This is a genomic window from Quisquiliibacterium sp. (assembly GCF_982640115.1).
In genome coordinates this window covers 1-43078 of sequence record NZ_CEXFHW010000011.1, presented here as the reverse complement: position 1 = coordinate 43078, position 43078 = coordinate 1, and the positions used below count along the sequence as shown (strand labels likewise).

At 72.0% G+C, this 43078-nt stretch carries 39 protein-coding genes, 1 pseudogene and 1 riboswitch; of the genes and pseudogenes, 23 read left to right on the top strand and 17 right to left on the bottom strand.

The features are described from left to right. From AC2H6A_RS02655 to AC2H6A_RS02625, 7 genes are all read left to right on the top strand, one after another. Positions 1–1823, top strand: a 1823-nt coding sequence (locus AC2H6A_RS02655; protein ID WP_484271583.1) for a zinc-dependent metalloprotease, incomplete at its 5' end; no start/stop codon positions are given. Positions 1824–1847: 24 nt separating this feature from the next. Continuing rightward, positions 1848–2762, top strand: coding sequence for a LysR family transcriptional regulator (locus AC2H6A_RS02650; protein WP_484271582.1), 915 nt, complete (start codon positions 1848–1850; stop codon positions 2760–2762). 120 nt (positions 2763–2882) lie between these two features. Beyond that, a complete protein-coding gene (locus AC2H6A_RS02645; protein ID WP_484271581.1) occupies positions 2883–3689 on the top strand; it encodes a putative hydro-lyase in 807 nt (268 codons plus the stop codon). 70 nt (positions 3690–3759) lie between these two features. Beyond that, on the top strand, positions 3760–4851 hold the full coding sequence (locus AC2H6A_RS02640) for a TRAP transporter substrate-binding protein (protein WP_484271580.1): 1092 nt from the start codon (positions 3760–3762) through the stop codon (positions 4849–4851). Next, positions 4838–5446: a TRAP transporter small permease subunit gene (locus AC2H6A_RS02635; RefSeq protein ID WP_484271579.1), complete on the top strand. Its 609-nt coding sequence runs from the start codon at positions 4838–4840 to the stop codon at positions 5444–5446. Before AC2H6A_RS02640 ends, AC2H6A_RS02635 begins: the two co-directional genes overlap by 14 nt. Then, positions 5443–6837, top strand: coding sequence for a TRAP transporter large permease (locus tag AC2H6A_RS02630; protein WP_484271578.1), 1395 nt, complete (start codon positions 5443–5445; stop codon positions 6835–6837). Before AC2H6A_RS02635 ends, AC2H6A_RS02630 begins: the two co-directional genes overlap by 4 nt. Positions 6838–6895: 58 nt before the next feature. Further along, complete coding sequence (locus AC2H6A_RS02625) at positions 6896–7603, top strand: DUF2848 domain-containing protein (RefSeq protein WP_484271577.1); 708 nt, start codon at positions 6896–6898, stop codon at positions 7601–7603. On the opposite strand, the gene ttcA is transcribed toward AC2H6A_RS02625, so the two are convergent. The 3 genes from ttcA to AC2H6A_RS02610 are packed head-to-tail and all read right to left on the bottom strand — an operon-like array spanning position 7570 to position 9687. After that, positions 7570–8535 (bottom strand): tRNA 2-thiocytidine(32) synthetase TtcA, encoded by a 966-nt coding sequence (gene ttcA, locus AC2H6A_RS02620; RefSeq protein ID WP_484271576.1) that lies wholly within the window; start codon positions 8533–8535, stop codon positions 7570–7572. The genes AC2H6A_RS02625 and ttcA overlap by 34 nt on opposite strands. Further along, entirely contained in the window at positions 8477–8869 is a 393-nt protein-coding gene (locus tag AC2H6A_RS02615; RefSeq protein ID WP_484271575.1) for a dihydroneopterin aldolase, read from the bottom strand. The genes ttcA and AC2H6A_RS02615 overlap by 59 nt, the downstream gene beginning before the upstream one ends. Then, the gene (locus AC2H6A_RS02610; RefSeq protein WP_484271574.1) at positions 8866–9687 is read right to left on the bottom strand and encodes an SDR family oxidoreductase; all 822 of its coding nucleotides are present in this window, start codon (positions 9685–9687) and stop codon (positions 8866–8868) included. Before AC2H6A_RS02610 ends, AC2H6A_RS02615 begins: the two co-directional genes overlap by 4 nt. Before the next feature lie 115 nt (positions 9688–9802). Between AC2H6A_RS02610 and AC2H6A_RS02605 the strand changes: the two genes are divergently transcribed. Next, positions 9803–11026, top strand: coding sequence for a class I SAM-dependent methyltransferase (locus AC2H6A_RS02605; protein WP_484271573.1), 1224 nt, complete (start codon positions 9803–9805; stop codon positions 11024–11026). Then, a complete protein-coding gene (locus AC2H6A_RS02600) occupies positions 11023–11217 on the top strand; it encodes a DUF2905 domain-containing protein (protein ID WP_484271572.1) in 195 nt (64 codons plus the stop codon). Before AC2H6A_RS02605 ends, AC2H6A_RS02600 begins: the two co-directional genes overlap by 4 nt. Positions 11218–11228: 11 nt before the next feature. Here AC2H6A_RS02600 and AC2H6A_RS02595 read toward each other — a convergent pair whose 3' ends face one another. The 3 genes from AC2H6A_RS02595 to AC2H6A_RS02585 all read right to left on the bottom strand — a co-directional run bounded on the left by AC2H6A_RS02595 (position 11229) and on the right by AC2H6A_RS02585 (position 15634). Next, positions 11229–12443: a multifunctional CCA addition/repair protein gene (locus AC2H6A_RS02595; RefSeq protein WP_484271571.1), complete on the bottom strand. Its 1215-nt coding sequence runs from the start codon at positions 12441–12443 to the stop codon at positions 11229–11231. A gap of 67 nt (positions 12444–12510) precedes the next feature. Further along, positions 12511–13464: a complex I NDUFA9 subunit family protein gene (locus tag AC2H6A_RS02590; RefSeq protein WP_484271570.1), complete on the bottom strand. Its 954-nt coding sequence runs from the start codon at positions 13462–13464 to the stop codon at positions 12511–12513. A gap of 73 nt (positions 13465–13537) precedes the next feature. Further along, positions 13538–15634 (bottom strand): lytic transglycosylase domain-containing protein, encoded by a 2097-nt coding sequence (locus tag AC2H6A_RS02585; protein ID WP_484271569.1) that lies wholly within the window; start codon positions 15632–15634, stop codon positions 13538–13540. A gap of 80 nt (positions 15635–15714) precedes the next feature. Here AC2H6A_RS02585 and AC2H6A_RS02580 point away from each other — a divergent pair, with 80 nt between their 5' ends. After that, positions 15715–16257, top strand: coding sequence for a 5-formyltetrahydrofolate cyclo-ligase (locus AC2H6A_RS02580; protein WP_484271568.1), 543 nt, complete (start codon positions 15715–15717; stop codon positions 16255–16257). Here the strand turns inward: AC2H6A_RS02580 and AC2H6A_RS02575 are convergent. From AC2H6A_RS02575 to AC2H6A_RS02545, 7 genes are all read right to left on the bottom strand, one after another. Beyond that, on the bottom strand, positions 16235–17584 hold the full coding sequence (locus AC2H6A_RS02575; protein WP_484271567.1) for a putative bifunctional diguanylate cyclase/phosphodiesterase: 1350 nt from the start codon (positions 17582–17584) through the stop codon (positions 16235–16237). The two genes, AC2H6A_RS02580 and AC2H6A_RS02575, sit on opposite strands and share 23 nt — an antisense overlap. Then, positions 17538–19541, bottom strand: coding sequence for a cyclic di-GMP phosphodiesterase (locus tag AC2H6A_RS02570; RefSeq protein ID WP_484271566.1), 2004 nt, complete (start codon positions 19539–19541; stop codon positions 17538–17540). The genes AC2H6A_RS02575 and AC2H6A_RS02570 overlap by 47 nt, the downstream gene beginning before the upstream one ends. Before the next feature lie 108 nt (positions 19542–19649). Further along, entirely contained in the window at positions 19650–21500 is a 1851-nt protein-coding gene (locus tag AC2H6A_RS02565) for a cyclic di-GMP phosphodiesterase (protein ID WP_484271565.1), read from the bottom strand. A 53-nt stretch (positions 21501–21553) separates the two neighbouring features. Continuing rightward, entirely contained in the window at positions 21554–22381 is an 828-nt protein-coding gene (gene metF / locus AC2H6A_RS02560) for a methylenetetrahydrofolate reductase [NAD(P)H] (protein WP_484271564.1), read from the bottom strand. Next, the gene (locus tag AC2H6A_RS02555) at positions 22378–23166 is read right to left on the bottom strand and encodes a TlyA family RNA methyltransferase (protein WP_484271563.1); all 789 of its coding nucleotides are present in this window, start codon (positions 23164–23166) and stop codon (positions 22378–22380) included. The genes metF and AC2H6A_RS02555 overlap by 4 nt, the downstream gene beginning before the upstream one ends. Before the next feature lie 16 nt (positions 23167–23182). After that, a complete protein-coding gene (ahcY, locus tag AC2H6A_RS02550; protein WP_484271562.1) occupies positions 23183–24604 on the bottom strand; it encodes an adenosylhomocysteinase in 1422 nt (473 codons plus the stop codon). 114 nt (positions 24605–24718) lie between these two features. Then, positions 24719–24803, bottom strand: a riboswitch (S-adenosyl-L-homocysteine riboswitch). A 28-nt stretch (positions 24804–24831) separates the two neighbouring features. Continuing rightward, positions 24832–26751: a cyclic di-GMP phosphodiesterase gene (locus AC2H6A_RS02545; RefSeq protein ID WP_484271561.1), complete on the bottom strand. Its 1920-nt coding sequence runs from the start codon at positions 26749–26751 to the stop codon at positions 24832–24834. Positions 26752–26846: 95 nt separating this feature from the next. On the opposite strand from AC2H6A_RS02545, the gene pdxH reads away from it, so the two are divergent. The 4 genes from pdxH to rocF are packed head-to-tail and all read left to right on the top strand — an operon-like array spanning position 26847 to position 30207. Next, entirely contained in the window at positions 26847–27485 is a 639-nt protein-coding gene (gene pdxH / locus AC2H6A_RS02540) for a pyridoxamine 5'-phosphate oxidase (protein ID WP_484271560.1), read from the top strand. 30 nt (positions 27486–27515) lie between these two features. Then, complete coding sequence (locus AC2H6A_RS02535) at positions 27516–28406, top strand: NAD(P)-dependent oxidoreductase (protein ID WP_484271559.1); 891 nt, start codon at positions 27516–27518, stop codon at positions 28404–28406. A gap of 2 nt (positions 28407–28408) precedes the next feature. After that, complete coding sequence (locus AC2H6A_RS02530) at positions 28409–29293, top strand: HpcH/HpaI aldolase/citrate lyase family protein (RefSeq protein WP_484271558.1); 885 nt, start codon at positions 28409–28411, stop codon at positions 29291–29293. A 2-nt stretch (positions 29294–29295) separates the two neighbouring features. Beyond that, a complete protein-coding gene (gene rocF, locus AC2H6A_RS02525) occupies positions 29296–30207 on the top strand; it encodes an arginase (RefSeq protein WP_484271557.1) in 912 nt (303 codons plus the stop codon). Between the two features lie 7 nt (positions 30208–30214). Here the strand turns inward: rocF and AC2H6A_RS02520 are convergent, their stop codons facing one another. Both AC2H6A_RS02520 and metK read right to left on the bottom strand, forming a co-directional pair. Continuing rightward, entirely contained in the window at positions 30215–31213 is a 999-nt protein-coding gene (locus AC2H6A_RS02520) for an NADPH:quinone oxidoreductase family protein (protein WP_484271556.1), read from the bottom strand. 167 nt (positions 31214–31380) lie between these two features. Continuing rightward, positions 31381–32541 carry a methionine adenosyltransferase gene (gene metK / locus AC2H6A_RS02515; RefSeq protein WP_484271555.1) on the bottom strand — a complete coding sequence of 387 codons (1161 nt, stop codon included), beginning with the start codon at positions 32539–32541 and terminating at the stop codon, positions 31381–31383. A gap of 225 nt (positions 32542–32766) precedes the next feature. Here metK and AC2H6A_RS02510 point away from each other — a divergent pair, with 225 nt between their 5' ends. Genes AC2H6A_RS02510 through dksA form a run of 9 tightly spaced genes read left to right on the top strand, consistent with a single transcriptional unit; the run spans position 32767 to position 40286 of the window. After that, entirely contained in the window at positions 32767–33645 is an 879-nt protein-coding gene (locus AC2H6A_RS02510; RefSeq protein ID WP_484271554.1) for a lysophospholipid acyltransferase family protein, read from the top strand. After that, positions 33642–34523, top strand: a complete 882-nt coding sequence (locus AC2H6A_RS02505) for an LpxL/LpxP family acyltransferase (protein WP_484271553.1) — start codon at positions 33642–33644, stop codon at positions 34521–34523. Before AC2H6A_RS02510 ends, AC2H6A_RS02505 begins: the two co-directional genes overlap by 4 nt. A 7-nt stretch (positions 34524–34530) precedes the next feature. Further along, positions 34531–35397 (top strand): diaminopimelate epimerase, encoded by an 867-nt coding sequence (gene dapF / locus AC2H6A_RS02500; RefSeq protein WP_484271552.1) that lies wholly within the window; start codon positions 34531–34533, stop codon positions 35395–35397. A gap of 59 nt (positions 35398–35456) precedes the next feature. Then, on the top strand, positions 35457–36137 hold the full coding sequence (locus AC2H6A_RS02495) for a DUF484 family protein (RefSeq protein ID WP_484271551.1): 681 nt from the start codon (positions 35457–35459) through the stop codon (positions 36135–36137). A gap of 2 nt (positions 36138–36139) precedes the next feature. After that, positions 36140–37090, top strand: coding sequence for a tyrosine recombinase XerC (locus AC2H6A_RS02490; RefSeq protein ID WP_484271550.1), 951 nt, complete (start codon positions 36140–36142; stop codon positions 37088–37090). 4 nt (positions 37091–37094) lie between these two features. Then, on the top strand, positions 37095–38288 hold the full coding sequence (locus tag AC2H6A_RS02485) for a class I SAM-dependent rRNA methyltransferase (protein ID WP_484271549.1): 1194 nt from the start codon (positions 37095–37097) through the stop codon (positions 38286–38288). A 33-nt stretch (positions 38289–38321) separates the two neighbouring features. Next, a complete protein-coding gene (locus AC2H6A_RS02480; protein ID WP_484271548.1) occupies positions 38322–38792 on the top strand; it encodes a Fur family transcriptional regulator in 471 nt (156 codons plus the stop codon). A gap of 49 nt (positions 38793–38841) precedes the next feature. Beyond that, positions 38842–39819 (top strand): CobW family GTP-binding protein, encoded by a 978-nt coding sequence (locus AC2H6A_RS02475; protein WP_484271547.1) that lies wholly within the window; start codon positions 38842–38844, stop codon positions 39817–39819. Between the two features lie 38 nt (positions 39820–39857). Beyond that, positions 39858–40286 (top strand): RNA polymerase-binding protein DksA, encoded by a 429-nt coding sequence (dksA, locus tag AC2H6A_RS02470; RefSeq protein WP_484271546.1) that lies wholly within the window; start codon positions 39858–39860, stop codon positions 40284–40286. A gap of 75 nt (positions 40287–40361) precedes the next feature. On the opposite strand, the gene AC2H6A_RS02465 is transcribed toward dksA, so the two are convergent. Together AC2H6A_RS02465 and AC2H6A_RS02460 are read right to left on the bottom strand one after the other, a co-directional pair. Beyond that, entirely contained in the window at positions 40362–42413 is a 2052-nt protein-coding gene (locus tag AC2H6A_RS02465; RefSeq protein WP_484271545.1) for a TonB-dependent receptor, read from the bottom strand. 140 nt (positions 42414–42553) lie between these two features. Continuing rightward, positions 42554–43078: pseudogene (locus AC2H6A_RS02460) on the bottom strand (hypothetical protein); the annotation flags it as partial.

Sequence of the window (43078 nt, the reverse complement as noted above, 5' to 3'; positions counted from 1 at the left end):
CCGACCCGCGGGTCGGCCATTATGTGCAGCAGATCCACGACTGGACCGAGTCGGGTGCGCGGGACGCCCGGCGCAACTTCGTCACCCGCTGGCGGATCGAGCCGCGCGACCCCTCGGCGGCGCTGTCCGAGCCGGTGCGACCGGTGGTCTTCTGGCTGGATCGCAACATCCCGGCGCGGCTGCGTCCTGCGATCACCGCCGGGGTCCTCGAGTGGAACAAGGCCTTCGAGCGCATCGGCATCCGCGATGCGCTGCAGGTGCGCGAGGAGCCGGCCGATGCGCCGATGGACCTCACCAGCGTGCAGCACGCCTCGATCCGCTGGTTCCTCGACAGCGATGAGGGCGCGCTGGCGATCGGCCCCTCGCTCACCGATCCGCGCAGCGGCGAGATCATCGACGCCGACATCGCGATCTCCGACAACTGGGCCCGCTTCGGTCGCCGGCTGGTGCGTGAATCCCTCCCGGGCTCGCGCTTTGCCGAGACCGCAGCCGCCCATGCCCATGCCCATGCCCATGGTCCGGGCTGCCAGCACGCGGCCGAGTCCCTGGCCGAGCTCGACTTCGCGCTCGCCCTGCTCGAGTCGCGCGGCGATCTCGACCCCGAGGGACCGGAGGCCGAGCGCATCGTCGCCGATCTGATCAAGGATCTGGTGATGCACGAGGTGGGCCACACCCTCGGGCTGCGCCACAACTTCCGCGCCTCGCTGGCGGTGCCGGTGGCCCGGCTGGCCGACCCGGCCTACACGCGGGCCCATGGCCTGTCGGGCTCGGTGATGGACTACAACGGCTTCAACCTGCCGCTGGCCGGCGAGCCGGTGGGGCCGGTCACCATGACCACGCTCGGTCCGTACGACTACTGGGCGATCGAGTATGCCTACCGGCCCTTGCCGCCCGAGCGGGAGGCTGCCGAGCTTGCGCGCGTGGCGGCGCGCGCCGGAGAGCCCGCACTCGCTTATGGCACCGACGAGGAGGTGGTGGCCGGCTACGACCCGCAGGTCAACCAGCGCGATCTCGGCGATGATCCGCTCGCCTGGGCGGCGCGCCGGCTGGCCCTCAGCCGCGAGCTCTGGGCCCGACTGCAGACCCGCACCCTGCCCCCGGGCACGGGCTTCGGGGTGTTGCGCCGTGGCTTCGACAGCGGCCTGCGTCAGGTCGACCTTGCCGCCGAGGTGGCGGCCAAGCATGTCGGTGGCGTCAACTACTTCCGCGATGTCTCGGGCGATGCCCGCCCGGCCTTCGTGCCCGTGCCCGGCAGCCGCCAGCGCGAGGCGCTGAACCTGCTCGCCCGCGAGGTGCTGGCCGAGGACTCGCTCGCCATCGCGCCCTCGCTGGCGGCCCGGCTGTCCACCGATCCGCTGGACCGCGGCGCCTGGCCGCCGCCGCTGCCGGCCGTGCTGCAGTCGGTGGCGAGCCTGCAGCGCCGGCTGCTCGACCGTCTGCTCGGCGATGCGGTGCTCAACCGGCTGCAGGAGAACGAGGCCACGCTCGCGCCGGCCGAGCGCCTGCCGCTGCCCGAGCTGTTCGACACCCTGCGCGAGAACATCTGGCGCGAGCTCGCCCGTGGCGCCGACATCGGCGTGGCCCGCCGCATGCTGCAGCGCGAGCACCTGCGCAAGCTCACCGGGCTGCTGATGCGACCCGGCTCGGCGGTGCCGCCCGACGCCCGCGCGCTCGCCCGCGCCGATGCCCGCCGCCTGAGCGCGCGGATCGAGTCGGCGCTGCGCGGCCGGCAGCTCTCGCGCGAGGCCCGCGCGCATCTCGAGGAAAGCCTCGCCAGCCTGCGCGACGCGCTGCGCGCCGGCCTGACCCGGGCCGCGGGCTGACGCGGCAGCAGGCCCGGGCCGGCCGTGAACCTGCGCTTCCTCGAGGCCTTCTACTGGGTGGCCACGCTGGGCAGCGCCACCCGCGCCGCCGGCAAGCTCTCGCTCACCCAGGCCGCGATCTCCAGCCGCATCATCGCCCTGGAGGCCGAGCTCGGCGCGCGCCTGTTCGACCGCCGCGACCGTCGCCTGCACCTCACCGCCGACGGCCGCCGCCTGCTGGTCCATGCCGAGCGCCTGCTCGACCTGCAGCGCGACATCCGCCGCGATCTCGGCGGCGGCGAACAGGGCCCTCCGGTGCTGCGCCTGGGTGCCATCGAGTCGATCGCCCACACCTGGCTGATGCCGCTCTTCACGCGGCTGCGCGAGCGCTATCCGCAGTCGCGGCTGGAACTCACCATCGAGACCTCCCAGCTGCTCGACGAGCATCTGCGCCGTGGCCAGATCGACCTGGCGGTGCTTGCGCTGCCGGTGCACGGCGAATCGCTGCGCCAGCTGCCACTGCCCTCGCTGCCGATGGTCTTCGCCTGCCGGCGGCCGGCGGGCGCGCGCTCCGGGCGGCTGCGCCGGCGCCTGGCCGATCTCGCCCGCGAGCAGATCCTCAGTTTCCAGCGCGGCTCGCAGCCCAATACCGCGGTGATCGACCTGTTCCGTGCCCATGGCGCGCCGGCGCCGCACCTGCACAGCGTGTCGTCGCTGTCGGCCATGCTCGGCCTGGTGGAGCGTGGCTTCGGGGTGGCCACGCTGCCCCGCGCGGTGGTCGAGCCGCTGGTGCGCGATGGCCGCATCTCGGTGGTGAGCACCGAGTCGCCGCTCGCGCCGCTGCCGCTGTTCGTGGCCTGGCGGCCCGACCCGGCCAGCGACACCCTCGAACGGGTGGTGGCCGAGATCGATGCCATCGCGCAAGCCCATGCCGGCGCGGGTCATCATAAAAATCCTTGATGATCTGTTGATGAAATTTCCCGATTGTCGCGGCGCGGCGGCTCGGATCCAATCTGTCTGACGGCCCGGTGCGGGCGATCGTGGCCCGCGCACCGCGCCAACCCACCACAGGATTTCCTGATGACCGATCTCCGAGCCCCGCTCGCCAGCGACGCGGAGGTGGCCGCGCTGCGCCACCGGATTCGCCGTGGCGAGCACACCGCGCATACCTCGGGCCTTGCCGCCGGACGGGTGCAGGGCAACCTGGTGGTGCTGCCCGAGGCGCAGGCCTTCGACTTCCTGCGCTTCTGCCAGCGCAACCCGCGGCCCTGCCCGCTGCTGGCGGTCTCCGAGCCGGGCAGCCCGCGGGTGCCGCTGCTGGGCGCCGACATCGACCTGCGCACCGACCTGCCGGGCTACCGGGTGTGGCGTGACGGCGAGCTCGCCGAAGAGCGCACCGACATCGGCGCGCTCTGGCGCGACGACCTGGTGGCCTTCGTGCTGGGCTGCTCCTTTTCTTTCGAGGAGGCGCTGCTGCAGTCGGGGATCGCGCTGCGCCATGTCGCCTGCGGCGCCAATGTCGCGATGTACCGCACCAGCATCCCCACCGTGGCGGCCGGCCCCTTCGCCGGCCCGATGGTGGTCTCGATGCGCCCGCTCAAGCCCGCCGATGCGATCCGCGCGGTGCAGATCACCAGCCGCTTCCCCGGCGTGCATGGCGCGCCGGTGCACATCGGCCTGCCGCAGGCGATCGGCATCGCTGACCTCGCGCGCCCCGACTTCGGCGACCCGGTGCCGGTGCTCGATGATGAGCTGCCGGTGTTCTGGGCCTGCGGCGTCACGCCCCAGTCGGTGGTGATGGCCAGCCGCCCGCCGTTCTGCATCACCCATTCGCCCGGGGCGATGCTGGTCACCGACCTGCTCAACGACCGCCTCGCCGCCTTCTGACGGCGCCGCCGCACACCGTCTTCTGCCCCCGCCTTCCGACGATCGCCCGACACCTGCCTGGAGAATCCGCATGACCCCCGTTCCCGCTCCGCGTCACCGACTCATCGCCGCCGGCCTGGCGCTGGCCGGCCTGCTCGCCGCCACCGGCGCCGCCGCGCAGACCATCCCGCCCGGCCCGAAGATCACCATCAGCGCGGTCACCCAGGTGGCGCCCACGCTGCCGCAGTACACCCGCATCGATCAGCCCCTGCTGCGCGACGGCCTGGCGCAAAAGAGCGGCGGGCGCATCGAGGTCAACCTCGCCTCCTGGCCCGAGCGCAATGTGAACGGGCCCGAGGTGCTGCGCCTGGTGCGCTCCGGCCAGGTCGACATCGCCGCCGGCCCGCTCACCACCGTCTCGGGCGATGTGCCGATGCTCGACGGGATCGACCTCGCCGGCATGAACCTCGACATCCGCCAGGCCCGGCGCGTGGCCGACGCCATGCTGCCGGTGGCCAACCGCGAGCTCGAGCGTCTGGGCATCAAGCTGATCGCCACCTATCCCTTCTCGGGCCAGATGCTGTTCTGCCGCAAGCCGATCGCCTCGCTGGCCGACATCAAGGGCCTGAAGATCCGCACCAACGGCCCCTCGGCGGCCGATCTGGTCAAGGCGCTCGGCGGCCAGCCGGTGTCGGTGGCCTTCGGCGAGGTCTACACCGCGCTCGAGCGCGGCACGGTCGATTGCGGCATCACCGGCTCGGGCTCGGGCAACGGCGTGAAGTGGCCCGAGGTCTCCACCCACCTCTTCACCCTGCCGCTGTCCTGGTCCACCGCCGGCTACTACGTGAACCTCGCCTGGTGGAACAAGCTCGAGGCGCCGGTGCGCGCGCTGATCGAGAAGACCTTCGCCGACATCCAGGAGCAGCAGTGGGCGCTGGGCCTGGCCGCCACCCAGGATGGCATCGACTGCAATGTCGGGCGTGCCGAGGGCTGCAAGATCCACACGCTGGTCAAGCGGCCGATGGTCGAGGTCAAGCCGCAGGGCGATGTCGCCGCCACCATCCGCAAGGAGATGATCGAGGATGTGCTGCCGGCCTGGGTCAAGCGCTGCGGCGATCGCTGCGGCACGGTCTACAACGAGGTCATCGCGCCGATCACCGGCATCCGCCATGGCGCACGCTGAGTCGCTGGCCGGCGAGGGCGCGCCGATGCGCGCGGTTCGCCGGCTCTGCGATGGCGCCCTGTCGCTGGCCGGCTGGGCGTACCTGCTGATGGTCGCGATCATCGGCTTCGATGTGCTGGCTCGCCGCCTGCTCGGCTTTTCCACCGAGTCCACCGGCGAGCTCACCGGCTACCTGCTCGCCGCCGGCATGACCCTCGGCCTGGGCGGCACCCTGCTCGAGCGCGGCCATGTGCGCATCGATGTGCTGGTGCAGCGCCTGCCGCTGGGCGCGCGGGTCTGGCTGCACCTCACGGCACTGCTCGCGCTGCTGGTGGCGGTGGGCTTCATGGCCTTCGGCGCGGTCTCGCTGACGGTGGACTCCTGGCAGCTCGGCGCCACCGACCTTTCGGGCCTGCGCACCCCGCTCGCGCTTCCCCAGGGCGTGTGGGCCGCAGGCTTCCTGCTGATGGGCCTGGCCGCGGTGGCGCTGGCCTGCCGCAGCGCGGTGCTGCTGCTGCGCGGCCAGCCGCAGGCCCTCGAGGCCGGCCTGGCGGCCCGCACCGATCTCGACGAGGCCCGCGACACCCTGCAGGCGCTGGGCGGATCGCGCCCGTGATCGCGATCGTCTTTCTGGTGGTGCTCGGGCTGGCAGTGGGCGTGGCCGCGCTCACCGGCCAGCTGCCCGCCGGCGCGGCCGGGCAGGTGCCCTGGTGGGCGCTGGGCGCGGTGCTCGGCGCCTTCGTGGGCTTCTTCGCGGCCGGGCTCCATGTGGGCGCGGCGCTCGGCCTGCTGGCGCTGCTCGCCGGCTACGGCCTGTCCGATCGGCCGTTCTGGAACTTCATCGGCGAGATGCTGTGGGCGCCGTCCACCAACTTCGTGCTGGTGGCGGTGCCGCTCTTCCTGCTGATGGGCGAGGTCATGTTGCGTGCGGGCCTGTCCGACCGGCTCTACCGCGCCATGAATGTCTGGGTGGGGCGGCTGCCGGGCGGACTGCTGCACACCAACATCCTGTCCTGCGGGGTGTTCTCGGCGGTGGCCGGCTCGAGCGTGGCCACCGCGGCCACCATGGGCTCGGTGGCGCTGCCCTGGTTCGAGCGCAGCCGCTATCCGCAGAAGCTGGTGCTCGGTTCGCTCGCCGCCGGCGGCGCGCTGGGCAACCTGATCCCGCCGGGCATCACCTTCATCGTCTACGGCCTGATCACCGAGACCTCGGTGGGCGCTCTCTACCTCGCCGCGGTCGGCCCCAGCCTGCTGGTGGTGCTGCTGTTCATGGGCGTGATCTTCTTCTACAGCGCGCGCCTCGGCCTGGGTCGTGGCGAGCCGGGTGAGCGCGCGCCGGGCCGGCGCGAGCGGCTGGCCAGCCTGCTCGACCTGCTGCCCACTGCGCTGCTGATCGGCCTGGTGCTGGGCACCATCTACTCCGGCCTGGCCACGCCCACCGAGTCGGCTGCGCTTGGCGTGATCGGCGCGCTGGCGCTGGCGCTGGTCGACCGCCGGCTGTCCTGGCGCATGCTGCACGACGCGCTGCGCGCCACCGCGCGGGTCACCTCGATGATCGGCCTGATCCTCTTCGGGGCCTACTTCCTCAACCACATCCTCGGCTCGCTGGGCGTGCCGCAGATGCTCTCGCGTTTCCTCGGCCAGCTGCCCTTTCCGGGCTGGGCGCTGATGCTGTGCATCATCGGCTTCTACCTCGCGCTGGGCACCTTCATGGAAGGCATGTCCATGGTCATCACCACCGTGCCCCTGCTGTTCCCGGTGGTGAAGGCGCTCGGCTATGACCCGGTGTGGTTCGGGGTGGTGATCACCATGCTGGTGGAGATCGCCATGATCAGCCCGCCCGACGGCACCGTGCTCTATGTGCTGCAGGGCATGCGTCGCCAGCCCGGTCCGATCACCGATGTGTTCACGGGTGTGCTGCCCTTCCTGGCGGCCTACACCCTGGCGATCATCCTGCTGATGGTGTTCCCGGCCATCGCCCTGTGGCTGCCCGGCGTGCTGATGTGAGCCCCTCCCGATGCCACCCTTCCCCGACGCGACACTTTTCTTCTTCTGAGGTCATCCCATGACGGATTCCCACAGCGGCCCGCGCTGGCCCTTGCGGCTGCATGACACGGACGGCGTGCGCGAGGTCAGCGTCGCGGTCACCCGGCTGGTGATCGCGGGCTGGACCGGCCGCGATCCCGCGGCGATCGAGCACCACATCGAGGAGCTCGCCGCCATCGGCGTGCCCCGGCCCAGTCAGGTGCCGCTCTTCTACCGGGTGGCGGCCTCGCAGCTGCTGCCCGCGGGCGCGCTCGAGGCGGTGGGCGACCAGACCTCCGGCGAGGTCGAGCCGGTGCTGGTTCGTCACCAGGGCCGCTGGTGGCTGAGCGCCGGCTCCGACCACACCGACCGGCGGGCCGAGGCCTGGTCGGTGGCGCTCTCCAAGCAGCTCTGCGCCAAGCCGGTGGCCGGCGACGCCTGGCCCTGGGAGGCGGTGGCGCCGCACTACGACGCGCTGCGCCTGCGCTCCTGGGCGGTTGACGGCTCGCGGCGCGAGATCTACCAGGACGGAGCGGGCGCCTCGCTGCGCCCGCCCGACGAGCTGCTGCGGCTGTGGCAGGCGCAGGGCGGCGACACTCCCGAGGGCATGGTGATGTTCTGCGGCACCGTGCCCGCGATCGGCGGCATCCGGCCGGCGGCGCGCTTCGAGTTCGACTGGGCGTGCGCGCCGATCGGCGCCGCGGTGAGCGGCGGCTACGACGTGGCGGTGCTGCCGGTGGTGAGCTGAATCGTCGCGACCTGCACCGGCGCGGCCTCGAACACCGGGTCGACATCGAAGGCGATGTCGCCCTCGGGCACTGGCGCGCCGGTGGGCTGTGTCGCGCTGAAGTCGAAGAGCTCGCGGTCCATCAGGTGCGAGGGCACCACCCGCGAGAGCGAGGAGAAGATGTTCTCCACCCGCCCGGGGTGGCGCTTCTCCCACTCGCGCATCAGCTGCTTGATCTCGCGCCGCTTGAGGTTCTCCTGCGAGCCGCACAGGTTGCAGGGGATGATCGGGAACTCGCGCCACTGCGCGTAGGCGATCAGGTCGGCCTCCTCCACATAGGCGAGCGGCCGGATCACCACATGGCGGCCGTCGTCGGACACCAGCCGCGGTGGCATGGTCTTGAGCTTGCCGCCGAAGAACAGGTTCAGGAAGAAGGTCTCGAGGATGTCGTCGCGGTGGTGGCCCAGCGCGATGCGCGTGGCGCCGAGTTCGTCGGCCACCCGGTACAGGATGCCGCGGCGCAGCCGCGAGCACAGCGAGCACATCGTGCGGCCCTCGGGGATCACCCGGCGCACGATGCTGTAGGTGTCCTGGTTCTCGATGTGGAAGGGCACGCCGAGCGAGCGCAGGTAGCCCGGCAGCACATCCTCGGGGAAGCCGGGCTGCTTCTGGTCGAGATTCACCGCGATGATCTCGAAGCGCACCGGCGCGCGGCTGCGCAGGGTGAGCAGCAGGTCGAGCAGCGCGTAGCTGTCCTTGCCGCCCGAGAGGCAGACCATCACGCGGTCACCCTCGCCGATCATGTCGTAGTGCGCGATCGCCTCGCCGGTGAGCCGCAGCAGCCGCTTGTGCAGCTTGCCGCGTTCGCGGGCCTGTTTCTCGGGGCTCATGCCATCACTCCGGCTGGAAGCGGAAGACCTCCACGCCCACGCAGGCGCAGTCGGGGTAGACATCGGGCTTGCGGGTGCTGACCCGCACCGCCCGCACCTCGTGCCGGGCCAGGCACAGCGCCACGATGCCGTCGACCAGGGTCTCCTGCAGATTGAAGTGGCGCGAGCGGGCGAGCTCGGCCACCGCACTGCGGATGAAGTCGTAGTCGACCACCTCGGCCACCTCGTCCTGCTGTGGCGTGGAGTGGGCGTCGGGCACGAACAGGTCGACATCGATGATCACCCGCTGCGGCGCCTCGCGCTCGAAGTCGTGGAAGCCGATCGACACCTCGAGCGAGAAGCCGTGCAGGAAGATGCGCCGGCAGTCGGCCAGGCGGGGCAGCAGGAGATCGTTCACGGGCTGGGGTTTCCGGTGAGGTACATGACATCGCGCGACGAAGCCGCCAGGTGCTGGCCGCCGTCGACGGTGAGGTTGATGCCGGTGATCGCGGGCGCGTCGGCCAGGAACACCACCGCGGCGGCGATGTCGGCCGGGGTGGACGAGCGCCCCAGCGGCGTCATGCGGTGCGCCTGGGCGAAGCCCTCGGCGGTCTGGTCGCCCGACACCAGCGTGATGCCGGGCGAGACCGACACCACCCGCAGCCGGGGCGCCAGGGCCATGGCCAGCATGGTGGTGGCGCTGGCCAGCGCCGCCTTGGTGAGGGTGTAGGAGAAGAAGTCGGGGTTCAGGTTCTCGAGCTTCTGGTCGAGCAGATTGATGACCACGCCGGCGGGCGCGTCGGCCGGCAGGGCGCAACGCGCCTCGTGCAGGCGCCGCGCGAGCAGCAGCGGCGCGGCCAGGTTGGGGCCGAGGTGGCGCTCCAGGTTGGCCGCCTCGAAGCTCTCGGGCCGGTCGGGCTCGAAGCGCGAGGCGTTGTTCACCAGCGCATCGAGCGGGCCGAGCGCGGCGCTGGCCGCGTCGAAGAGCGCTGCGGTCTGGGCCGGGTCGGCGAGGTCGGCGCGCACGGCCACCGCCCGTCGCCCCAGGGCCTGGATGTCGGCCACGGTCTGCCGTGCCGCGTCGGCCGATTCGCCGTGATGCACGGCCACATCCCAGCCGGCCCGCGCCAGGCCAAGCGCGATCTCGCGGCCGAGCCGGCGCGCGGCGCCGGTGACCAGCGCTCGGCGCGCGACGGGGGTGACCGCTTCAGGCGGCATGGGGGCCTGGCTGGACATGGAGGTTGATGGAGACTGGGCGGGCCTGCCGGGCAGGCACGGCGCGGGGCGTGCCGCGGGTTGCCAGTGTAGCGGCATTCCCCGGGGCCCCGGCCTGCGCCCGTAGAATGCGGCCATGCGCGCGTCCCCGGCCTTGCCCGAGCCCACTCCCGAGGCGCGCGCCACCAGCGAGGCGCTGAGCGCGCGCATCGCTGCTCGCATCCAGGAGGCCGGTGGCTGGATCGGCTTCGACGACTACATGGCGCTGGCGCTCTACACCCCAGGCCTGGGCTACTACAGCGGGCCGGCGCGCAAGTTCGGCGCCGGCGGAGACTTCATCACCGCGCCCGAGCTCTCGGGCCTGTTCGGTGCCTGCCTGGCGCGGCAATGCGCCCACTGGTTCGCGCAGTGCGGCCAGGAGGTCATCGAGTTCGGCGCCGGCAGCGGCGCGCTCGCCGCCCGGATGCTCGGCGAGTTCGAGCGGCTGGGCCTCACCGGGGTGCGCTATCGCATCGTCGAACTCTCGGCCGAACTCGCTGCCCGCCAGCGCGCGCGCATCGCGCAGGAGTGCCCGGCGGCGTTGCCGCGGGTGAGCTGGCTGCAGGCCTGGCCGGAACGCATCGACGGGGTGGTGCTGGCCAACGAACTGCTCGATGCCATGCCGGTGCGCGCCTTCGCGCTCGAACCGGCGCAGGCGGGTGCACCGGCGCGGGTGCTCGAGCGCGGCGTGCGGCTGGCCGACACCGGCTTCGCGTGGGCGACGCGGCCGGCGGCACCGGACTTTGCCGCGCGGGTGCGCGAGCGGGTTTCGCAGGGAGCCGGGGTGTCCGACATCAACGCGCTGGCCTGCGAGGGCGAGCTCGGCGAGCAGGCCCAGGCCTGGGTGGCCGAGGCCGCGCGGCGGCTCGCGCGCGGCGCGATCCTGCTGATCGACTACGGCTTTGCGCGGCCCGAGTTCCACCATGTCCAGCGCGCTGGCGGCACGCTGATGTGCCACTACCGGCACCATGCCCACGGCGATCCCTTCTTCCTGCCGGGCCTGCAGGACATCACCGCGCATGTGGACTTCACCGCGGTGGCTCAGGCCGCGCTCGGCGAGGGGCTGCAGGTGCTCGGCTTCCTGCCGCAGGCCCGGCTGCTGACCAACCTCGGGCTGCTCGACGATCTTGCCGCGCGGCACCGTGCCGCGGCAGCGGCCGAACCGCTCGGCTGGGCGCGCGAGGCGCAGGCCGCACAGATGCTGCTCTCGCCCGCCGAGATGGGCGAGCTCTTCAAGGCGATCGGCCTGTCGCGTGGGCTCGATTCACCAGGACCGGGCTTTGCCCGCGGCGATCGGCCGCTCGCGCTGGAGGGGTCATGATCCGCTGGCTGCTGGTCACGGTGCTCGCCCTGGTGCTGTTCTCGGGGCTCACGCCCTGGCTGAGGCGGCTCGGCATGGGGCGTCTGCCCGGCGATCTGCATTTCCGGGCCTTCGGCCGGGAATGGTCCTTGCCCATCGCTTCGACGATCGTGCTGTCGATGATCGCCGCCGCCATCGCACGGCTGATCTGAGCCGGCCTGCCTCAGCGCGGCAGGGCCCTCGCGATCGCCTGCTCGCGCGCCTGCCGCACCCGCTCACGCACCGCCTCGCCCGGCGGGCCCGAGGCCGCCACCGCGCCGGCATCCACGGCCGCCGCCGCGGCGAGCGCCGCGCGCAGGTGGGCTGACGCCGGATAGGGCTCGTCGGCGCGGCCGAGCCGGCCGCGGGCATCGGCCTCGCAGGCGGCCAGCACCTCGGGCAGCCGCGCGGGCCGCCGGAAGGCGTCAAGCCGCTCGAGCAGCGCCAGCAGGGTGGCCGGGCGCAGCTCCAGCGCCCGGTGTACCAGGCCGTGCTCGCGGGCCACCAGCCGCGCCAGGTCGCGCACCTCCACCGGCACCCGCAGCCGCGCGCACAGCGTCTCGAGCCTCGCCACCGAGCGGGCCTCGTGGCCGATGTGACGCGGCAGCACCTGCGCCGGCGTGTCGGCCTTGCCGAGATCGTGGGTGAGCGCGGCAAAGCGCACCGCCAGCGAGCCGCCGGCGCGGGCCGCGGCATCGACCACCATCATCGTGTGCACGCCGGTGTCCAGCTCCGGGTGGTGATCGGCGCGCTGCGGCACCCCCCAGAGCCGGTCGAGCTCGGGCAGCAGCCGCGCCAGGGCGCCGCACTCGCGCAGCACGGTGAACATGCGCGAGGGCGCTGGCTCCATCAGGCCGCGGGCGAGCTCCTGCCAGACCCGCTCGGGCACCAGCGCATCCACCTCGCCCGCCTCGCACATCGCGCGCATCAGGCCGAGGGTCTCGGGCGCCACCGTGAAGCCCGCAAAGCGCGCCGCGAAGCGCGCCAGCCGCAGGATGCGCACCGGGTCCTCGATGAAGGCCGGCCCGGCATGACGCAGCGTGCGCGCGGCAAGGTCGGCCTGGCCCCCGAGCGGATCGATCAGCCGGCCATCCTCATCGCGCGCCATGGCGTTGATGGTGAGGTCGCGCCGGCGCAGGTCGTCCTCCAGGCTGACCCCGGGCGCGAAGTGCACCTCGAAGCCGCGATAGCCGGGGGCGGTCTTGCGCTCGGTGCGCGCGAGCGCGTATTCCTCGTGGGTCTGCGGATGCAGGAAGACCGGGAAGTCCTTGCCCACCGGCCGATAGCCCAGTGCCTGCATCGCCTCGGGCGTGCCGCCCACCACCACCCAGTCGCGGTCGCGTACCGGCAGCCCCAGGAGCTCATCACGGACGGCGCCGCCCACGCAGTAGATCTTCATGGCCGCAGCCGGGGTTGGCCGGGACGCCGGGCTCGGGGCAGGGCCTGCGCCCGGGCCTGCGGCCGGTTCAGCGATGCGCCCTGGCCTGCTGCGCGGCCAGACGCGAGCCCTGGCGCGACAGCCAGGCCGGCGCCACCGCGGCCAGCGGCGTGGGCGTGATGCCCAGCGCCGGGCTGATCGGACCGGTGGCGATGTTGTCGACCCGCAGCGAGTCGAAGTTGTCGGTGCTCATCAGGGGGCGCGGCAGCGCGCCCATCAGCCCGGCCTGGATCTGCCCGAGGGTGAAGGGCAGGGCGATCACCGGCCGGGGATGGCCGCTCCAGCGCCCCGCCAGCTGCACCAGTTCGCGCAGGGTGAAGACCTCCGGCCCGGCGAGCTCGAAGCTGTGGCCCAGGGTGGCGGTGCCGCGCAGGCAGTTGACCACCGCGGTGGCGACATCGCCCACGAACACCGGCTGCAGTCGGGCATTGGCCTGGGCCAGCGGCACCACCGGCAGCAGCCGCTGCAGCCGTGCGAAGACATTCAGGAACGCGTCTTCAGGGCCGAACACCACCGAGGGCTGCAGGATGGTGAAGGGCACGCCGCCGGCGCGCACCGCCGCTTCGCCGTCGGCCTTGGATCGCAGGTACATCGACGGCAGCGTCTCGCGGCTGGCGCCGGCGCCCAGGGCCGACACATGGATCAGCCGGCCGACCCCGCTGCGCGCGGCGGCATTCGCCAGCCGCGCCGGCAGGTCGACATGGGCCTCGCGGAACTCCGGGCCGTAGGGGTCGCCCCAGCGGCTGTGCAGCACGCCCACCAGGTTGATCACCGCGTCGCAGCCCTCGAGCGCCTGCCAGAACGAGGGTGAGCCGGGTCGGGTCTCGATGACATCCACCGTGGGCAGCGGCAGCAGGTGCCGGGCGCGCTCGCGGTGCCGGGTGGGCACCACCACGCGCACCCCCTGGGCACTGAGCCGGGCGACCACATGGGAGCCGATGAAGCCGGTGCCGCCGGCGACGAGGACGCGATTCAGACTCATGATGGCTGCGCTGGGAGGAGGTGTCGGAGGGGGGCGGGAAAGGATCGGGCCGAAACCTAACCCGAGCGCGCGTTCAGGGCAACTCGGAGGGCCGCATCGCGCCCGGCGCCACGCTGCCCAGCCGCTGCTTGAGCGACTGCGGCCGGCCGGTCATGAGCGCACCGTAGAAGGCCGCGTTGGAGAGCACCTTCTTGACGTAGTCGCGGGTCTCGGCAAACGGGATGATCTCGGCGAAGGCTGCGCCCTCGAGCGTGCCGGGCAGGGTGCTGCGCCACTGCCGGGGCCGGTTCGGCCCGGCGTTGTAGCCGGCCGAGGCGAGCAGCGGCGAGCTGTCGAGGTCGTCATGCACCGAGCGCAGGTAGTAGGTGCCGAAGCGCAGGTTGGTGTCGAGGTCGTTGAGCTGCTCGAGGCGGAAGTCGGCTACACCCAGCCGCCGCGCGATCCAGCGCGCGGTGGGCGGGATGATCTGCATCAGGCCCTGCGCGCTCGCCGAGGAGCGGGCATCCATGATGAAGCGCGACTCCTGGCGGATCAGGCCGTAGACCCAGGCGGGGTCGAGCCCGCGCTCGGCCGCGAAGGCCTCCAGCTGGGGCCGGAAGGGCGTGACGAAGCGCAGGCTGAAGTCGTGCTCGGCACGGGTGCGATCGGCGGTGTTCACGCAGCGGTCGAGCACGCGGCGGTCGCAGGCGAAGCGCGCGGCGGCCAGCAGCTGGCGGTCGGTGAGGCCGCGCAGCTGGAAATTCCATTCACGGTTGCCCTCGGAGCGCAGACCGAGCTGGTACAGGCGCAGCGCCCGCGCGAAGCCGGGATTGGCCGCCGCCGCGGCAAGTTCCTCGTCGGTGGGCGGTGCGGCGGGGGCCGGCACGAGGATGCCCTGGCCGAGTTCCTCGCTGGCAAGCTGGCCGTAGAAGTGGAACTGCCCGGCGATGCCCCTGAAGCCGTTGTCGGCCTGGGGCCGCCGGCCGAGTTCCTGGTGGGCGCGGGCGTCCCAGTAGATCCAGGCCGGATCGCGGCGGCCCTCGGGCGACATGCGATCGATGAGCAGATGCACTGACGGCCAGTCGCCCGCGCGCAGCGCCGCCCGCGTGAGCCAGGCCCAGGTCTCGTCGGAGGCCTGGGCGCCGCGCGCATCGCGCAGCCAGGCGGTGGGCACCGGCGCGAGCCGGCGCATGCTGCTGGCGGCGATCTGCGACCAGACCCAGGCCCGCTCCGCGGGCGCCAGCGCCGCCAGCGCCTCGGTCTGCCGGGCCGCGGTCTCGGGCTCCTGACGGGCGAGCACGCCGAAGGCGATCACCGAGACCTCGCGCGAGGCGGTGGGCGCGAGCACCTTGGCAGGACGCTGCAGGGCGGCCTCCACGGCGCCTGGCGACATGCCGATCATGGGGGCGATGCGCCGCACCGAACCGGTGGCGCCGGCCTCCAGCGCCAGCTTGAGCCGCCGCCATGCGGCTTCGCGGCCGGCCGGGCCCTGACGGGCCAGCCCTTCGAGGAAGCCGGCGCAGGCCTCGCCGAGCTCGCGCGGCTGGAACAGCGCCTCGCGGGCCTCGTCGCCCGGTGTGCGGCCGGCCTCGAGCGCCGAGCTGCCGGCATGGCAATGGACCGCGGCTTCGTCGCGCAGCGCCCAGGCGGCGTACTGCGTGTCGAAGGCCGGCCAGTCGCCGCGCCGCGCGAGACGCAGCAGCCAGTCGCGCCGGGAGAGATCGGCCAGCAGCGGATTGTCGGTGCGCTGGATGAAGGCCGCCGCCTCGGCGTCGAGCGCCGCCTCGCCGCCCGCCGGCGTGCCTCGGGCGTTCAGGCGGAATTTCAGCCGCCAGTGTTCGAGGTAGGCCTGCAGCAGGGGGTCGGTGACCCGCGCGGCGGCGGCTTCGAATCGGTCGAGCGCCCCGGCGAGGGCGGCCTGCCGCGCGGCAAGGAAGGCCTCGTCGGAGGCCGCGGTGCTGGCGGAGGCGGCTGCGCTGGCACTGCCCGGTGCGGCCAGCGCAGCGGCGCCGACCGCGGCTGCGGCGCCCGCGGCCGGCAGGGCCGCGCGCGCCGGCCCGGCGGGTGGCGCCTTGACGGTCTTGGCGGGGGGGCGCGTGGTGCGACGCTCGGGGGCGGCGTCAGCGGGTGCGAGGCCGGCGCCTACAATGAGCGTGGCCAGCAGCAGCGCGTTGCAGCATGAACGGAACATCATTGCCGAGGATAGCACCTGGCACCCCCCCGGTGCCCGCCACTGATCGACCCGCCGCGCGCCTTGCCTTGCGCAGGCGCGTGTCGCGGCTGCCGGCGCGCTGGCTCGGGCCGGCCAGCGCGCGGCTTTTCGGCGGTGTCGAGGCGCTGCTGGCCGATCAGACGCCCGCCGGCCGACGGATCGCCGCCTACTGGCCGCTGCCCGGCGAGCCCGATCCGCGCCCGGCCCTGCGGCGCTGGCATGCGCAGGGCTGGCAGATCCTGCTGCCGCGGGTGGTGATGCGTGACGCGCCGCTGGCCTTCCACCCGTGGGCGCCCGACGAACCGCTGCAGGCCGGGCCTTTCGGTACCCGCCAGCCGGCACCCGACAGCCCGCAGGCCCGCCCTGACCTGCTGATCATTCCCTGTCTGGGTTTCGATGCGCGGGCCCGCCGGCTCGGCCACGGTGGCGGCTTCTACGACCGCAGCCTGGCGGCGCTGGCGCAGGGCGGCCGGCCGCCACCCGCCATCGGGGTGGCCTGGTCCTGCCAGGAGATCGCCGGCTTCGAGCCCGGACCGCATGATCTCGGCCTGGACTGGATCGTCACCGAGCGCCGCACGCTCAGGGCGTGGGCACCCGGTTGAATTCCCGCCACCAGGCGGTGAACTCGCCGTGCGGCATCGGCCGCGCGAAGAAGTAGCCCTGGGCGAGGTCGCAGCCGAGCTGCCGCAGCGATTGCGCCGAGCGCTCGTCCTCGACGCCCTCGGCCAGCGCGTGCATGCCGAAGGTGTGGGCGAGGTCGACCAGCGCGTGCACGATGCGCTGATCGCTGGCGTCGTCGGCAAGATTGCGCACGAAGCTCTGGTCGATCTTGAGCTCGGTGAGCGGGAACTGCCGCAGGTAGTTGAACGACGAGTAGCCGGTGCCGAAGTCATCGAGCGCCAGGCCGCAGCCGCGCTCGCGGATCTCCTTCATGAACTTCATCGCCGATTGCTCGTGACGGACCACGGCGGTCTCGGTGAGCTCGAGCGTGAGCCGGCTGGCCGCGATGCTCCAGGTGTCCAGCGCATGGCCGACCAGACTGGGGAAGGCCGGGTCGGCCAGGGTGATGGCCGAGAGGTTGACCGACACCCGTGCATCGATGCCCTGCGAGTTCCAGGCCATGAGGTGGCGCAGGGTGGTGTTCATCACGAACAGGGTGAGCTGCGTCATCAGCCCGCGGGCCTCGCAGATCGAGGCGATCAGGCCGGGATTCACGCGCGTGCCGTCGGGGCGGGTCCAGCGCACCAGCGCCTCGGCGCCGGTGCAGCGCCCGGTGGCCAGTGACACCTGCGGCTGGAAGTGGACATCGAACTGGTTGGCGAAGAGCGCGTCTCGCAGGTCCTGCTCGAGCTGGCGGCGGTGGTGGGCCTCGCTCTCGGAGCGGGCGGTGACGATCTTCACCCGGCTCTCGAGCTCCTCGGCTTCGCGGCAGGCCTCCGAGGCCGCGGCCAGCAGGTTCATGGCGTCGGTGGGGCTGTCGGCGGGCTGCCAGGCGCCGCCCACCGCAGGATTGAGCCGCACCGCGCTGCCGGCGCCCGAGTCCGAGCCATGGATCGGGCGCATGAGATTGCCGCGCAGGGTGCGCCCGGCCAGTTCGGCCAGGGACTCGCCCGGCGGGTCGACCAGCAGCACCCAGATCTCCTCATGCGAGGCCAGCGCGTAGCGGTCGGAGGAACGCAGCATGCCCTCCACCCGGCGCATCACCTCGGCGATCACCTCGCGCGCCGAGTTGGCCTGCGCCAGCGCGGCGAGCCGGTCGGTGCGGTGCAGGCTGACCAGCAGCAGCACGCTGCGCCGACGCGCCAGCGTGAGGGTGTCGGCGTACTGCATCAGCGCACCGGGCGACAGCCGCGGCGAGCGTGCGATGGCCGGCGGGCCGGCCTCAGTCGGCCTTGGCGAGGGCAAGGGCTTCATCAGCGTAGAAGTCATGCGGTTTCAGCCCGTAGGCGCCGGCGGGCAGCCCGCGGTGGATGCGGATCGGCTTGACCCCCTTCACCACGGCCTGCTTGAAGAGATCGCGTTCGAACGGGGCGGCCAGAGGACGCTTCTCGGCATCGGTGAGCACGATCACCCGCGGCTCCAGGCGACGGCTGCGGTTGTGCGCCAGCACCACGGCCACCTCGTCGCTGGAGAGCTCCACCAGGCTGCCCACCGGGAATACGCCCACCGCCTGCACGAACTGCTCCACCAGGGGGGCGTGGAAGGAGGTGTCGGCCCACTGATAGAGGCTCATCAGGGCGTCCTGGACGGACATGGCGTTGGCGTAGGGGCGGGCGGTGGTCAGCGCCGAGAAGCAGTCGGCAATGCCGGCGATGCGCCCGTAGATGCTGATGTCGGTGCCCTTGAGACCCGCCGGATAGCCGCTGCCATCGAGCCGCTCATGGTGCTGCATGATGCCGGCGCGGACATCGGCATTGAGCTTCACGCCATCGGTCTCCAGCGCTTCCAGACCACGCTCGACATGCTCCTTGACCAGGCTGAATTCCGCGCGGTTGAGGATCCCGGGCTTGTCGAGCAGGGCACGGGGCACGCGGATCTTGCCGACATCGGCCAGCATGCCGATCAGGCCGAGCGATTCGATCATTTCCTTGGGAAAGCCCAGGCTGCGGCCGACCGCGATCATGTAGAGCGCCGAGCGCACGCCATGCTGATAGGTGTTCATGTCGGTGTCGCGCAGCTGAGCCACCCAGAGCATCGCGTCCGGGTTATCGATCATGCTGTCGACCATGTCGCTGACGGCTTCCTTCACCTGCACCAGCTGCACGCCCTTGCTCGCCCTGACTTCGGAGAGCAGCTTCTCCAGCGACCTGCCGCCGCTTTGCCAGGCCTCACGCGCCTTCGGCAGCACCTGTTCGACGGTCTGGCGCACCGGGTAGGCCTTGCGGACCGTGCCGGGCGGCAGCAGCGCATCGAGCTCCTGGTCGAGCCTGACTTGCGGTGGCGAATCCCCCTGGGAGGCGGCCTTGCGCCGGCCGGCGGATTCGGCCCGGGCGTCGCCGCCTAGCTTCGCCTCGCTGGTCCGGAGCACCTCGCCCTCGGCGCGGTGATGACGGCTGCCATGGGTCGGATCGGCATTGGCCGACATCGCCGGAGGAGGGCCATCGAGATCCTGTGCGCCCCGCGCGAGGCGCTTTTCGAGCGCCCGCGCCGCGCGGCGGTCGACCAGCCTGGCCCGGACCGCGGCAGGCAGGGCGCTTTCCAGGCCCTCGAACAGGCCGCGCAGGCCCCGGAACCAGCCACCGCCCAGGCTCTGCGGACGCAAGCCCTCGGTGCCTTCGGAGATCTCGCGCACCAGCGAGCGGAAGCGCTCCCGGGTCTCGGTCGAGATCCGGGGAGGGCGCGCACCGGCGGGGCGTTCCCGGGGCGTCTGGCTGCCGCTCGCTCGCGTGACCACCGTCGGCGCTGGCGCGCCGGGGGCCGAACCACGGGTTTGCGGGCTGGATCTCGGCACCTGTGCCGCGGCCGCGGCAGGCGGGGTGACATCCTCCAGACGCAGCCGATCATCATCGACCAGGCTCAGGGGGTCGGCGTCCCGGAGCGCCCCGGTGACATCGGGCGCATGCGTGGCGGGTGCCGTGGGCGGCGCCACCGGCACCTCGCCACCGCCCTGCGGCCCGGCGTCATCGTCGGACTCGAGTGCCGACTGCAGTGCCCGCACCATGAGGGGATCGGACATCTGGGTGTCGATGTGGACGAACCGGCAGTGCTCGCGCAATGCCTGGATCTCGTCTTCGCCCTCGATGAGGAAGCCCTGGAGCAGGAAGGGTGTGTCGAGCCACGGCCGGTCGAGATCGACCACGAACAGGCCCGGCCGCAGCAAGGCCACCGGCAGCCGCGGATGGCGCGTGCTGGAGGTGACGGGCGCGGCAACGCTGCTCGAATGCATGGCCCGGTCATGGTATCGGCGTGCCCGTGCGCTGCCCAGCGGCAAGGCCGGCCGAGCCGGATGGGTTGCGCCGCGGCCCGACGAACGGGCCGGGCGCCGTTGCAGCGTTCAGCGCGCCGGCTGCAGTTGCGCCGGATCCGCGCCGTAGAAGTCGTGCGGCCTCAGCCCGTAAGCCCCCGCCGGCAAGCCGCGGTGGATGCGCAGCGGCTTGACGCCCTCGGCCCGGGCCTGCGCGAACAGGTCGCGCATGTAGGGCTTGCCCAGGGGCCGCTTGGCTGCGTCGGCCAGCACGATGACCCTGGGTTCCAGACGCCGGCTGCGGTTGTGCTCGAGCACGACCGCCACCTCGTCGTTGGACAGCTCCACCAGGGTGCCCACCGGGAATACCCCGAGCGACTGCACGAACTGCTCCACCAGCGGCCCGTGGAAGGAGGTGTCGGCCCACTGATAGAGGCTCATCAGCGCATCCTGGGCCGCGGTGGCATTGGCATAGGGCCGCGCGCTGACCAGCGCCGAGAAGGTGTCGGCGATGCCCGCCAGCCGGCCGTAGATGCTGATCTGCTCGCCTTTCAGGCCCTTCGGGTAGCCGGTGCCGTCGAGCCGCTCGTGGTGCTGCAGGATGCCCAGCTTCACGGTGTCGTCAAGACGCTTGTCGGCTTCCAGCGCCTGCAGGCCCAGACTGACATGCTCCTTGGCGATCCGGAATTCCGCCGGAGTGAGCAGGCCGGGCTTATCGAGCAGGGCGCGCGGCAGCTGGATCTTGCCGACATCGGCCAGCAGCCCGATCTGGCCCAGCGCCTCGATCTGCCGCTTGGGCAGGCCCAGACTGCGGCCCACCGAGATCATGTAGAGCGAGGTCCGCACCCCGTGCTGGTAGGTGTCGATGTGGGCTTGCCGCAGATGGGCCAGCCAGAGCATCGCGTCGGGATTGCCGAGCATGGAGTCGACCATGTCGGCCACCGCCTCCTGGCTGCGCAGCAGCGGGAACACCTTGCCGCTGCGGACATCGGCGAGCAGCTCGCCCAGGGCGCTGGCGGCGTGCTCGAAACTCCTGCGGGCGCGCGGCAGCTCTTCGGGCAGCGCCCGCAGGATCTCGTAGGCCTGGCGCGATTCGCCGGGTGCGAGCAGGGCATCGATCTCCCCGGCAAGACGGGCCTGCGGTGTGTCGGCGCGCCGGTCATCGGCCGTGGCGGCCTCGGTGGAGAGCCGCTTGCCGCGCTGGGCGTCGGGGGCGCGCACCTCGCCTCGGCGCCGGAACAGGCCACCCAGCGAGGCGATCAGGCCCCCGGTGGCACGCGGGCTGACCGCGTCGGCATCCTGCGCCGACTCGAGCACGAAGCGACGGAACCGCTCCCGGGTTTCGCGGCTTGCGCCCAGGGGCCGGCCACCCGCGGAGCGGTGCGCCCGTGGTGCCGGCTCGCCCCTGCCGGAGGCCGCGGCGGTCGCAGGGCTGACGGGGCGCACCGACTGACCGGATTCCGGCGGCAGTTCGCGTCGGGCCTCGGACGGCTGCTGCGGCGGTCGCGCCGCGGGCTGCGTCGGCGGGCGGACCGGCGTGGCCAGCGGATCGGCCTCGTGCAGCGCCTGATCCACATCGGGCTGGCGGCTGCGGTGTGCGGCGGGCGACTGGGGGTGACCCTGGGTACGCGCGAGCGCCGATTGCCCGGGCGCATCGTCGGGGTCATCGGGCATCTGCAGCGCGTCGCCCAGAGCCTGGATCGCCGCCGGATCGGAGAGATTCCGGTCGATGAACACATGACGGCAGTGTTCGCGCAGCGCACCGATCTCCTGATCGGTCTCGATCAGGAAGCCCTGGAGCAGGAAGGGCGTGTCCAGCCACGGGCGATCGAGATCGCAGACGAACAACCCCGTGCGCAGATGGCTGATATCCAGGCGCGGTCGGCGGCGGCTGGGGTCGATCTCCAGCCCCGGCGGGGGTGTGAGCTTCTCGCGGTTCACGGCGGCATGGTAGCCGGCCCGCCCTGGGAATGGTCCCTGTGCGGGTCCGGGTTTCAGCCGGTGGCGGCCTGCCAGAGCGCGAGGCTCGGTGCCGACTGGTTCATGGTGTAGAAGTGCAGCGCCGGTGCGCCGCCCGCGATCAGGCGGGCGCACAGCGCCGCCACCACGTCGTGGCCGAAGGCGCGGATCGACGCCAGATCGTCGCCGTAGCCGGCCAGCCGGCTGCGGATCCAGCGCGGGATCTCGGCGCCGCAGGCGTCGGAGAATCGCACCAGCTGCGCATGGTTGGTGATGGGCATGATTCCCGGCACCAGCGGCGCGCCCTGGCCCGCGGCCGCGAGCTCGTCGCGCAGGCGGAAGTAGGCGTCGGCGTTGTAGAAGTACTGCGTGATGGCGCGATCGGCGCCGGCGGTCAGCTTGGCGATCAGCGCCTGCAGGTCGTCGGCCGCCGAGCGGGCCTGGGGATGCACCTCGGGGTAGGCCGCCACCTCGATGTGGAACCAGTCGCCGGTGCGCTCGCGGATGAAGGCCACCAGATCGGCGGCATAGCGGAACTCGCCGTGATCGACCATGCCCGAGGGAAGGTCGCCGCGCAGCGCCACCAGCCGGCGGATGCCGCGCGAGCGGTACAGCGCCAGCAGCTCGGCGATCGACTCGCGGCTCGCGCCGATGCACGACAGATGAGGAGCCACCGCCAGACCGGCATCGGCGATGCCCATGACCGTGGCCAGGGTCTTGTCGCGGGTGGCGCCACCGGCGCCGTAGGTGACGCTGAAGTACTCGGGGCCGACCGCCTGCAGGGCGGCGCGCACGCCGCGCAGGCGCTCGGCGCCCTCGGGCGTGTTCGGCGGGAAGAATTCGAAGCTGACGCTGGCGCTCATCGCGGAAGGGTCCTGTCCTGACGCGGCGCGGGCGGATGAGCCCGGTCGCGCGTCGCGTGAAGAAAGAATTCCCGGTTGCCATCGCCCCCGGGAATGGGACTGTCGAGCCAGCCGGCGGGGGCCCAGCCACTCTCGATGGCGCTGGCGACGACGCACTCGCGCACCGTCGTCCAGGCCTGGGGATCGCGCACGATGCCCCGACGATCGAGGCCCTGCGGCCCGACCTCGAATTGCGGCTTGACCAGAGCGATCAGCACCGCACCCGGCGCAGCCAGCCCGGCCAGCGCCGGCAGCACCAGTCGCAGCGAGATGAACGACACATCGACCACCACCCGCGCGAAGCCCTCGGCCGGGGCATGCCCGTCGAGGTCTGCCGCGCGCAGATGGCGGGCATGGCAACCCTCGAGGCAGACCACGCGGGGGTCGTGCCGCAGCCGCGAATCGAGCTGGTCATGTCCGACATCGATGCCCACCACCCGCGCCGCGCCGGCCTGCAGCAGGCAGTCGGTGAAGCCGCCGGTGGACTGGCCGACATCGAGACAGGTGCGGCCCGCCACGCTCACGCCGGTTTCGGCGAGCGCGCCGGCGAGCTTGAGGCCGCCTCGGGACACGAAGCGGTCTTCCGGCCCTGGCGCCACCGACAGCGGTACATCGTCGGCCAGCGATTCGGCGGGCTTGCGCACCGGCAGTTCGGCGGCCCGCACCCGGCCCGCGGCGATCAGCCGCTGGGCCAGGGTGCGCGAGCCGGCCAGCCCGCGCTGCACGAGCAGCAGGTCGGCGCGCATGCTCGGCGCCGCGGGCTCAGTAGCGGTAGGTGTCGGGCTTGTAGGGGCCTTCCACCGGCACGCCGATGTAGCCGGCCTGCTCGTCGCTGAGCTCGGTGATCATCGCGCCGATCTTGCGCAGGTGCAGTCGGGCGACCTTCTCGTCGAGGTGCTTGGGCAGCACATAGACCTTGCCCTTCTCGTAGAAGTCCTTGTGCGTCCAGAGCTCGATCTGAGCGATGGTCTGATTGGCGAACGAGGAGCTCATCACGAACGAGGGGTGGCCGGTGCCGCAGCCCAGGTTCACCAGACGGCCCTCGGCGAGCATGATGATCCGCTTGCCGTCGGGGAAGATGACATGGTCGACCTGGGGCTTGATGTTCTCCCAGGTGCACTGCTTGAGCGACGCGATGTCGATCTCGTTGTCGAAGTGACCGATGTTGCAGACGATGGCCTGGTCCTTCATGGCCTTCATGTGCGCGAAGGTGATCACATCCTTGTTGCCGGTGGCGGTCACGAAGATGTCGGCCTTGTCGGCGGCGTATTCCATGGTGACCACGCGATAGCCTTCCATGGCGGCCTGCAGCGCGCAGATCGGATCGCACTCGGTGACCCACACCTGGGCCGACAGCGCGCGCAGCGCCTGGGCGCTGCCCTTGCCCACATCGCCGTAACCGGCCACGACCGCCACCTTGCCGGCGATCATCACGTCGGTGGCACGCTTGATGCCATCGACCAGCGACTCGCGGCAGCCGTACAGGTTGTCGAACTTGCTCTTGGTGACCGAGTCATTGACATTGATCGCGCGGAAGGCGAGTTCGCCGCGAGCCGACATCTGGTACAGGCGCTTCACGCCGGTGGTGGTCTCTTCGGTGACGCCGACCACCGCCTTGAGGTTGCGCTCGTAGAAGCCGGGGTCGACCGCGAGCTGGCGGCGGATCGCGTTGAACAGGCAGACCTCTTCCTCGCTGCCAGGGTTGCTCAGCACGCTGGCATCCTTGGCGGCCTTGGTGCCGAGGTGCAGCAGCAGGGTGGCATCGCCGCCGTCATCGAGGATCATGTTCGAGGGCTGGCCGTCGGCCCACTGGAAGATGCGGTGGGTGTAGTCCCAGTACTCGTCCAGGTTCTCGCCCTTGTAGGCGAACACCGGAATGCTGGCGGCGGCGATCGCGGCGGCGGCGTGATCCTGGGTGGAGAAGATGTTGCACGAGGCCCAGCGCACTTCGGCGCCGAGCGCGGTGAGCGTCTCGATCAGCACCGCGGTCTGGATGGTCATGTGCAGCGAGCCGGTGATGCGCGCGCCCTTGAGGGGCTGGCTGGCCGCGTATTCCTCGCGGATGGCCATCAGACCGGGCATCTCGGTCTCGGCGATGCGGATTTCCTTGCGGCCCCAGGCGGCAAGACCGAGATCGGCGACCTTGAAGTCGCTGAAGGGGGCGGGTTTGAGAACGGCAGACATGGTCACTCCTGGTGAGTGACCCGTGCTGGCAGACGAGGGCGCGTGCCCGATGCCGGCGGCTGTCGTGGCGCAATGGGCCACGAGCCTGGGCTCGCCTGCCGTGAGCGGGTCACGGGTCAGCGAGCGCCGTTGCGGTTAGCGAACGTCCCGAGCCTGGCGGGCCGGTTTGCCGGCGGCCGTTGCAGCGCTCCTCGGGAAAATGGAATGATAAACCAGACCCGGCCAGGTCAGCGGAATTCCCGTGAATGGTGGCGGGCGTGGAAGTCGGGCAGGCGCACACCGTAGGCGCCAACCGGCAGGCCGCTGGCAATGCGCACCTTGTTGCCCTCGAGGATCTCGACCTCGGGTTCGGTGGGCTGGCCGAGGCGGTTCCGGGCGGCCTCGCGCGGACGCTTGGGCAGCGGCCGGCCGTTGGGTCCGGTGAGCACCAGCACCCGGTGCTCGTCGTGGTGGGCGCGGTCGATCTCGATCACCAGCCCCAGCCCGCCGCTGGCGAGTTCGACCGCGCTGCCCACCGGGAACAGGCCGGTGGCCAGGGCGAACTGCTCCATCAGGGAGCCGTCGAGGGAGCGGTCGGCCCAGCCCATGAGCGCATTGAGCGCGTCCTCCGGTGACACCGGATTGGCATACGAGCGGGCCGAGATGAGTGCGGTATAGCAGTCGACGATGGCCGCGGCGGCGCCGTGCAGCCCGATCTCGTCGCCTTTCAGGCCATCCGGGTAGCCCGAGCCGTCATAGCGCTCATGGTGCTCGGCCACGCCGCGGATCACCGCCTCGGGCACACCGGCGGATGTTTCGAGCAGTTCCACCGACTCGCGGACATGCTCCTTCATGCGGTCGAACTGCTTGCGGTCGAAGCGGCCAGCCACATTGACGAGGTCACGCGGCAGGCGCGCCTTGCCGAGGTCAAGACACATGCCGATCGCGGCGAAGACCATGATCTCGTCACGCGGCAGGCCGAGGTGACGCGCGAAGCCGGCCATCAGCACCGCCGGTGTGGCGGGCGGGCGGTTGCCGAGCGAGCGCTGCTCGTGCATGCGGTCACACCAGAGCACCGCGTCGGGGTGCTCGATCACGCTCTCGGCCAGGGCGAAGAGCGCGGGCTCGAGTTCGCGCCAGGGCAGGCTTTCCTGGCCACGGGCCGCACGCAGCGAGACGGCGTGAGCGCTCAGCAGTTGCGCGTAGGTGTCACGCGCGCGGGCCATCGCCTCGATGATGGTGCACTCGGTGTCGTAGCGGCACGAGCGGATCGCGGGCCCGAATCGCACCCGCAGCCGCTCCATCGATTGCGCGCCGACCTCGGGTCGGGCGCGGGGCCCGGACAGCCAGGAGGCCAGGCGCGAGAACATGCCCGGATTGCGCGCAGACACCGTGACCCCGCGCCCCTCGCCGGCGAGCATCTGGCGAAGCTCCGAGCGCCGGGTGCGCGAGATGCGCAGGTCAGACCGCAGTTTGGTCGGGCCGTCGGCGCCGCCGATGGGTGCGTAGTCGGCGATCACGGGGGCGGTGGCCGGTGTGCTGCGCTCGGTGTCTTCTTCCTGCTGGCTGTCGGCCCAGTTGGCCGGCGGCTCGACGGGCTCGGCCCGGCGCGACGGACGCGCGCCGGGCGCGGGCCCGCGGCGAACGGCGGGTGCCGTGGCGACCGACTGCTCGATCGCCGACGGGCGCGGTGCCGACCACATCTCGGTGGTGGTGCTGCTGCGCTCGGCCGCCAGCGGCTCGTTGATGCGGGTGTAGGCGACGTTCCGGGGCGCTTCGGAGGGGCCGGCTGCGGGCAGACGGCCGGGCCCGAAGCGCTCTGGCGAGCGCCGAAAGGCCGCGGGCGTGAGCGCCGGTCGTTGCGACTCCTGTTCGCCCTCCCCGAACAGCTGGGCGGCAATCCGGATGGCGGTGGCGCGCCCGGGGTCCGAGCGCTCGATGTCGATCAGGGCGCTCTCGGAGCGCGCGCGCATGGCCGCCGCCTGGTGAGGGTCGCTGAGGTAGACGCCCGACTTCGGAAAGGGTGTGCCCAGGAAGGCCTGACCGAGTTCGACCACGAACATGCCGGTCTCAAGGCGCGAAGAGGCGATGCGATACACCGTCGAGCCCTGCGGGGCGAGCGACGGAAACTCGATCTCTTCCAGTTCCTGGGGTGGTGGCTTCTTCATCGGGTCAGGTGAGGGAACACATCGTCGGGTGATTCAGGGCGCAGGCCACGGCGGCCGCGCGCGTCCTGAACACGGACCATTCGGTACACTAAGCCATGGACGAACTGAAAGACATCCGGAAATCCTACGAAAGGGACGCGCTGACCGACGACCGGGCGCACGATGACCCGGCCGGTCAGTTCGAGCGCTGGCTGTCCGAGGCCCTGGCCGCCGGGGTTCCCGAGGCCAATGCCATGACCCTGGCCACCGCCACCCCTGATGGCCGGCCTTCCAGTCGGGTGGTCCTGATCAAGGGCCTCGATGCCGCGGGCATCGTCTGGTACACGAATTATGACAGCAGGAAGGGGCGCGAGCTCGCGGCCAACCCGCATGCGGCACTGCAGTTCCACTGGGTACCCATGGAGCGGGTGGTGCGCATCGAGGGGCTGGTCTCGCGGGTCGATGAGGCCGAATCCGATGCCTACTTCGCCAGCCGCCCGCTCGCCTCGCGCATTGGCGCCTGGGCCTCGGACCAGAGCCGCCCGATCGGCTCGCGGGCGACCCTGGCCGCGCGGGCTGCCGAATTCGGGCTGCGATTCGGCCTGAATCCGCCGCGACCCCCGCACTGGGGCGGGTTCCGGCTGGTGCCCGCGTACTGGGAATTCTGGCAGGGCCGGCCTTCGCGTCTGCACGATCGGCTGGCCTACCGTCGCGATGCGCAGGGCGGCTGGACGCGCGAGCGTCTGGCGCCCTGAGCCCGGCGCCCCCGCGGGAAAGGTCTGCGCATGAGTTCTCCGATCGGTTTCGTGGGCCTGGGCCGAATGGGCCGCCCGATGGCCGGGCATCTCGCCGCGGCCGGCCATGCCGTGCTCGGCCATGACCGGCTGCCGGCGGCCCGCGAGGCCCTCGCCGGCTCGGGCGTGACGGCGGTTACCGACCTGGCCGCGCTCGCCGGCGCCTGCCGGGTCGTCATCCTCATGCTGCCCGACAGCGCGGCGGTCGATGCGCTTCTCTGGCAGGAGGGGCTTGCCGCAGGGCTCGCATCCGGCGCGCTGGTGATCGACATGGGCTCCTCCGATCCCGCCCGCACCCGCGAGAACCACCGCCGGCTCGCGCAGGCGGGCATCGACCTGCTCGACGCGCCGGTATCCGGCGGCGTGCGGCGGGCGCTCGATGCCTCGCTCGCCATCATGGTCGGCGGCGAGGCCGCGGCACTCGAGCGTGCCCGGCCCCTGCTGCAGCGCCTGGGCGCCACCGTCGCCCATGTCGGGCCGCCCGGCGCCGGCCATGCCCTCAAGGCCCTGAACAATTTCGTCTCGGCCAGCGGCCTGCTCGCGGTCTGCGAGGCGCTTGGCGCCGCGCAGCGCTTCGGCATCGACCCGGCCGCGGCCAATGCGCTCTTCAATGCCTCGAGCGGGCGCAACAACACCACCGAGACCAAGGTCGCGCAGTTCATGCTCTCGGGCAGCTTCGGCTCGGGGTTCTCGCTGGCGCTGATGCGCAAGGACATCGAGACCGCGCGCGGTCTGATGCACGGGCTGGGCGTGCCCCACGATTTCGTCGATGCCTGCGCCGACATCTGGTCGCAGGCCGAGCGCAGCCTGCCTGCCGGCGTCGACCACACCGAGATGTACCGTCATGTGCTGGGCGGGGTGCCGCCCGCCGACCGGGCCTGAGCATGTCCGGCCCCCGTCTGCCGGCCCCCGACTGGCGCTCCATCCTGTTCGTGCCGGCCGACCGGCCGGCCTTCATCGCGAAGGCTCACACCCGGGGGGCCGATGCCCTCCAGCTCGATCTCGAGGATGCGGTAGCGCCTGCCGCCCGGCCGGCGGCCCGCGAGGGCCTGCCGGCGGCGATCGCCGGGCTCGCCGGGCACGGCCTGCCGGTGATCGTGCGCATCAACCGGCCCTGGCTGGATGCGGTGGCCGACCTGCAGGCGGCGGTGCACCCCGGCGTGGCCGCCATCACCCTGCCCAAGGTGGAAGAACCCGGCCGGGTGCAGGCGATCGCCGAACTGATCGGCGAGCTGGAGGCCGAGCGCGGCATGGCGCCCGGGGCGGTGGGCCTGCTGCTGCTGGTCGAGAGCCCCGCGGCGCTGCCGCGACTGCATGAGCTGGCCGGCTGCTCGCCGCGCGTGCTGGCCATGACGCTCGGCCCCGAGGATTACTGCCTCGCGGCCGGCTGCGAGCCGCATCCCGAGGCGCTGCTCGCGCCCAATCTCGCGGTGGCCCAGGCTTGCGCGGCGCAAGGGCGGTTGCCGCTCGGTTTCGTCGGCTCGATCGCCGACTTCCATGATCTCGACGCCTTCCGGGCGCGGGTGGCGCAGGCGCGCCGCCTGGGCTTCCGGGGCGCGGCGGTGATCCATCCCTCGCAGGTGCCCATCCTGAACGAGGGCTTCGGGCCGTCCGTCGAGGAGCTTGCCTGGGCTGCGCGGGTGGTCGCCGCGGCCGATCGGGCCGGGGCGGCCGGTGAGGGCGCTTTCCGACTGGATGACCGCATGATCGATCGCCCGGTGCTGCTGCGCGCCCGCCGCTGGCTGGCGATGGCCGGGCGCGGCGGCTGAGCATGAGCCGGGTGACCCTGATCGGGGCGCCCACCGACATCGGCGCCAGCACCCGTGGCGCCGGCATGGGGCCCGAGGCTCTGCGCGTGGCCGGGCTGGTGGCGCGGCTGCGGGCGCTGGGCATCACGGTGACCGATGCCGGCAATCTGGCCGGGCCGCCCAATCCCTGGCGACGGCCGGTGCGCGGTCACCGCCACCTCCGCGAGGTCACCGAATGGTGCCAGGCCACCCATGACGCTGTGCTGGCTGCGCTGCGTGCCGGCAGCCTGCCGCTGCTGATGGGCGGCGATCACAGCCTGGCGATCGGCTCGGTCAGCGCGCTGGCCCGCCACTGCCGCGAACACGGGCGTCGCCTGCGGGTGATCTGGCTCGATGCCCATGCCGACTTCAACACCGCCCGGCTCACCCCCAGCGGCAACCTCCACGGCATGCCGGCGGCCTGCCTGTGCGGGCTGGGGCCGGCGGCGCTCACCGGCCTGTCCGGAACCGTGCCGGCGCTGGCGCCCGACGACATCCGCCAGGTGGGCATCCGCAGCGTCGACGAGGGCGAGAAGCGGCTGGTGCTCGACACCGGCCTGCGGGTGTTCGACATGCGTCGCATCGACGAGCTCGGCATGCGCGCGGTCATGGCCCAGGCGCTCGCCGGGCTCGGCCCGGAAGACCATCTGCACCTGAGCTTCGATGTCGACTTTCTCGACCCCGCGATCGCGCCGGGTGTGGGCACGCCGGTGCGCGGCGGCCCCGACTACCGCGAGGCGCAGCTGTGCATGGAAATGATCGCCGACACCGGCCGGCTGGGCTCGGTGGATCTGGTGGAGCTCAACCCTGCGCTCGATGAGCGCAACCGCAGCGCCGAGCTGGCGGTGGAGCTGATGGAGTCGCTGTTCGGCAAGCGCACGCTGCTGCGGCGCTGAGCGATCGTCAGTCGATCGTGACCACCAGCTTGCCCAGGGCCTGCCGGTCGCTCAGCCGGGCGATCGCCTCGGGAGCCCGTTCCAGCGGATAGGTGGCCGAGACCCGCGGCCGCAGCCGCCCGTCCTGCCACAGGCGCACCAGGGCCTCCACATGCCGGGCGTTGCGCGCCGGCTGCTGCTCGGTGAAGTCGCGCCAGTCGACGCCCACCATCTGGCAGACCTTGAGCAGGATCAGGTTGGTGGGAATGCGCGGGATGCCGGCGGTGAAGCCCACCACCAGAAGCCGGCCATCGCGGCCGGTGGCCCGCAGCGCCGGCTCGGTGTAGGGCCCGCCCACCGGATCGAACACGATGTCGGCGCCGCGTGGCCCGACCAGCGCCTTGAACTGGTCGGTGAGCGTCTTCTGCGCCGCCTTGTCGTCGAGCCGGTCGGGGTAGACCACGCCCGCGCGTGCGCCAGTCTCGATCGCGAACGCGAGCTTCTCGGGGCTGGAGGCTGCGGCCACCACATCGAGCCCGAGCGCCTTGCCGACATCGATGGCCGCGCAGCCGGTGCCGCCGGCCGCGCCCAGCACCAGCAGGGTCTCGCCTGGCCGGGCCATGGCCCGGTCGACCAGCGCGTACCAGGCGGTGGCATAGGTGAGGATGAAGGCGGCCGCCTGCGCCGGCGGCGTGTCGGACGGGATGCGCACGCAGCGGTCTGCGGCGATCGCGAGCTTCCCGGCCATGCCGCCCGAGCCGCAGCGGCCGATGACCAGGTCGCCTTCCGTGAACCCGGTCACGCCGGGCCCGAGCTGCTCGACCACGCCGCAGACCTCGCCACCCGGCGAGAAAGGCCGCGGCAGCTTGACCTGATAGAGGTCCTGGATGTGCAGCGCGTCAGGGAAGTTGACGCCGCAGGCCTTCACCCGCAGCAGCACTTCGCCGGTGCCGGGGATGGGGTCGGGAACATCACGCAGCACCAGCGTGTCGGCCGGGCCGGGCGCAAGGGAGAGGAGGGCTTTCATGGCCCTGGAGTATAGGCCGGGCCATTCCCGCAGGTCGGGCCAATCCCGCCCCGCGCCGCCCCTGCCGCGCTCCCTTTCCGATCCCGTCCCGCCTGCCTTCCGCTCCCGACCCGCCCCGCGCATCGGGCGATGGCGGCGCGCGGGAGGGCGGGAGGGCGGACGGTCGCTCAGGCGTCGGCGCGCAGCGCCTCGGCCTTGTCGGTGCGCTCCCAGCTGAACTCCGGCTCCTCGCGACCGAAGTGGCCGTAGGCGGCGGTCTTGCCGTAGATGGGGCGCAGCAGGTCGAGCATCTGGATGATGCCCTTGGGCCGCAGGTCGAAGTGCTTCTGCACCAGTTCGGCCAGGCGCTCGTCGCTCAGCTTGCCGGTGCCTTCGGTGGTGACCATCACCGAGGTGGGGCGGGCCACGCCGATGGCGTAGCTCACCTGCACCAGGCACTTGCGGGCCAGGCCGGCGGCGACGATGTTCTTGGCCACGGAGCGCGCCGCGTAGGCGGCCGAGCGGTCGACCTTGGACGGATCCTTGCCCGAGAACGCGCCGCCGCCGTGCGGCGCCGAGCCGCCGTAGGAGTCGACGATGATCTTGCGGCCGGTGAGGCCGCAATCGCCCTGCGGGCCGCCGATGACTAAGCGGCCGGTGGGGTTCACCAGATAGCGGATCTCGCCCTTGATCAGCTCGGGCGGCAGCACCGGCTTGATGATCTGCTCGATCACCGCCTCGCGGATGGTCTCGTAGGCCACATCGGGCGCATGCTGCGTGGACAGCACCACGGTGTCGATGGAATGCGGCTGGCCGTCGACATAGCGCAGGGTGACCTGCGACTTGGCGTCCGGCCGCAGCCAGGGCAGGCGGCCGTCGCGGCGCAGCTCCGACTGGCGCTCCACCAGGCGGTGGGCGTAGTGGATGGCCGAGGGCATCAGCACCGGGGTCTCGTCGCAGGCGTAGCCGAACATCAGGCCCTGGTCGCCGGCGCCCTGGTCGAGGTCGATGCCACGGCCTTCGTCCACGCCCTGGGCGATGTCCTGGCTCTGCTTGTCGTAGGCCACCAGCACCGCGCAGCCCTTGTAGTCGATGCCGTACTCGGTGTTGTCGTAGCCGATGCGCTTGATCACATCGCGGGCGACATCGATGTAGTCGACATGGGCGCCGGTGGTGATCTCGCCGGCCAGCACGACCAGACCGGTGTTGACCAGGGTCTCGGCCGCCACGCGCGAGAACTTGTCCTGGGTGAAGATAGCGTCGAGAATCGCGTCCGAGATCTGATCGGCCACCTTGTCGGGGTGGCCTTCCGAGACCGATTCAGAGGTGAACAGGAAATCCTTGGCCAATTGGCTTCTCCGTGGTTGCATGCGCACGAGGGGTGTGCGCGACATATCCGGCCTGCGAGGCCGTCTTCGGAGAAGCGGCGACGCTTTAGCGGATTTTTCCATCCGCGGCTGGCCAGGCCAGCTGCGGCAGTCGCCCCGCAAGTTGTCATTTAAACCGGCGACTCCCGTCATTATAAAACACACCCGCGCTTTCTCACGGCAATACCTGCCTGCCTGTCCCGCCGGATGCTGTCGCTCGTCTGCCGCCTGATCGCCCGCCTGCCGCTGTCGGTGCTGCGCGCGCTCGGCGCACTGCTCGGCCTGCTGGTCTACGCGGCCTCGGCCCGTTACCGCGGCCGGCTTCGCGCCAACCTTGCCCGCGCCGGTCATCCGCGGTCGATGCGGCTGCGGGCGGCCCGCGAGGCTGGCGTGACCGCCGCCGAGCTGCCCTGGATCTGGTTCCGGCCATCGCGCCAGACCCTGGCGCGGGTGCGCTGCCTCGACCACTCGGCCCTCAGCGAGGGGCTTGCCGCCGGCCGAGGCGTGCTGCTGCTCACGCCGCATCTCGGCGGGTTCGAGGTCACGCCGCGGTGGCTGGCGTCGCTCGGTCCCATCACCATCATCTACCGTCAGGCCCGCCAGCCCGCGCTCGAGCGCCTGCTGAAGGCGGCGCGCAACCAGTCGGCCATGGCGGCCGCCCCGGCCGGGCTGGGCGGACTGCGGGCCATGCGCCGCGCGCTGCAGCGCGGCGAGATGGTCGGCCTGCTGCCCGACCAGGTGCCGGGCGCGGGCGACGGCCGCTGGGCGCCTTTCCTGGGCGCGCCCGCCTACACCATGACCCTGCCGCAGCGCCTGGTCGCGGTGAGCGGCGCCACGGTGGTGCTGGTGAGCAGCCAGCGCCGCCCTGGCGGCTGGGAGCTGCGCTTTGCGCGCTTCCAGGGCGAGCCCACGCCCGAGGCGGTCAACCGGGCGATGGAGGACCTCATCGGCGAGTGCCCCGCCCAGTACCTCTGGAGCTACAACCGCTTCAAGCAGCCGGCCGGCGCGCCGGCGGCCGCCGATCTCCCCGCGGGCGCGGCTGCGGCTGCAGCTGCGGACGCAGCCGATCCAGCGGCCCGCCCATGAGCCGCGAGCCGCTGATGCGGTCCGGACTGTGGCTGCTGCGTCAGGTGGCGCGGCTGCCCGACGGCTGGGTGCGCGGCCTCGGGTTCGGGCTGGGCGAGGCGCTGTGGTGGCTGGCCTGGCCGCGGCGCCGGGTGGCGCTCACCAACCTCGCGCTGTGCATGCCCGAGCTCCCGCCTGCGCGCCGTCGGGCGATCGCGCGATCGCACTTCCGCTGCTTCGGTGCCGCTTTCCTCGAGTGCTTCGTCTTCTGGCACGAGCCGGCGGCGCGGGTGCGTTCGCTGGTGCGCCAGATCGATCGCCACCACCTCGATGCGCTCGCCGGCCGCCCGGTGATCCTGCTCGCCCCGCACTTCCTCGGCCTGGACGCGGGCGGCCTGCGCCTGCTCGCCGACCGGCCGGTGGCCGCCCTGTACGCCAACCAGAAAAGCCGGGCGATGACCGAGACCATGACCCGTGGCCGCACCCGCTTCGGCACGCCGCTGATGTTCCTGCGCAACCAGGGGCTGCGTCCGGTGGTGCGGGTGATCCGCGAGGGTGTGCCCTTCCAGTTCTCGCCCGACATGGACCTCGGCGCGGCCGATGCCCTGTTCATCCCCTTCTTCGGCGTGCCCTGCGCCACCGTGCCCTCGCTGGCGCGGCTGGCGCGCATGACCGGTGCGGCGGTGGTGCCCATGGTCACCCGCATGAGCGGGCGGGGCTACGAGGCGGTTTTCCTGCCGCCCTGGCGGGACTTTCCGAGCGACGACCTCGAAGCCGACACCCGCCGCATGAACGCGTTCATCGAGGCCTGCGTGCGCGAGCGGCCCGAGCAGTATCTCTGGACCCACCGCCGCTTCAAGACCCGCCCGCCGGGTGAGCCCCCGGTCTATCGGCGATAATGCGGCGATGCGGCTGAAGTTCACCAAGATGCACGGCGCGGGCAACGACTTCGTCGTGATCGATGGCGTTCGCGCGCCGGTGTCGCTCACCAGCGGCCAGTGGCGCTTTCTCGCCGACCGTCACTTCGGCGTGGGCGCCGACCAGATGCTGCTGGTCGAGCCCCCCGATGAGCCGGGCATCGATTTCCGCTACCGCATCTTCAATGCCGATGGCGGCGAGGTCGAGCAGTGCGGCAATGGCGCGCGCTGTTTCGTGCGCTTCGTGGTCGATCAGGGCCTCACCGCCAAGCGGGCCATCCGGGTGCGTACCCTGGGCGGCGTGATCGAGCCCCGCCTGGAAGACGATGGCCGGGTGACGGTGGACATGGGCGCGCCGGTGTTCGAGCCTGCGCGGGTGCCCTTCCTGCCCGAGGGCCTGGGCGTGATCGCCCAGGGCAACGACCTTCTCTACCGCCTGCCGGTGGCCGACCACCACTGCCTGGTCTCGGCGCTCTCCATGGGCAACCCGCACGCCGTCCAGTTGGTCGACGACACCGAGCGCGCCGCGGTGCTCACCGATGGTCCCCTCATCGAACGCCACGCCGCCTTTCCGCGGCGGGTGAACGCCGGCTTCATGCAGGTGCTCGCGCGCGACCGCATCGCGCTGCGGGTGTACGAGCGCGGCGCCGGCGAGACCCTGGCCTGCGGCACCGGCGCCTGCGCGGCGGTGGTCGCCGGCATCCGGCGCGGCCTGCTCGACGACCGGGTCGAAGTCGACACCCGCGGTGGGCGACTGGCCATCGCCTGGCAGCCCACGATGCCCGATGCGCCGGTGCTGCTCACCGGTCCGGCTCTCACCGTGTTCCAGGGCGAGATCGACCTGCCGCCGGCCTGATCCGTCGCCCAGGCACCGCCCACCCCGTCTTCCACCTGTCCTTACCCCCTCCCAGCCCGATGCCCATGCACCCGAACCCGATCGGCGCCGAGGATGTGGCGCAGTACCTGCGCACCCATCCCGAGTTCTTCGAGTCGCACACCGAGCTGCTCGCCTCCATTTCGGTCTCGCATCCGCACGGCGGGCGCGCGATCTCGCTCCAGGAGCGCCAGCTCGAGGTGCTGCGCGAGCGCCATCGCGCGCTCGAGATGCGCCTGGCCGACCTGATCCGCATCGGCCAGGAGAACGACGCCATCACCGACAAGCTGCAGCGCTGGAGTCGGCAGCTGCTGCTGGCGGCCGAGCCGGCCTCGCTCGCCCAGGTGGCGATCGACGGGCTGCAGACCGGCTTCAGCGTGCCGCAGGTGGCGCTGCGGCTGTGGCATCTGCGCGAGGCCTACCGCGACCTGCCGGCCGGCGCGCCGGTCGAGGTCGAGGCGGTCACGCTCACCAACAGCATCCAGCAGCCCTACTGCGGACCCAATGTCGACTTCCAGGTGGCCGGCTGGCTGCCCGGCGGCGGCGAGACCACCCGCTCGATCGCGCTGCTGCCGCTGCGCAAGGGCCTCGACCCCAACGCCTTCGGGCTGCTGGTGCTCGGATCGCCCGATCCCGGCCGCTTCCAGACCGGCATGGGCACCGCCTTTCTCGAGCGCATCGCCGAGACCGCCAGCGCGGCGCTCTCGCGGCTCGTCACCTGATCATGGCCGGCGCGGCCGCCCCGCTGCTGGCCGACATTGCCCGTCACCTCGACCGGCTGGCCCGCGAGCGCGCCTGCTCGCCGCGCACCGTGGCCAGCTATCGCGCCGACCTGCAGCTGCTCGCCGGCCTGCTCGAGCCCGGCGAGACGCAGTGGTCACGCCTGGACGAGGCCCGCCTGCGCCGCTGGGTGGCGGGCCAGATGCGCGACGGCGCGTCACCCCGATCCATCGCGCGGCGGCTGTCGTGCTGGCGCGGCTTTCTCGACGAGCAGGTGCTGCAGGGTCGCCTGCCCGCCAATCCCGCCCGCGGCCTGCGCGCGCCGCGCGCCCCGCGCCGGCTGCCGCGCGCGCTCTCGCCCGACCAGACCGAAGCCCTGCTCGCCAGCCCTGTCGAGGGCTTCGAGGCGCTGCGCGACCAGGCCCTGCTCGAACTGCTTTATTCCTCGGGGCTGCGGCTCTCCGAGCTCACCAGCCTGGACGCACGCCCCGCCGAGCGGCCGGGCTACCGTTCCGTCGGCTGGCTCGACCTGGCCGAGGCCGAGGTCCATGTGCTCGGCAAGGGCGGCAAGCGGCGCACGGTGCCGGTGGGCGGCAAGGCCCGCGAAGCGCTCGTGCGCTGGCTCACCGAGCGCGAGGCCTTCCTCGGCCTGCACCCCGGCGCCGATGCCGATGCGCTCTTTCTCAGCCGGCGCGGCACGCGGCTGGCCAACCGCACGGTGCAGGGCCGGCTGCAGCGCCTGGGCATCGACCGCGCGCTGCCGGCCCGGCTGCACCCGCACGTGATGCGTCACTCCTTCGCCAGCCACCTGCTGCAGTCGAGCGGTGATCTGCGCGCGGTGCAGGAGCTTCTCGGCCACGGCAGCATCCGCAGCACCCAGGTCTACACCGCACTCGACTTCCAGCGCCTGGCGGGGGTCTACGACGCCGCCCATCCCCGGGCTCGCCGGCGCTGAGGCCATGGTCGACACCGTCGTTCTCAAGTCCGGCAAGGAGCGCTCGCTGCTGCGCCGCCATCCCTGGGTGTATGCCGGCGGGGTGGCGCGGGTGCAGGGCAATCCCTATGTGGGCGACACCGTGCGGGTGCTCGGCGCCGACGGCCGTTTCCTTGGCTGGGGCGCCTACAGCCCCGATTCCGCGATCCGCGTGCGGGTCTGGAGCTTCGACGAGGCCGATCGCATCGACGCCGCCTGGTTCGCCACGCGCATCCGGCGCGCGGTTGCGGCCCGCGCCCCGCTCGCCGCCGACACCGACGCGGTGCGCCTCGTGTTCGGCGAGGCCGACGGCCTGCCCGGCCTGGTCGTCGACCGTTATGGCGACCAGCTCGTCATGCAGCTGATGGCCGCCGGCGTGGAGCGCTGGCGCCACGAGATCGCTGCCGCGCTGCTCGCCGTCACCGGTCTGTCCGATCTTCACGAGCGCTCCGACGCCGCGGCGCGCGCGCGCGAGGGCCTGCCACCGCGCGAGGGCACGGTGGTCGGGCGTGCGGTGGGCGATCGCCTGCCGGTCACCGAGCACGGCGTGCGCTACCTGGTCGATGTGCCGGCCGGGCACAAGACCGGTTTCTACATCGACCAGCGCGACAACCGCCGCGAGGTGGCGCGCCGTGCGGCCGGCCGCGCCGTGCTCAACTGCTTCTGCTACACCGGCGGCTTCACGCTGGCGGCGCTGGCCGGTGGCGCGAGCTCGGCGCTGTCGATCGATTCCAGCGGCCCGGCGCTCGCCCGCGCCGCCGAGCAGCAGGCGCTCAACGCGCTGCCGCCGGTGCCCTGCGAGTGGCGCGAGGCCGATGTCTTCGAGGCGCTGAAGGCTCTGCTCGCGCAAGGTCGGCGCTTCGACCTGATCGTGCTCGATCCGCCCAAGTTCGCGCCCTCGGCCCATCATGTCGAGCGCGCCGCGCGCGCCTACAAGGAGATCAACCTGAAGGCGCTGCGCCTGCTCGCCCCGGGCGGGCTGCTCTTCACCTTCTCGTGCTCGGGCGCGATCGATGTCGATCTGTTCCAGAAGATCGTCGCCGGCGCGGTGATCGACGCCGGCGTCGACGCCCAGTTGCTGCGCCGGCTGCAGGCCGGCGAGGATCACCCCATGCTGATGACCCACCCCGAGGGCGAGTACCTCAAGGGTCTGCTGCTTGCCCGGGCATCGGCGGGCTGATCGCGCCCGTCAGGCATAGAATCCCGCCCTGCCATGACCACCGCCCCCCTCGAGCTCACCGACCGCGCCCGCGAACTGCTTCGCGCCCGCGAGGTGCGTGTCACCCAGCCGCGGCTGCGGGTGCTGGCCGAACTGATCGGGGCGGCCGAGGCGCTCAGCCATCTCGAGGTGCAGCGCCGCCTCGAGCAGGCGCCGGCGGCCGAGCCCATCGACCGCGTGACCCTGTACCGGGTGCTCGAGTGGCTGGTCGACATCGACCTCGCCCATCGGGTGTCAGGGCCCGACCGGGTGTTCCGCTACTCGGCCCGCTCTGGCGGCCATGTGCTGCACGGCCACTTCCGCTGCGCGAGCTGCCAGCGCATGTTCTGCCTGGAAGAGGCGCCGGGCATGGACCGCCTGATCGGTGCCATGCTGCCGGCAGGCTTCACCGGCGAGCAGGTCGAGCTCACCGTGTCGGGCCGCTGCGGCCACTGCGCGGCTGCCGGTGCCGGCGGCACCGCTTGAAGCCGGCCGCATCACCCCCAACTGAACCGGCTGTACCAGGAGCCCTCGCATGACCACCCAGCATGTCCCCGTGACCATCCTTACCGGCTTCCTCGGCGCCGGCAAGACCACGCTGCTCAACCGCATCCTCAAGGAGCAGCACGGCCACCGCATCGCGGTCATCGAGAACGAGTTCGGCGAGGAGGGCATCGACAACGACCTGCTGCTGCAGGAGCGCGAGGAACAGATCGTCGAGATGAACAACGGCTGCATCTGCTGCACCGTGCGCGGTGACCTGGTGCGCATTCTCAACGACCTGCGCCAGCGCCGCGCCTCGGGTGAACTCGCCTTCGACCGCGTGATCATCGAGACCACCGGTCTGGCCGATCCCGGCCCGGTGGCCCAGACCTTCTTCCTCGACGATGAGATCGCCGATGCCTTCCTGCTCGACGCGGTGATCACCGTGGTCGATGCCCGTCATGGCAGCCAGCAGCTCGACGAGCACAAGGAGGCGGTCGAGCAGGTGGGCTTTGCCGATCGCATCCTCATGTCGAAGGTCGACATCACGCCCGAGGCCGATCGCGAGAAGCTGCGCCAGCGGCTGGTGCGCATCAACCCGCGGGCGCCGATCCGCCCGGTGAACTTCGGCGATGCCGACATCGCCGACATCCTCGACATCCGCGGCTTCAACCTCAATGCCATCCTGGAGATCGATCCGCAGTTCCTCACCAGCGACGAGCACGAGCACGACGAGGCGGTGCAGTCCTTCGTCTACCGCTCCAACCGGGCCTTCGATCCGGTCAAGCTCGAGGACTTTCTCGGCGGGATCATCCAGGTTTACGGCCAGGACATGTTGCGGTATAAAGGCGTGCTTTTCATGAAGGGGTCTGACCGCCAGACCGTCTTCCAGGGCGTCCATCAGATGATGGGTGCCGACATGGGCCGCAAGTGGCAGCCCGGTGAAAAGCGCTCCAGCAAGATGGTCTTCATCGGAAGAAATCTGCCGAAAGACATGTTCATCAAGGGATTGGAGCAGTGCCTGGCCTGATGCCGGCCCGATCCCCAACGGCAGACCGGAAGCACGACATGGCATCCAGCAAAGACAGGAAACCGCTCACCGAAGCCGAGCTGCTCAAGCTGCCGGAATCGGACTACATGAATGACGCCCAGCTGCAGTTCTTCCGGCAGCGGCTTCAGCAGATGGAGCGCGACATCCTGCACAACGCCGGCGAGACCACCGAGCACCTGCGCGAGACGGTCATCGTGCCCGATCCCGCCGATCGCGCCACCATCGAGGAAGAGCACGCGCTCGAACTGCGCACCCGCGATCGCGAGCGCAAGCTGCTCAAGAAGATCCAGCAGTCGCTCTCGCGCATCGAGGCCGGCGACTACGGCTACTGCGAAGAGACCGGCGAGCCGATCGGCATTCCGCGTCTGCTCGCGCGGCCCACCGCCACGCTCTCCCTCGAAGCGCAGCAGCGCCGCGAGCTTCGCCAGAAGCTCTACGGCGACTGATCCCCGACGGCGCACGCGGCGCGGCCGGGGCAGCCCTCGGCGGCGCGCCAGTCTTGCCCGGCGCGCCTGCGCCGCTCAGAAGTTCGCCCGCACACCGGCCATCAGCGTGCGCCCCGGCTGCGGCACCCGGTCCTTCACGAACGAGGTGTGCGGCCGGATGGTCTCGTTCAGCAGATTGCGTCCCTGCAGGAAGAGCGTGAGGCCGCGCGTGCCCTCGCCGCGCGCGCGCCAGGCGATCTCGGCATCCACCCGCGTGTAGGCATCGGTGCGCGTCTCCAGCGCCGCGATGCGGTTCTGGCCGGCGACCCGCATGGCCGACACGAAGCCGCTCCACGCGCCGCGCTCCATGTCCAGGCTTGCGCCGAACCGGGTGGGCGCCATGCGCGGCGCGTTGCCCTCGCCGTCGATGCGCCCGCGCGCGCTGTCACCGAAGAGCCGCAGGCCCCAGGGTGATCCGGTGGGCTGCCAGGTCAGCTCGGCCTCCAGGCCGTTGAAGCGCGCCCCCGCCTGGGTGTAGACCAGCCGGGTGAACTCACCCGCGCCCGGTGCGGCGGCGGAGTTCTCGATGTGATTGGCGGCGTCCACGCGGTCGGCGATACCGTCGCCGTTCGCGTCGGTGGTGCGCCCGTGGATGTAGTTGCTGAACCGGTTGGTGTAGAGGCCGGCCTTCCAGCGCAGCGCCCCGGCGGTGCGGCGCACCGACAGGTCGAGGTTCATCGAGCGTTCACGGCGCAGCGCGCTGTCGCCGATCTCGAGTGTGGCGGTCGCGGCGTGCGGGCCGTTGGCGTAGAGCTCCTCGGCCGCCGGCGCGCGCTGCGCCATCGCCAGGTTCAGCCCGACGCGATGGGCGGCATTCAGCGGCAGGCTGATCCCGGCCGAGGCGGACTGCAGCGAGAAGTCGCGGCCGGGCAGCCCGCTCGCCGCGTCGGGGCGCAGCCGCGCCTGTTCGCCGCGCCAGCCGAACTCCAGCCGGGTCGGACCGAAGGCGCGCTCGCCCACATAGAAGAGCGCCCCCTGGCGTTCCCGGTTGCCGGGCAGGTAGGCCTCGTCGCCCGAGACCTGCAGGGAGCGCTCCCGACCCTGCCAGCCGAACACGCCGCGCACCTGGGCGATCGGCTCATGGGTGAGCTCCACGCGGGTCTCGCGGCCGCTGCTGCGAAAGGCGGTGCCGATCTGCCCGCTGCCCTCGACCTCGTCGTGCCGGTAGCGGCCATCGGCCAGCGTCGCGCGCAGCCGGGTGATGCCCGGCAGGGGTCGCTCGATGATCGCGAGCGCGTCGGTGCGCTGCTGCTTCAGGCGGATCGAGACATCCGGCTCGGCCGGGATCCCATAGCGTGCGCCGAACTCGCCGTGCGCCAGGCCCAGGGTCAGCCGTTCACCCACCCACGACAGGCCGGCATGACCACCGTCACCGCGCTGGTAACTGTTGGGTAGCCGGGCCGAACGGGAGTCGGGGTCGGCGACATTGATCTGACCCGGGATGCGGTAGTCGCCCACCCGGCGGTCGAACCCGCCCACCGACCAGTTCAGACCGCCGAGTCCGCCGGACACGCTGGCGCCGGCGTGATGCCCGTGATTGCCGGGGTCGGCCACCAGCACGGCGCCGCCCTCCGGGCTGCCGAGCCGCTGCAGCGGAATACGCCCGGTCCCGATGTTGACCAGACCGCCGATCGCACCGCCGCCGTAGAGCAGGGTGGCCGGGCCGCGCAGGATCTCGATGCGGCGGGCGGCGAGCGGGTCGATCGCCACGGCGTGATCCGGACTCAGGGCGGAGGCATCGAAACTGTCCAGACCGTCCTGCGTCACCCGAACCCGAGCGCCGTCCTGACCGCGGATCACCGGTCGGCCGGCCGCGGTGCCGAAGGCGCTGGAGTGCACGCCGGGCTGGCTGGCCAGGGTGCTGCCCAGCGAGCTGTCCAGTGCGCGGCGCAGACCCTCGCCCTGCAGCACGCTCACCGGTCGGGTGACCCTGACCTCGTCGGGCGTGAGGGGGTCGGCCGTCACCCGGACTTCGTCGAGGCTGAGCACCGGCCCGGTCGGACTGCTCGCGCCGCTCTGCGCCATTGCCGGGCTCAGCCACAGGCCGAGCAGCGCCAGACCCCATCGGGGTTCGATCCATCCTGTCATGATTGCAACCAGGTTGTATTCTTGAGGAGGCGCGAGTCTAGCCGAGGCGCTCTTTGTCTTGCAACAGGGTTGCGAAGATGGGCGGTGTATTCGGCCCGACCGCCGGACAAGGCGGGTGGCTTGGGCGTCGGGGGGCGGTGCTAGACTGGACGACCGCCCCCTGGGACAAGGTGCCTCGTGGTCTTTTCGCTGTTCTCGCGCCGTGACAAGCCGCCCGCCGATGCCCGGCGCGCCGCGCCGTCGTCGTCGCGACCGACGGCCGAGACGCGCAAGCCGGCGTCCGTGTCGGTCGAGCGCCAGCGTGCGATGGCGCAGCGGGCTGCCGAGCAGATCGACCGGATCGAGTCCGAGATGATCGCGCCCGTGCCGCCACGGCCGGCGCCGCCCTCGGCGGCCCAGCGGCCCATGTCCTCCCCGGCGCCGCGGCCCGTGTCTGCGGCGCTGCGGCCGGCCGAGCGCCCCGCGGCGGCTCCGGGCGGCGTTGCTGTCTCACCGGTCCGCGCATCCGCCTTGCCGGGTCGTGAATCCGCATCGCCCGTTCGCGCATCCGCGGCGCAGTCGCGCACGCCGGCCTCGCCCGCCCGCGCGCCCGCGACGGCGGTTGCCAGCCCCGAGGTGCTGCCCGACGCCCGGCCGCGCTCGGCCGAGGTCGCTCCGCTCGTCTT

Excerpts from the sequence above, each read along its gene's own strand:
- dapF (WP_484271552.1), top strand. The coding sequence starts at position 34,531 with ATGCGGCTGAAGTTCACCAAGATGCACGGCGCGGGCAACGACTTCGTC.
- AC2H6A_RS02485 (WP_484271549.1), top strand. The coding sequence starts at position 37,095 with ATGGTCGACACCGTCGTTCTCAAGTCCGGCAAGGAGCGCTCGCTGCTG.
- AC2H6A_RS02505 (WP_484271553.1), top strand. The coding sequence starts at position 33,642 with ATGAGCCGCGAGCCGCTGATGCGGTCCGGACTGTGGCTGCTGCGTCAG.
- AC2H6A_RS02600 (WP_484271572.1), top strand. The coding sequence starts at position 11,023 with ATGATCCGCTGGCTGCTGGTCACGGTGCTCGCCCTGGTGCTGTTCTCG.
- AC2H6A_RS02535 (WP_484271559.1), top strand. The coding sequence starts at position 27,516 with ATGAGTTCTCCGATCGGTTTCGTGGGCCTGGGCCGAATGGGCCGCCCG.
- metF (WP_484271564.1), bottom strand. The coding sequence starts at position 22,381 with ATGAGCGCCAGCGTCAGCTTCGAATTCTTCCCGCCGAACACGCCCGAG.
- AC2H6A_RS02595 (WP_484271571.1), bottom strand. The coding sequence starts at position 12,443 with ATGAAGATCTACTGCGTGGGCGGCGCCGTCCGTGATGAGCTCCTGGGG.
- rocF (WP_484271557.1), top strand. The coding sequence starts at position 29,296 with ATGAGCCGGGTGACCCTGATCGGGGCGCCCACCGACATCGGCGCCAGC.
- AC2H6A_RS02645 (WP_484271581.1), top strand. The coding sequence starts at position 2,883 with ATGACCGATCTCCGAGCCCCGCTCGCCAGCGACGCGGAGGTGGCCGCG.
- dksA (WP_484271546.1), top strand. The coding sequence starts at position 39,858 with ATGGCATCCAGCAAAGACAGGAAACCGCTCACCGAAGCCGAGCTGCTC.
- AC2H6A_RS02545 (WP_484271561.1), bottom strand. The coding sequence starts at position 26,751 with ATGAAGAAGCCACCACCCCAGGAACTGGAAGAGATCGAGTTTCCGTCG.
- AC2H6A_RS02575 (WP_484271567.1), bottom strand. The coding sequence starts at position 17,584 with ATGACTTCTACGCTGATGAAGCCCTTGCCCTCGCCAAGGCCGACTGAG.
- AC2H6A_RS02480 (WP_484271548.1), top strand. The coding sequence starts at position 38,322 with ATGACCACCGCCCCCCTCGAGCTCACCGACCGCGCCCGCGAACTGCTT.
- AC2H6A_RS02605 (WP_484271573.1), top strand. The coding sequence starts at position 9,803 with ATGCGCGCGTCCCCGGCCTTGCCCGAGCCCACTCCCGAGGCGCGCGCC.
- pdxH (WP_484271560.1), top strand. The coding sequence starts at position 26,847 with ATGGACGAACTGAAAGACATCCGGAAATCCTACGAAAGGGACGCGCTG.
- AC2H6A_RS02570 (WP_484271566.1), bottom strand. The coding sequence starts at position 19,541 with ATGCATTCGAGCAGCGTTGCCGCGCCCGTCACCTCCAGCACGCGCCAT.
- AC2H6A_RS02585 (WP_484271569.1), bottom strand. The coding sequence starts at position 15,634 with ATGTTCCGTTCATGCTGCAACGCGCTGCTGCTGGCCACGCTCATTGTA.
- ahcY (WP_484271562.1), bottom strand. The coding sequence starts at position 24,604 with ATGTCTGCCGTTCTCAAACCCGCCCCCTTCAGCGACTTCAAGGTCGCC.
- AC2H6A_RS02530 (WP_484271558.1), top strand. The coding sequence starts at position 28,409 with ATGTCCGGCCCCCGTCTGCCGGCCCCCGACTGGCGCTCCATCCTGTTC.
- AC2H6A_RS02490 (WP_484271550.1), top strand. The coding sequence starts at position 36,140 with ATGGCCGGCGCGGCCGCCCCGCTGCTGGCCGACATTGCCCGTCACCTC.
- AC2H6A_RS02625 (WP_484271577.1), top strand. The coding sequence starts at position 6,896 with ATGACGGATTCCCACAGCGGCCCGCGCTGGCCCTTGCGGCTGCATGAC.
- AC2H6A_RS02475 (WP_484271547.1), top strand. The coding sequence starts at position 38,842 with ATGACCACCCAGCATGTCCCCGTGACCATCCTTACCGGCTTCCTCGGC.
- ttcA (WP_484271576.1), bottom strand. The coding sequence starts at position 8,535 with ATGTCTACCCCGACTGCGCCTGCGTGGGCGTGGAGGTCTTCCGCTTCC.
- AC2H6A_RS02635 (WP_484271579.1), top strand. The coding sequence starts at position 4,838 with ATGGCGCACGCTGAGTCGCTGGCCGGCGAGGGCGCGCCGATGCGCGCG.
- AC2H6A_RS02590 (WP_484271570.1), bottom strand. The coding sequence starts at position 13,464 with ATGAGTCTGAATCGCGTCCTCGTCGCCGGCGGCACCGGCTTCATCGGC.
- AC2H6A_RS02510 (WP_484271554.1), top strand. The coding sequence starts at position 32,767 with ATGCTGTCGCTCGTCTGCCGCCTGATCGCCCGCCTGCCGCTGTCGGTG.
- AC2H6A_RS02640 (WP_484271580.1), top strand. The coding sequence starts at position 3,760 with ATGACCCCCGTTCCCGCTCCGCGTCACCGACTCATCGCCGCCGGCCTG.
- AC2H6A_RS02520 (WP_484271556.1), bottom strand. The coding sequence starts at position 31,213 with ATGAAAGCCCTCCTCTCCCTTGCGCCCGGCCCGGCCGACACGCTGGTG.
- AC2H6A_RS02495 (WP_484271551.1), top strand. The coding sequence starts at position 35,457 with ATGCCCATGCACCCGAACCCGATCGGCGCCGAGGATGTGGCGCAGTAC.
- AC2H6A_RS02465 (WP_484271545.1), bottom strand. The coding sequence starts at position 42,413 with ATGACAGGATGGATCGAACCCCGATGGGGTCTGGCGCTGCTCGGCCTG.
- AC2H6A_RS02610 (WP_484271574.1), bottom strand. The coding sequence starts at position 9,687 with ATGTCCAGCCAGGCCCCCATGCCGCCTGAAGCGGTCACCCCCGTCGCG.
- AC2H6A_RS02555 (WP_484271563.1), bottom strand. The coding sequence starts at position 23,166 with ATGCGCGCCGACCTGCTGCTCGTGCAGCGCGGGCTGGCCGGCTCGCGC.